The organism is Paenisporosarcina sp. (assembly GCF_057785155.1).
In genome coordinates this window covers 1-55,808 of record NZ_JBYNRN010000011.1, presented here as the reverse complement: position 1 = coordinate 55,808, position 55,808 = coordinate 1, and the positions used below count along the sequence as shown (strand labels likewise).

The window sequence follows — 55,808 nt, the reverse complement described above, 5'->3', positions numbered from 1 at the left end:
ACACACAAGAAAGATCATCACTCACGTCGTGGTCTATTCAAAATGGTAGGTCGTCGTCGTAACTTGTTAAAATACTTACGTGAAAACGAAGTATCACGTTACCGTGACTTGATCGCTAAACTTGGTTTACGTCGATAAGATACATTTTAGAAAAAGCGGGAGTTTTCCCGCTTTTTCTTTATGTTCTTATATAAATTTTATATAATGCGTATACTGTGACGGAAATGAAAATATTTTCGCATCGATTACGCTTTTTTGATACACTACTAATGATACATACAACTTTGCGATACAGGATTTTCAGTAGGAGAGGAGTTCATCCAATGAACGAAAAACAAACGTACAATTTCGAATGGGCAGGTCGTCCCTTGCAAGTGGAAATAGGCAAGTACGCTAAACAAGCAAACGGTGCCGTTATGGTCCGTTACGGGGATTCGACTGTTCTTTCAACAGCTACAGCATCTAAAAATCCAAAACCACTAGACTTCTTTCCGTTAACAGTGAACTATGAAGAACGTTTATATGCAGCAGGTAAAATTCCTGGTGGCTTTATTAAACGTGAAGGTCGTCCTTCGGAAAACGCGATTTTAACGAGTCGTTTAATTGACCGACCAATTCGTCCGTTATTCCCAGATGGTTTCCGTAATGAAGTACAAGTAATCTCGATCGTTATGTCAGTAGATCGTGATTGTACAACAGAAATGGCAGCAATGTTTGGTTCTTCATTAGCATTAATGGTCTCTGATATTCCTTTTGGTGGACCGATTGCAGGTGTGCAAGTAGGTTTAATTAATGATCAATTTATTATTAACCCGACCGACGCACAATTACAAGAAAGCACAATTGATTTAATTGTTGCTGGTACAAAAGATGCGATTAACATGGTAGAAGCAGGTGCGCTTGAAGTTCCTGAAGAAATTATGTTAGAAGCGATCATGTTTGGTCATCAAGAAATAATTAAATTAATCGAATTCCAAGAAGAAATTGCAGCAGCATTTGGAAAAGAGAAATTAGATATTAAATTATACGAATTAGATGCTGAACTTTCAGCTGAAATCAAAGCGACTTGTGAAACGAAATTAAATTCGGCTATTCAAGTTCATGAAAAACATGCTCGTGAAGAAGCGATTCGCGAAGTTAAAGATGAAGTTATGGCGACTTATGTAGAAAAAGAAGTAGACGATGCTACATTGAAACAAGTTCGTGAAATCTTGGATAAAATGGTTAAAGAAGAAGTTCGTCGATTAATTACGGAAGATAAGATTCGTCCAGATGGGCGTAAATTAGTCGAAATTCGTCCATTATCATCTGAAACAGGCGTTCTACCTCGTACGCATGGTTCTGGTTTATTCACACGTGGGCAAACGCAAGCGCTTAGTATTGCTACTTTAGGTGCACTAGGTGATGTGCAAATTATTGATGGTATCGGAATTGAAGAATCAAAACGCTTCATGCACCACTATAATTTCCCTCAATTTAGTGTTGGTGAAACTGGACCTATTCGTGGACCAGGTCGTCGCGAAATTGGACATGGTGCATTAGGAGAGCGTGCATTAAAAGCAGTTCTTCCTGATGAAAAAGAATTCCCTTATACAATTCGTTTAGTGTCAGAAGTTCTTGAATCAAATGGTTCAACATCTCAAGCAAGTATTTGTGCGTCAACATTAGCAATGATGGACGCGGGTGTTCCAATTAAAGCACCAGTTGCTGGTATTGCAATGGGACTTATTAAAAAAGGTGATAATTACTCCGTTTTATCTGACATTCAAGGAATGGAAGATCATTTAGGGGACATGGACTTTAAAGTTGCTGGAACTGCAAAAGGTGTTACAGCTCTTCAAATGGACATTAAAATTGACGGTTTGTCACGCACTATTTTAGAAGAAGCATTAACTCAAGCAAAAATTGGGCGTATGCACATTCTAGAAAGCATGATTGCAACGATTTCTGAACCACGCGAAAAACTATCTAAATACGCTCCGAAAATTGTTATGATTAAGATTAATCCAGACAAGATTCGTGATGTAATTGGACCTGGTGGGAAGCAAATCAACAAAATCATCGACGAAACAGGGGTTAAAATTGATACAGAGCAAGATGGTTCAATTTATATCTCTTCGATTGATGAAGAAATGATTGCTCGTGCTAAACAAATCATCGAAAACATTGTACGTGTTGCTCAAGTTGGAGAATATTTCATGGGTAAAGTGAAACGAATTGAGAAATTCGGTGCATTTGTTGAAATCTTCCCTGGTAAAGACGGTCTTCTTCATATTTCAGAAATTCAAGAAGAACGTACGAAACAAGTTGAAGATGTCTTGAAACTTGATGATGAATTAAAAGTTAAAGTTATTGAAATTGATAACCAAGGCCGAGTTAATTTATCACGTAAAATTGTTGTTAAAGAAGAAAAAGAAGCGGCAGAAAAAGCAGAAGCTTAAAATTGTTAAGAACATATGTAAAAGGCTACCTATGTGATTAATAGGTAGCCTTTTTTTACACTGATAGGAAATGTAAAGTTACGTATATCAGTATAAGAAGAGACATAGCTTACACCATTATGTGTGTATGCTATGTCTTTCTAATACTCAAAAAATCATAATTAAGGTCGCTTGAGTATAATTAAGTGTGTTGGAAATTAGGGGGTTTCAAAATGTTACAAAAACATACGAGTCAAAACGGTGTTCGGATAGTTTCCGAGCATATACCACACGTTCGTTCTGTAGCGGTGGGTGTCTGGGTTCATGCAGGTTCACGTCATGAAAAACCAGAGCAAAATGGGTTAACTCATTTTATCGAGCATATGCTTTTTAAAGGAACGGCTACGCGAACTGCTCGTCAAATTGCAGAAGAATTCGACCGTATAGGTGGTCATGTGAATGCCTTTACTTCAAAGGAATACACTTGCTATTATGCAAAAGTACTTGACCACCATGCAAAACATGCAGTTTCCGTTCTTGCAGATATGTTCTTTCATTCCCAGTTTGATGAACAAGAATTAGATAAAGAACGTCAAGTGGTTTTAGAAGAAATATCAATGGTTGAAGATACACCAGATGATGATGTCCATGAGCAATTATGGAATGTCATGTATCCCAACCAGTCAATTGGTGCGTCCATATTAGGGACAAAAGAGACGTTATCTTCATTTACTCCAGACATGATTCATCAATTTATGGATCATCATTACCGGCCAGAACAAATCGTCATTTCAGTTGCTGGGAATATTCCTGAAGGGTTTATTGCCCATATTGATGAGTTGTTTGGTCATTTTTCACCAAATACGTCAACAATCGAGAAAACGATATTCGAACCAGCTGTATTTTTTGCAGGTGAGTCGAAAAAGACGAGAGATACCGAACAAGGACATATTTGTCTTGGGTATCCGGGATTAAGTGTTAAACATAAGCATATTTATGATTTAGTCGTCTTAAACAGCATTTTAGGTGGGAATATGTCATCTCGACTTTTCCAAGAAGTACGTGAAGAAAAAGCATTGGCCTATTCAATTTATTCGTATCATTCTTCTCATGAAGATAGTGGGTCTGTTGCCATATATGGTGGAACGTCAAGCCACCAAATGCCTGAGTTGGAACAAACCATTCATGAAACAATCAATAAGGTTATTACTGATGGTGTAACTGAGACTGAGGTAGATAATGCAAAAGAACAATTAAAAGGTAATTTAATGTTAGGGTTAGAAAGTACGAATGCTCGAATGAATCGAAACGGTAAAAATGAATTGATTTTCGAAGAGCATAAAACATATGATGAAGTTTTAAAATCAATTGATGAGGTGCACATCCATCAAGTACAAAAATTAGTATCTGAAATCTTTGATCAAAAACCAGCATTATCAACAATAACACCGAACAATAGGTATTCATGAAAATGAACAACAAACAGAGAATACATGTCATTTCCTGCAGACTGACCTTTAACCTCCTTGCAAAATTGTGGAGTCTAGAAAGTCAGTTCTTCAGCGGGACTGATGTGTATTCTTTTTTTTATAGGTGATTTTTGAGAACTTATGTCTATTTGTACTTTAGGTGATTTTTTCTGGAAACAAATGGGCTTTCGTTCATAGAACACGAAGAATAGTGAAAGGTTTGTGTTTGAAAGAGCAAGATCCCTAATACCGAGTATAAGAGTGAACCATTGCTTTTATAGTTGTTGTCTCAGAAAAGTGATTATTAAATTGACTCATCATGAATAATTAACTCACACAATATCCTTCATAGAAAACAAAACCTGCACAAAAGGTAGGCACAATATATGTTTTCTAATGAACGTTGAGGTCTGTTTTCGCATATAAATAATGTGATGGATACAGAGGAGGGACAAAATGTTACTATCTGAATTAGCCATTAAAGAATTAATCCAAATTGAAGATGGTAAGAGGGTTGGATTATTGGCAGACACCGAATTAATCTTTGAAGCAACAAGTGGTAAAATTATTGGGTTTTTAGTATTAAAAGATCAATCAAATCGACCTTTTAAATCAAAAACGGTTTCCAAAAATACGTATATTGCTTGGGAAGATATTGTGTTGATAGGTGAACATCGTATTTTATTTACGAAAATGTCGTACCTGGATTCGGATTATCATTCATGAGCAAGTCTAAATGGTGCGTAATTGGAACTGATCCACGTATGGCAAAACTGGCATTCGAACTCGAGACAAATGGGGAACACGTATTATATGTAAAATCTAAAGCTTGGGGATACCAACTTGAACGTTCCATTTCAGAATTTCAACCAGATTACATTGTATTCCCGATACAACCACTTGAATTAGCAGTTCCGAATATCGATCGAGATCTATTTAAACATACCCCGATTTGTTTTGTTGGGAGACTAACATCCGATTGGGCTCAGTTATTTAGTGACATGAATTGTCCCGTTAAAAAGTATCTAGAAAACGAAGAATTTATTTGGTTAAATGCAAAGTTGACAGCAGAAGGTTTCATCGCTGCTTTTTATTTGCATGAAAAACAAACAATAGCAGGAAAAAAGTTTGTTATTACAGGATTCGGTAGAGTATCAAAATTATTAGCTGCCCAACTAAAGAAAATGGATGCTTTTCCACTCATTGTCGTAAGGTCCTTGGAGCAATTGGCCGAAGCAAAGGCAATGGGCTACGAAGCGGAAATTCTCAGACCAGCTATAGATTGTGATGATGTATTTTTTATTAATACAATCCCGGCTGCATGGTTAACGGATGATTATGTTCACAAGATTTCAAAAGCGAAAACATTTTATGATATTGCATCGGCGCCAGGGTGTTTAAATTGTAATGAACCCTTGACCGTACCATACCATTTATATACTTCGCTTCCTGGTCAATTCATCGAAAACGATGCTGCCTCTTTACTGTCTAGTTGTATTCAGAGGTTGTCTAAACAATCAGAAGGAGGAAGTATGTGTTAACAAATAAAAGAATCGGCTTTGGTATTACAGCCTCACATTGTACGTATGAAGAAGTGGTTCCGAAAATTGCTGCTTTACGTGAACTTGGAGCAATCGTTGTACCAATCGTTACGCATTCAGTATTAGCAGCAGCGACTAGATTTGGAACTGGAGACGAATGGGTGAAAAAAATTGAAGAGGCGGCAGGGGCAAAAGTGATTTCGACAATTGCAGATGCAGAGCCCTTAGGACCTAAAGCTCCATTAGATTGTATGGTGATTGCACCTATGACAGGAAATTCACTCAGTCGCTTTGCAAATGCAGCAACTGACTCCCCCGTTTTAATGGCCGCCAAAGCAACGATGAGAAATGGGACCCCCGTAGTTATTGGCATTTCAACGAATGATGCTCTCGGATTAAACGGTGTAAATTTAATGAAACTTCTCAACTCGAAACATATTTATTTCATCCCCTTCGGACAAGACGATCCCTACAAAAAACCAAACTCCTTAATATCCGATTTCACATTAATTGCACCTACAATTGTAGCCGCTATGAACCACCAACAACTCCAACCTATACTCATCCAACATGAATAATTCAATTAATTTTCATGCACATAAGTGAAAGTTTATGATACAATACCTCCATTATGCTCGTGTTTTATTGTGAAGGAGAGATTGGAATGTCAAAACGTTATTCGGTAGCTATCGTAGGGGCAACAGGTGCGGTAGGCGAAAAAATGAAAGAACAATTAGAAAAAAGAGAGTTTCCAATTAAACACATAAAATTTTTAGCTTCTAAACGTTCAGTTGGAAAAACAATAAATTTTCAAAACCAAACATACACAATTGAAGAAGCCACTCCTGAAGCATTTGAAGGAGTAGATATTGCACTCTTCAGCGCAGGTGGATCAGTTTCAAAAGTATTAGCACCTGAAGCTGCAAAAAGAGGTGCTGTAGTCATAGATAATACAAGTGCGTTTCGTATGGATATAGATGTTCCTTTGGTAGTTCCTGAAGTTAATCCTCAAGATTTACATGCTCATAAAGGGATTATAGCTAATCCCAATTGCTCAACAATTCAAATGGTTGTGGCACTCGAACCAATTCGTCAAGCTTATGGTTTAAATCAAGTTGTTGTCTCAACTTACCAAGCGGTTTCAGGTGCTGGGACACATGCTATAAAAGAATTAGAACAACAAAGTCAAACATTTGGTGATACGAAGGATACGCAAGCAACTATTCTACCAGTTAAGAGCGCTGAAAAACACTATCCAATAGCGTTTAATGTAATTCCTCAAATAGATATATTTGACGATAATGGCTACACATTTGAAGAAATGAAAATGATTAATGAAACGAAAAAAATTCTTCATATGCCAGATTTAGCAGTCTCAGCGACTTGTGTAAGATTGCCTGTAGTATCAGGTCACTCTGAATCCGTATTTATACAAATTGATAAAGATGATGTGACTGTTGATGACCTTAAAAAGCTCTTAGCAGATTCGAAAGGGATTCAATTACAAGATAATCCATCACAGCAAGAGTATCCAATGCCTTTATATGCCGAAGGAGAAGATCCTGTATTCGTTGGAAGAATACGTAAAGACCTATCGAATAACAAAGGTTTTCATCTATGGATTGTCGCTGATAATTTATTAAAAGGTGCTGCACTAAATTCAATTCAAATAGCTGAAGCAATGATTGAAGAGGGAATTTTGTAAGGGGGAATAGACATGCAAATCGGCCGCGTATCAACAGCAATGATCACACCATTTCTTCCAGATGGATCGATACATTTTGAAATGGTAGCAAAACTAATTGAACATTTAATCGCAACAGGAACTGACTCTCTTGTTGTATGTGGGACTACAGGTGAGTCACCAACTTTAACAAGCCAGGAAAAAGCAGATCTAATTCGTTTTACAGTGGAGACTGTAAATAAGCGAATCCCAGTAATTGCGGGGACGGGTAGCAACAGCACGCAAGCTTCCATCGAATTAACTAAGATGGCAGATGAAGCGGGTGTTGATGGTATCATGTTAGTCACACCTTATTACAATAAACCCGACCAACGAGGGATGTATGAGCATTTTAAAACAATCGCAGGTGTGACGAAACTGCCAGTATTACTTTATAATATCCCAGGTCGATCGGTTGTTAATATGTTACCTGAAACTGTAGAACTGTTAAGTCGAATTCCTAACATTCATGCTATCAAAGAAGCTGGTGGCAACTTAGAGCAAATGTCAGATATTATCGCGAGTACCGGAGACGATTTTGACGTCTATAGTGGCGATGATGGGTTAACGCTACCTCTATTATCAATAGGTGGTGCAGGAGTCATTTCAGTTGCTTCTCATGTTGTTGGGGAAGATATGCAAAGACTTACTCGTGCATTCAATGAAGGACGTCATCAAGATGCGGCTACTATTCACCATGCACTGCTGCCACTGATTCGTGCTTTATTTGAGAAGCCTAATCCAGTGCCAGTAAAATATGCGTTAGGAAAATTAGGTTTAGATGTGGGATCTGTACGTTTACCACTAGTCGATATGACCGACGAAGAGAAAAAAACATTCGATCAAGCATGGGATTTATATGAACAAAAGAGAAGTAATTTTAAATAATAAGTAAGGTCAGTCATGTACTGACCTTTTTTTGTTTGTACTGTTGTCATGTCTACCGTATAATGAAGTACAGTGGAAGTTGTTCGGGTAAATTTTTAGGAGGAAAGCACGTGACTAAAATTAAAAATGAAACGATCCGCATCATCCCGCTCGGTGGAGTTGGAGAGATCGGAAAAGCAATGTACGTTGTCGAAATCGACGAAGAAATATTTGTAGTAGACAGTGGACTAATGTTCCCTGAAGATGAAATGCTTGGAATTGATATTGTTATTCCAGACGTTACATACCTAGAAGAAAACAAAGACCGTATTAAAGGGATTTTCTTGACGCATGGTCATGAAGATGCAATTGGCTCGATTTCTTATTTATTAAATAAAGTTCAAGCACCTATATATGGGTCACGCTTAACCATTGCTTTAGCAAAGGAACATTTAAAAGAAATGCCAGCACCGCACCCAGTGAAGTTTTTTGAAGTAACAAATCGTAGTCGAATGAACTTTAAATCCACATATGTAACGTTTTTCCATACAACACATAGCATTCCTGATTCTTTAGGAATCGCATTCCACACATCTGAAGGAGCAATCGTTCATACTGGAGAATTTAAATTCGACCAATCCGCGCAAGGAAGCTATCGACCGGATATTGCTAAAATGGCTGGTTTGGGTGAAGAAGGCGTATTCATTTTAATGTCTGATTCAACTGAAGCTGAAAGACCTGGATATACAACGTCTGAATCTGTCGTTGAAGGACATCTATCTGAAGCATTCTACGGAGCAAAAGGAAGAATATTAGTTTCTTTATATTCTTCAAACTTTATCAGAATGCAACAAGTCTTTAATAAATCGTTAGAAGTGAAACGAAGAGTAGCTGTAGTAGGGAAAACGTTAGAAAACGTATTCGAGGTTGGTTTGAAACTTGGCTACCTAACAGTTGACGAAGATACACTTATTTCAATTAAAGATATCGATAAGTATGCAGACGACGAAGTGATCATTATCGTTTCTGGTACACAAGGTGAACCACTTGAAGCACTTGAAAAAATGGTTCGTAAACATCACAAAGATGTGAAAATCAAAGATACTGATACCGTATTAATTACCTTTACACCATCTCCAGGAATGGAAGTGGCCATGTATAAAACGATGAATCATTTAGCTAAAGCAGGTGCGAAAGTTTTAACTGCTGATAAAAAAGTTCACGTTTCTGGTCACGGTAGTCAAGAAGATTTGAAAATGATGTTAAACTTGATGAAGCCTCAATACTTTATTCCGATTCAAGGGGAATACCGTATGTTAATGGCTCATTCCAAGTTAGCTCAATCAACTGGTTTAACGAAAGCTCAAATTTTCATTGCTGATAAAGGCGATATTGTCGAATACAAGAGCGGCAAGATGAGAATGAGTGGACGAGTTCAAGCAGGAAACGTCTTAATCGATGGGATTGGTGTAGGTGATGTTGGCAATATCGTCCTAAGAGATCGTAAACTTCTTTCTCAAGATGGTATTTTCATTGTTGTCGTAACATTAAACCGAGCTCAAAAGAAAATCGCATCAGGTCCTGAGATTTTATCACGAGGATTTGTATATGTTCGTGAATCAGAAAAACTGATGGACGAGTCTACAGAGCTAGTTAAAAAAATAGTTGAAAAATATGTGAATAAAGAGACCTTTGAATGGACAAATATTAAACAAGAAATCCGCGACACGTTAAACTCATATTTATTCCAACAAACAAAACGACGCCCAATGATTATCCCAATTATTATGGAATATTAATGTGTCAATAAGCGAAAGGATTTCCTAGCCATATGTATCGGCGGGGAATCCTTTTTGTTTGATAATGAAAGAAGGTGAAAATAATGACGAGAAAAAAGAAAAAACCAATTAATAAGAAAAAGCCGGAGCCTATGCATCCGTTAATGTACGAGATTATTGGACTCCTACTAATCGGTTTAGGAATTATAACTTTTTTTGAATATGGATTCATCGGTTTTACGTTATCGTCCATTGCACGATTCCTCTTTGGAAATTGGCATGTGGCAGTTTCATTATTTTTAATAGTGATTGCTTTAATGGTCATGATTCAACGATCATTTCCAAAATTTAATAATCGCATTGTATTAGGGTTTGGAAGTGTGTTAGCCAGTTTAACTATTTTTAGTCATCTTGTATTATTTGAAAATCTCTTTCAAGGTGGCGCTTTACTTAGTGACTCCGTCATTAGGGAAACATGGCGTGTATTAATCGATAGCGGAGGCATTACGGAAAGAAATCATTCCCTTGGTGGAGGGATGATTGGTGCTATTATTTTTGCTACGTTCCATGTGCTATTTGATTCGAGTGGCGCGACAATAGCTGCTTGGTTATTGCTATTGATTGGTTTTGTTTTATTGTCAGGAAAAGCGTTAGTTCCGATTATTGCGAGTGAAATTCCGGAGTGGAAGAAGAAGTGGGGAGCTTACCGTAAAAACAAAAAAGCAAATGCAAAACCAAAACCAGTTGTTTCAAGAAGAAAAGAGAAAAGATTACAGTCAGAAGCTCAAGTTCAAATTGAACAGCGTCCAGAAGCCGCAACTGTTGTAGAAATTGAAGAACCACATGTATCCCCAATTATTTCAGCATTTACGGAAAGAGCTGAAAAACGAGTTGAAGTTGAACCTGAACCTGTTGAAGTTGATGGTGAAACGGAGAAGGTTTTCGAAACTGTTTCTGAACCAGTTCAAGAAAATGAAGACTATACTTTGCCACCCATATCTCTATTAAATGCACCTCCACATAGTGATCAAAGTGGAGAATATTCATTGATTCAAGCAAATGCGAAAAAGTTAGAGCAGACCTTCCATAGCTTTGGGGTAAAAGCAAGAGTAACGCAAGTTCATCTTGGACCTGCTGTTACGAAATATGAAGTTTTACCAGACACTGGGGTGAAAGTTAGTAAAATCGTTAGTTTAAGTGACGATTTAGCATTAGCTCTTGCGGCTAGGGATATTCGTATTGAAGCACCGATTCCAGGAAAATCTGCTATTGGAATTGAAGTGCCTAACCAAGAGGTTGCGATTGTAAGTTTACGTGAAGTACTTGATGCAAAAGAAAATAGTAAACCAGACTCAAAATTATTAATCGGTTTGGGTCGAGATATTACTGGACAAGCCGTTCTTGCGGAATTAAATAAAATGCCCCATTTACTTGTAGCAGGTTCCACAGGAAGCGGGAAAAGTGTATGTATTAATGGCATTATCGTTAGTATTATCATGCGTGCTAAACCACATGAAGTGAAAATGATGATGATTGATCCGAAAATGGTTGAATTGAATGTGTACAATGGTATTCCACATTTACTTGCTCCTGTTGTAACAGATCCTAGAAAAGCTTCACAAGCATTGAAAAAAGTCGTTTCTGAAATGGAACGACGATATGATTTGTTTTCTCATACGGGAACTCGAAATATTGAGGGATACAATGATCATATTCGTAAATGGAATGAAGAGAATGATGAAAAACATCCAAAACTGCCTTACATTGTCGTCATTGTGGACGAGCTTGCCGATTTAATGATGGTTGCTTCTAATGATGTGGAAGATTCTATTACAAGATTGGCACAAATGGCGCGTGCCGCAGGAATTCATTTAATTATCGCGACACAACGACCAAGTGTTGATGTAATTACAGGTGTTATTAAAGCAAATATTCCTTCACGAATTGCTTTTGCCGTATCTTCGTCGATCGATTCAAGAACGATTTTAGATATGGGTGGTGCTGAAAAGTTACTAGGTCGTGGCGATATGCTCTTCTTAGCGGCAGGTGCTTCAAAGCCTGTTCGAGTTCAAGGGGCTTTCCTTTCTGATCAAGAAGTAGAGACAGTTGTCGATTCTGTTATAGCTCAGCAAAAAGCTCAGTATCAAGAAGAAATGATTCCGTCGGAGATAGAAGAAGTTGCGATTGAAGAACAAACGGACGATTTATATGACGAAGCTGTTCAACTAGTGACAGATATGCAAACTGCATCGGTGTCATTATTACAACGAAGATTCAGAGTAGGCTATTCTAGAGCAGCCCGTATCATCGACCAAATGGAACTACGTGGTGTTGTTGGTCCTTATGAAGGAAGTAAACCACGACAAGTTCTCGTATCGAAGCAAAATGATGACTATTGATATAGAAAAATATGTCATTCGTATTACAAATAAATCATTAATTTTACGGATCTTTTCATAATTCGCACATAAATCTATTTATTTACACAAATAAAAGTGGTATAGTATGTCTGATTAGTAGGAAAGTTTTACATCAGATGTCTGATCTCTACTGTTGGTGGTGGTTCATATGACAATTAAATCAGATAGTCGGCATTTGTATCTTCAAGTGATCGATCGTCTAAAAGACGATATTGCAAAAGGTGTGTTCGTAGAGAAGGAGAAATTACCTTCTGAATTCGAACTAGCCAAATCTCTTGGAGTCAGTCGTGCAACGCTTCGCGAAGCACTTAGACTGTTGGAAGAAGAAAACGTCATCGTAAGACGACATGGAGTAGGTACCTTTGTAAACCCACGCCCTGTTTTTACTTCAGGGATTGAGCAGTTAACAAGTGTCTCTTCTATGATTCGTAAAGCGGGAATGGAACCGGGAACTATCTATTTAAGTTCATCGGAAGCACTTCCGTCTGAAGAAGATGTAAAACGCTTTCATTGCGAAAACGATGAATCTGTCATTACTATTGAACGTGTAAGAACAGCTAACGGTGAACCGGTTGTTTACTGTGTGGACAAAGTGCCAACTAAATATTTGCCGAATGATTTTTTAAGTCGGCAAGAGGGATCTATATTTACAGCTATTGAGGAATCCGGACAAATTCGAATTTCACATGCCATTGCATTTATTGACCCGACTGGCTATCACGAGGAAGCTTCACCAATTTTGGAATGCGAACCTGAAACAGCGTTACTTGTTCTGAAACAATTACATTATGATGACAATGATCAAGTTGTGTTGTATTCAAAAAACTATTTTAGAGCTGATAAATTCAGTTTCCATGTAGTGCGTAAAAGGGTGTAAAACAACAAAATTCCTGCTAATAAGAAAACACATTTTGAGGGGGAACTCAAATTGACAAAACGTAAATTCGGTCTAGCTTTATCTATGGTTCTAGCTGCAAGTACAGTATTAGCTGCTTGTGGTAGCGATGATAAAGACGGCGCAACTGGTACAAATGGTGACGCAAAAGAAAACGATTTTTCTGTAGCAATGGTAACTGATGTAGGTGGAGTAGATGACAAATCTTTCAACCAATCAGCTTGGGAAGGTATTCAAAAGTTTGGTGAAGACAATGACCTGACTAAAGGTGATGGTGGGTTTGACTACCTTCAATCAGCTTCAGATGCAGACTATAACACTAACTTAAACAACTTAGTTCGTCGTGACTTCGACTTAGTTTTCGGTATTGGTTTCTTAATGGAAGCTGCTGTAAACGAAATCGCTGAACAACAACCTGACTCACAATTAGCTATTATTGATGCAGTAGTAGATCAACCAAACGTTGCTTCTGTTCTATTTAAAGAGCAAGAAGGTTCATACCTTGCTGGTGTTGCTGCAGCATTAATGACAAAATCGAAAAAAATCGGTTTTGTTGGTGGTATGGAAATCCCAGTTATCGAGCGTTTTGAAGCTGGATTCTTAGAAGGCGTTAAAGCTGTAGATCCTGCAATCGAAGTTGACGTTCAATACACAGGTGCTTTTGATAAAGCTGAACTTGGTAAAACAACTGCTAACCGTATGTATTCATCTGGCGTAGATATTATTTTCCACGCTGCTGGTGGTACTGGTAACGGTGTATTCGCTGAAGCAAAAGAATTAAAAACAAAAGATCCTAACGCATATGTTTGGGTTATCGGTGTTGACTCTGATCAATACGAAGAAGGTGCTGTTGGCGAAGATAACGTAACTTTAACTTCAATGTTAAAACGTGTTGACGTAGCAGTACAAAACCTTTCTAAATTAGCTATGGACGGAGAATTCCCAGGTGGGGAAACAACTGTTTATGGTCTTGCTGAAGAAGGCGTTGGTCTTGCTGATTCTCGTGGAGCAATCCCAGAAGACGTAATGACTCAAATTGACGAGTATGCTAAAAAAATCGCTGATGGCGAAGTTACAGTTCCTGAAACTGTAGAGTAATACTTGAAATGTATGTACATAATAAAGACCGGTATACCGGTCTTTATTATGTTTTACTTCTTTTTCTAAATTAATAGATGAAAGGTTTTAAGTTTTAAAGCCTTTCCTGTATTAATTTATTTTTAATTTAACAGCGTTTAAGGGAGTGAAGACATTGGAATATGTAATTGAAATGCTTAACATCCGTAAAGAATTCGGAACTTTCGTGGCTAATGACAACATTACCCTTCAACTACAGAAAGGTGAAATTCATGCATTGCTTGGCGAAAATGGTGCAGGAAAATCTACCTTGATGAATGTCCTTTTTGGTCTTTATCAACCAGAAGGCGGAGAAATCCGTGTAAATGGTGAAGCAGTAAAAATAACTGATCCTAAAGTTGCGAACAAATATGGAATTGGTATGGTTCATCAGCATTTTATGTTAGTTAAAGATTTCACAGTAACAGAAAATATAATACTTGGCAGTGAACCTACATCTGCAGGAATGATTAGCACGAAATCTGCAGCTAAAAAAGTGCAAGAATTATCAGAGCTATATGGATTAGATGTGGATCCTTATGCAAAGATAGAAGATATTTCTGTCGGTATGCAACAACGTGTTGAAATTTTGAAAACGCTTTATCGCGGAGCTGAAATTTTAATCTTTGATGAACCTACAGCCTCATTAACACCACAAGAAATTACCGAGCTTATTCAGATTATGAAACGCCTGATTAATGAAGGGAAATCTATCATCTTAATCACACATAAATTGAAAGAGATTATGGATGTTACTGACCGCGTAACGGTCATTCGAAAAGGAAAAGGGATTGGAACTGTTATTACCGCAGAAACCAATCCAAATGACCTTGCCTCTTTAATGGTGGGGCGTCAAGTTGAGTTCAAGACTGTAAAAGGAATTGCTCACCCGACGGACAATGTATTAGAAGTAAAAGATTTAGTCGTAACAGATTACCGTGGCATTGAAAAAGTAAAAGGTTTAAATTTAAATGTACGTAAAGGTGAGATTGTGGGGATTGCAGGAATCGATGGCAATGGACAATCAGAACTAATAGAAGCAATCACTGGTTTACGCAAAGTTAAAAGTGGCCATGTGTTCATGAATGGAAACGAAATTACTGGTAAGCGTACACGTAAAATAACTGAATCTGGTATTGGACATATTCCACAAGATCGTCATAAGCATGGATTGATTCTTGACTTCCCAATTGGTCACAATATTGCGTTGCAAACGTATTATTCAGCACCGATTTCAAAAAATGGCATTATGAATTACACTACGATTTCTAAAAAAGCCAATGAAATCATTCAAAAATTCGATGTACGTACACAAGGTGATCATGAACCTGCTCGTGCATTATCTGGTGGTAATCAGCAAAAGGCTATTATCGGTCGAGAAATTGATCGTAACCCTGATTTACTAATCGCTGCATTACCAACAAGGGGATTAGATGTAGGGGCTATCGAATTTATTCACCAACAATTAATAGAACAACGTGATAAAGGAAAAGCTGTTCTATTAATTTCATTTGAGCTAGATGAGGTAATGAACGTATCAGATCGAATTGCTGTTATTTATGATGGACAAATAGTTGATACACTGGATCCTCAACAAACGAACGAACAAGAACTTGGTTTATTAATGGCGGGTCAAACAAAGACCAAAGCTAATGGAAATCAAGTGAAAGAGGAGGACAGTAAGCATGTCTAAGCGCTTAGTAAATATACTTGTCCCTTTAATTTCCGTTATTTTAGGTTTGATTGTTGGGGCATTGGTAATGATTTTTAGTGGTTATGATCCAGTTGCTGGTTATACGGCACTTTGGAATGGAATATTTGGAGACATGTATACAATCGGTGAAACGATTCGACAAATTACACCGTATATTTTAGCAGGTTTGGCTGTTGCTTTTGCATTTCGTACCGGCCTATTCAATATTGGTGTTGAAGGACAGCTAATCGTAGGTTGGTTTGCAGCTGCTTATGTGGGGATTGCATTTGAAGGAGCTTCTAAATTCGTCCATTTACCTTTAGCATTAATCGCTGCAGCTTTAGCGGGTGCTCTATGGGGCTTTATTCCAGGACTATTAAAAGCGAAATTCAAGGTACACGAAGTAATTGTAACGATCATGATGAACTATATTGCATTACATACAACGAATGCATTAGTTAAAACAGTTTCTGATGGTGGAGACAATACGGGGAAAATTTTCCCTTCTGCATCTCTTCGTTCGGAATTCCTTGAAAACATGACTGATTTTTCACGTTTGCATTTAGGGATTTTCATTGCTCTCGCAATGGTAGCTGTCATGTGGTTCATTCTTGAAAAAACAACTCGTGGGTTTGAGTTAAAAGCGGTTGGATTAAATCATCACGCTTCTGACTATGCGGGGATGAATGTAGATAAAAATATCATTCTTGCAATGGTCATTTCGGGTGCATTTGCCGGACTAGGTGGCGCTATGGAAGCTTTAGGAACATTTGAATATGCATCTGTAAAAGGTGGATTTACAGGTATTGGGTTTGACGGTATTGCCGTTGCCTTACTTGGCGCAAATACACCACTTGGTGTCATTTTCGGAGCAACATTATTTGGTTCATTAAAATATGGGGCATTGAATATGCCTAATGAAGCTGGGATTCCAGTAGAAATTGTTTCGATTGTAATTGCGATTATCATTTTCTTTGTTGCATCTGGTTATGTAATTCGCTTATTTATCGAACGTCTCAGCAAGAATAAGGAGGCGAAGTAATATGAGTTTCTTAGATGTATTATATTTCATCGTTCCTGTTGCGATCGCCTATGCTGCACCTCTAATTTTAACTGCTATTGGTGGTGTATTTTCAGAACGTTCGGGTGTAGTTAATATTGGTTTAGAAGGTTTAATGGTAGTTGGAGCATTTATCGGAGTTATTTTCAATCTATCATTTGTTCATATATTTGGTAATGCAACACCATGGATGGCTTTATTAGCCGCTATGGTTGTCGCTTCATTATTCTCTATACTACACGCGGTCGCATCTGTATCATTCAGAGCAGACCAAGTAGTTTCGGGTGTTGCGATTAATTTACTTGCCGTCGCATTGTGTTTATTCTTAGTGAAAAAGATTTACGGCAAAGGTCAAACAGACTTTGTTCAAGAACGTTTTTTACGTGATGATATTTGGTTACTTGAAAAAATTCCTTTCCTTGGGCCAATGTTTTTCCAAAATGTATACTGGACATCGGTATTAGCAATTTCCGTTGCGATTATCGCATGGGTTATTTTATACTTTACACCATTCGGTCTTCGTCTTCGTTCTGTTGGTGAACATCCAATGGCAGCTGATACAATGGGAATCAATGTAAGTCGTATGCGTTATATTGCGGTCATGATTTCTGGTGGATTAGCAGGGATTGGTGGAGCGATTTATTCGCAATCAATTTCTCAAGACTTTGGTCATTCTACAATCAATGGACAAGGGTTCATGGCTTTGGCCGCAATGATCTTTGGTAAATGGCATCCACTTGGTGCAATGGGAGCAGCTGTATTCTTTGGGTTTGCTCAAGCATTAAGTATTGTCGGTGGATCAATTCCGATTATTAAAGAAGTACCAAGTGTCTTCTTGTTAATCTTGCCATACGTGTTGACGATATTCGCTTTAGCTGGATTTATCGGTAAAGCTAACGCTCCACGTGCTTTAGGAACTCCATATATTAAAGGGAAACGATAATACATTTAAGAACTAGGCGATTTGCCTAGTTCTTTTTTTGTCGACAAAACCGTTTACTGAAAGCGAAAAAAATAGCCGACCACTTTCTTTTTCACTCCAATAAAAAATATCAAATTTTTATTTAGTTTTAACACTCAATCCCCATTATGTACATGGAGTTCATTTGAATGTGTGGATAAATATCACTCTATTTGCAATCATTTAACAGCTACATGTATAGTGAATGTATTGGTTTGGCATATTAAATAGATAGGGGGGGATTTCGATGTTTCAATCCATCGAGTTAAAACAAGGAATTCATTTACATATTCGAAAAACGGATCAATTTAAAACGGTCAATTTTTCATTGAAATTCAAACAAATCTTGAGTGAAAAGTCTGCTGCACAAAGGTCAGTATTAGCGAATGTATTGCTTCATAGCAATAAACAGTATCCGTCCAATCCTGCTTTCCGTAGTGCATTAGATGAATTATACGGTACGTCAATGTATATGGATTCTTCTAAAAAAGGTAACGAACACATCCTTACATTTATGGCTGAATCGGTAAATGATCAGTATTTGTCATCAAATGGTGTGTTAAATCAAGTGATTGATTTATTTAAAACCGTCTTATTTAATCCGAATGCTGATCATCATGAATTTAAAGACAATATTGTGAAACGAGAAAAAGATTCAGTTATTCAGCGAATTGAATCGTTATATGATGATAAAACAAGATACGCACAGCATCGACTCATTGAATTACTTCGACCTAATCATCCTGCATCTATCGGCGCTAATGGAACAATTGAGGAAGTGGAATCCGTTACCCCTAAATCAATTTGGGAAGCATACCAACAGATGCTACATGAAGATGAATTAGACATCTATATTGTTGGTGATGTCGATATGGACGAAATGACTGAAAAAATGAAGACTTTATTCCCATTAGAAGGCCGAACGTTGGCTAATAAACAAAAAATGGAATTTAATGATGAACTTGATTCTAATTCATCACACGTAAAAGAAGTTCAAAATATGAAACAAGGTAAACTTCATATTGGGTTTGAGACACCAATAACATTTACGCATCCTAAATTTCCGATTATGCAAATTACGAATGGCATATTTGGTGGGTATCCACATGCGAAATTATTTATGAATGTTCGTGAAAAAGAAAGCTTGGCTTATTATGTTTCAAGTTCGTTCTCGTCATCCTATGGTTTAGTGTTTGTCATGGCCGGTATCGATGCGAGCAATGAAGAAAAAGCAATTAAATTAATTGATGACCAACTAGAAGCAATGAAAAATGGTGAAATTACACAAATGGAAATAGATCAGACGATTGCTATGCTTAAAAACCAATTAAAAGAAGCCTTAGATTCTGCAAGAGGTCAAATTGAAATATTTGATCAATACAAAGATTTGGGCGAAGCTTTTACCGTTGAAAATTGGTTCTCAAAATGGGAATCTGTTGGGAAAGAAGATATTCAAGAAATGGCTAAGACCATTGATAAAAAAATGGTTTACTTCCTATCTGGAAAGGAGGAACTAGCGCATGAAGGAACTTCACTTTAAACAAATAGACGAAAAAATGTACCATGAACAAATGGATAATGGGTTAGATGTATATATCTTACCGAAAAAAGGATTTTCTAAAACTTTTGTGACCTTTACTACAAAATATGGCTCGATTGATAATACATTTACACCGATGGGCCAAAATGACGTTGTAAATGTTCCTGATGGAATTGCTCATTTTCTAGAGCACAAGATGTTTGAAAAAGAAGATGGAGACGTTTTCCAAAAGTTTAGTGGATTTGGAGCTTCTGCAAATGCTTTTACTTCCTTTACGCGGACCGCTTATTTATTTTCTTCAACAAATCATCTTTATGAAAATACAGAAACATTATTAAATTTTGTTCAAGAGCCTTATTTCACAGCTTCAACAGTTGAAAAAGAAAAAGGAATTATCGGACAAGAAATAACGATGTACGATGACCTTCCAGATTGGCGTTTATATTTTGGAACAATTGATAACATGTATCATAATCACCCAGTGAAAATCGATATTGCTGGAACAATCGAGTCCATCGATAAAATTACAGCGGAGCATTTATATACATGTTATGAAACCTTTTACCATCCATCTAATATGTTGATGTTTGTGGTTGGGGCTGTGAATCCTGAGGAAATGATGGCCTATATTAAAGAGAACCAAAGTAAGAAAGAATTTGTTGAACCTACTACAATTAATCGTGTTTTTGAAGATGAACCAAGTGATGTAGCGGTGAAAGAAAATACATTAAAGATGGATGTTCAAAAACCAAAAGTATATGTTGGCCTTAAAGCGAAAGAAACAACTCTTCAAGGTGAAGAAATGTTGAAACACGAATTAGCTGTCCAACTATCATTAGAATTAGCATTTGGTCGTGCATCTGATTTCTATCATGAAGCTTATGAACAAGGCTGGATTGACGAGTCCTATTCCTTTGACTTTACATTAGAAAAAGGATTTGGTTTTGCCATTATTGGATCTGATACATCTACTCCAGAAGCGTTAGTAACAGCTATAAAAAAACAATTAACCAAAATGGAAGAGAAATGGCCATTCGGTTTATCAGATTTGGATCGAGTACGCAAAAAGAAAATTGGCTTCTTCCTTAGAGCTTTAAATTCAGTTGAGTATATTGCGAATCAATTCACAAGATATGCGTTTAATGATATGAACTTGTTCGATGCTGTTCCGGTATTAGAGAAAATGACAGTTAGTGATCTTCAAAATGCATTTGCCTCAATTCAAGGTGAAAGTCAACAAACAGTCTTTACAATTCAACCTAAAAAAGACCAGGCGAAAAAATGAAAAAATTCGCTTGTGTCTTTGGGGCATCGGGAGAAATCGGACAGGCAATATGCATAGAGATGGCGAAGTCTGGATGGAGTTTATATTTGCATTTCCATCAAAATATGGAGGCTGTCCTACATTTGCAAGAAAAACTCTCATCAACCTACGAAGACCAAGATTTTTTATTCATTCATGCTGATTTGTCTTCTACACAGGGTGCTCAAAATGCAATTGAATCTATTTTTGATGTAGAGGCGATCATTTTTGCAAATGGGCAATCCCTATATAAATTATTAGAAGATACTTCTCCAACAGAAATGGACAATTTGTGGAAAACACATGTACAAAATCCCATGCACATTATCGGTAACTTAGCATCCAAGTTGAGAAATCATCAAGTATCTTATGTCGTGCTCATTGGCTCGATATGGGGACAAACTGGTGCATCTGGTGAAGTGGTTTATTCAGCCGTTAAAGGTGCACAACATGCTTTTGTGAAAGCATATGCTAAAGAAGCGGGATCATCTGGTGTGCGAGCGAATATTATTGCACCTGGTATCATCGACACACAGATGAATGCCGGCTTAGATGCAGAGGAACGGTCACAAATTCTGGATGAGATTCCTTTGCAAAGATTAGGTAAAGCTAAGGAAGTAGCCAATATAGTCGCATTTTTAACAAGCGGAAAAGCTGATTACGTGACTGGACAAGTGATTGGCATCAATGGTGGATGGTACATATAATTGATTCCTTTACACATACTACTTGTGAAAAGGAGGGATTATCATGGCACTGTTAGAAAATTGGCAAAAGTGGACGAATTTCTTAGGCGCGAATGTCGAAACTGCAGAATCGACAGGTATGTCTAAAAAAGCAATTCAAACAACTGCTTTTCAAATTGGCGATTACTTAGCTAAAAATGTTGATCCTAAGAATGAACAAGAGCGAGTTTTATCAGATTTATGGTCTGTTGCAAATGAAGATGAACAACATGCATTAGCCAATATCGTGGTAAAACTTGTAAAACAAAAAAATGTTCATTAAATCAAAAGAAGGACATTGCTCCTTCTTTTCTTTTTTCCTTTTCTTACGTTACAAAATCAGATATGATAGAACTTATAAAGCTTTTAAAGGTCTTTGTTACATAATTCAAAAATGGTCACTTGTACTTATGATTTTCATGAATTTGTAAGCTGCTTATAAAATGTTCTTTTTTCACACTATGGAAACGTTCACATTAGAAAGGTCGTAAAATGATGCGCGAATGGTATTTCGAATATGAGATTCAAATAAATCGTCCTGGATTACTTGGAGATATTGCATCCTTACTTGGTATGCTCAGAGTAAATATTGTAACGATTAATGGTGTAGACCAAGGAAGACGTGGGATGTTGCTTCGTGCTGAAAATGACGAACAATTAGAACGCTTTGAAGCCATTGTTTCGACAATGGAGACCATTCAAGTGACAAAGTTCAGAGAACCTAAGTTAAGAGACATTTTAGCTGTTAGACATGGTCGATATATCCAACGTGATGCTGATGACCGTAAAACTTTTCACTTTGTTCGTGATGAGTTGGGATTACTTGTTGACTTTATGGCTGAACTCTTTAAACAAGAGGGGCATAAATTGATTGGAATCAGAGGAATGCCACGTGTTGGAAAAACTGAATCTGTCGTTGCAGCAAGTGTTTGTGCAAATAAAAAATGGGTTTTCCTTTCATCTACAATGATCAAACAAACGGTTCGAAACCAGTTAGCTGGAGATGAATTCAGTGATAATAATATTTTCATTTTAGATGGCATTGTGACAAGACAATCTTCAGATGAAAGACATTTGCAGTTAGTGAGAGAAATGATGCGTTTGCCATCAATAAAAGTTGTCGAGCATCCTGATATGTTTGTACAACAATCAGATTTTTCTATTGAAGATTTTGATTACATAATTGAGTTACGGACAGATCCAGAAGAAGAAATAACATACGAAATGATGGAAAAAAATCACATGATGTCGCAGAATGGTGACTTTGGTGGTTTTAACTTTTAACAGGTAGGTGTTTTAATTGAGTGAACTTGGAACTCGTCTTAAAGAGGCGAGAACGGCAAAAGGTTATAGTTTAGAAGACTTACAAGAAATGACGAAAATTCAAAAACGTTATTTGGCCGGTATAGAAGAGGGTAATTATAGTATGATGCCCGGTCCATTTTATGTTCGTGCATTCATCAAACAATATGCAGATGCTGTTGGTTTGAATTCTGATGAATTGCTAGAATCATATAAACAGGAAGTACCGACCTCCTCTAAGGAAGAGGTATACCAAACAATGAACACAGTTCCTTCTAGAAGAAGACCAATTTCTCGATCATCGAGTCGAGTTTCAGAAGTCTTCCCAATGATTTTAGTTGCATTGTTTATCATAGGTGCACTGGTTATATTCTGGTTCTTATATCAAAACATGGCGCAAAAAGATGAGCCTACTGAAGAAGAAGTAGGAGAAAATACGGTCATAATTGATAAGAAGGAAGAGCCAGAAACTCCTGTTGAAGAAGAGCCAGAAGAAGAGGAACCGGTTGAAGAAGAACCAGTTGAAGAACCTGAACCGACTCAAACCATTGAGGTTGGAGCTGTAGAAGGAGAAACAACAAATTATACACTATCGGGAACAGAAACGTTTGCTGTGAAAATTGTGGCACGTGGCCGAGCATGGGTTGGTATTAAAAATCAATCAGGTGCAGTTTTGCTCGATGATGAATTGGCAGCGGGTGAAACGGTTAACCTAGACTTAAGTGATGTACAATCAGCGCGTATTCGAGTTGGTTCAGCACCGCAAATAGATGTGTTCGTCAATGATGAAAAAGTGGAGTATGGAATTCCACCAGAAGATAAAGTATTACAAAATATGATGATTCAATTTTCTAAACAGTAATAAACCGTAATAGTCATCTCTTACAAGATGGCTATTTTCTTTGAAACGAAAGGAGAAAGTATATGAACATTCCAAATCAAATCACTGTATCCAGAATTTTTATGATTCCATTGTTTGTTGTATTTATGTTAGTAGATTTTGGTTGGGGTACGCTTGAATTATTAGGAACCTCTTTGCCAGTAGAGCATTTAATTGGAGCTATTATATTTATTTTTGCTTCAATTACTGATTTCATCGATGGGTATTACGCACGTAAACATAATCTTGTAACGAATATGGGGAAATTTTTAGACCCGCTAGCTGATAAACTTCTTGTTTCCGCAGCTTTAATCATATTAGTGGAACTTGGTTTTGCAGCAGCGTGGATTGTTATTCTGATTATTAGCCGCGAGTTTGCAGTTACAGGATTACGCTTAATATTAGCTGATGAAGGTGAAGTTGTGGCAGCGAAACAATTAGGCAAAATTAAAATGTGGACTCAAATCGTCGCAATTTCAGCTTTACTATTACACAACATCATTTTTGAAATGTTCAATATTCCGTTTGGTACAATCATGCTTTATGTGTCATTGTTCTTTACAATTTGGTCAGGTTGGGATTATTTCTACGCAAACCGCCGTGTTTTACTTGACTCAAAATAGAGGAGATTCCAATTATGAACGCAGAGATTATTGCCGTAGGTTCAGAATTATTACTTGGACAGATTACCAATACAAATGCCCGATACATCTCTAGTCAATTAGCCGAGTTAGGGATAAATGTTTACTATCATACTGTAGTTGGCGATAATGCGGATCGATTAAAGGATGCAATTCAACTTGCAGAATCGAGAGCGGATTTAATTATTTTCTCAGGTGGGTTAGGACCAACAAAAGATGATTTAACAAAAGAGACGATTGCTCTTCATCTTCAAACGCAATTAGTGATGGATGATGAAGCCATGATTTCTATAGAAGCCTTTTTCAAACGCATTAATAGACCAATGACAGACAATAACAAAAAGCAAGCTCTTGTATTGGAGAACTGCCAAGTTTTAGCCAACCATAACGGTATGGCACCTGGCATGTTTTATTCCAAACAAGAAAAAATTTATATTCTTTTACCCGGTCCACCAAAAGAAATGGAACCGATGTTTCAACTTGAGGCGAAACCGCTCTTAGCAAAATGGTTAAACCAAGGAGAAGTGATTGTTTCTCATGTATTACGATTTTATGGTATCGGAGAAGCAGAGCTCGAAACGAAGATTCACGATTTATTAGATGTACAATCGAACCCAACGATTGCTCCTTTAGCTTCGGATGGAGAAGTGATGTTGCGTATAACGGCAAAGGCTTCTACCGATCAAGAAGCTAAGGCGTTAATTTCTCAAACTGAGCAATTGTTAATGGACCGTGTTGGCACTTATTTATATGGATACAATGACGATTCGTTAGCTTCAAGAACAGTAGAGGTCTTACAGGAAAAAAACTGGACGATTTCTGCTGCTGAAAGTTTGACTGCCGGATTGTTCCAATCAGAACTAGCAGCAATTCCAGGTGCAAGTGCCGTCTTAATAGGTGGTATGGTAACTTATTCAACTGAGTCTAAAATCACGCAGTTAGGGATCCCCCAAGAGATCATTGAAAAACATGGTGTTGTGAGCGAAGAGTGTGCTGTCGCTATGGCTATGCGGATTAAAGAAGCTTTTAACACCGATATTGGTGTGGGACTTACTGGAGCAGCAGGACCGAGTTCACTTGAAGGGAAACCTGCAGGAACGGTTTGGATTGCGATTGCATTTCCAAATGGTATCGTTAAAAGCCATGAACTACATCTATCGGATATGAGAAATACGAATAGATTACGAGTTGTAAAGCGAACATGTTATGAAATTATCCATCAATTAACGAATCGAAATGAGTCATAATTTAAATATGAAACCTTAAAACGCCTGAAAATAAAGATTTGAGCAGTTTTTCGTGCTCAAATTTTTATTTTGCTTAAAAATAAAGCGAATAAACGTTCGCTTTTTTCTTGTGTATTTCTCATAAACCAAGTATAGTAGAGACAGAAGTTAATTTTGTGTTTGAAACATAAGGAGGAACCATAAATGAGCGATCGTAAAGCAGCATTAGACATGGCGTTAAAACAAATTGAGAAACAATTCGGTAAAGGTTCAATAATGAAACTTGGCGAAAAAACGGATCGAGAAGTCTTGACGACTTCTAGTGGATCACTTGCACTTGATGTAGCACTTGGTGTTGGTGGGTATCCACGAGGACGAATCATTGAAATATATGGACCAGAGAGTTCAGGTAAAACAACAGTAGCACTTCATGCTATCGCTGAAGCGCAAGCAGCAGGTGGGCAAGCAGCATTTATTGACGCTGAGCATGCACTGGATCCTGTTTATGCACAAAACTTAGGTGTTAATATTGATGAGCTTTTATTATCTCAACCAGATACGGGTGAACAAGCATTAGAAATTTGTGAAGCATTAGTACGTAGTGGAGCAGTTGATATCGTGGTTATTGACTCAGTAGCTGCCTTAGTTCCAAAAGCGGAAATTGAAGGGGAAATGGGTGACTCACACGTTGGATTACAAGCTCGTTTGATGTCTCAAGCCCTACGTAAACTTTCTGGCGCAATTAGTAAATCAAAAACAACAGCTATTTTCATTAACCAAATTCGTGAAAAAGTTGGCGTTATGTTTGGTAACCCTGAAGTAACACCTGGTGGTCGTGCACTTAAATTCTATAGTTCTGTTCGCTTAGAAGTACGTCGTGCAGAAGCTATTAAATCAGGTAATGATTTCATGGGGAATAAAACGAAAATTAAAGTTGTTAAAAATAAAGTAGCACCACCTTTCCGTACGGCTGAAGTCGATATCATGTATGGTGAAGGTATTTCACGTGAAGGTGAAATCGTAGATTTAGGCGTAGAAATGGATATCGTTAACAAGAGTGGTTCTTGGTATGCTTATAATGATGATCGACTTGGACAAGGTAGAGAAAATGCGAAACAATTCCTTAAAGATAACCAAACAACGCGTAATGAGATTGCTCAAAAAATTCGAGCGGCTTACGGTATGATGGCAACAGCTTATACAATTGCTGCCCATGACGATGAAGAAGAAGAATTTGAATTACTAATTGATGAAAAATAAGATTCAATTGATAACCTACCAATTAATTTGGTAGGTTGTTTTCATCTTACGAGACTCGCGAATCCTTGACAGAGTATTTCTACATCTATACAATTAAAATTGTATAATTTCCAAATGAAATCAATAGGGCTACGTAGTTTAGAGCTATGTATACAAGCCTACTGAACATGAAAATGAAATAGCAAGAGGAGGTGTTCGAATGATTGAAATACTCATCTCCGCTTTGATTGGTCTTATCGTCGGTGCCGCTGTAAGTTATTTTCTTGTAAAAAATGTGAATGATTCTAAAGTGACTGGTGCGAAGCAGTCAGCTGTTCTCATCGTCGATGAGGCGAAGAGAGAAGCGGAAGCTTTGAAAAAAGAAGCACTATTAGAAGCAAAAGATGAATCTCATAAATTGAGATCTGAAGCAGAATCTGACATTCGTGAACGCCGAGCTGAACTGCAAAAACAGGAAAATCGGTATTTACAAAGAGAAGAAAACCTTGATCGTAAGGATGATGCTCTTAACAAAAGAGAAGCGGGTCTAGAGCGTAAAGATGACGCTCTGACTGAAAGACAACAGCATATCGAGCAGATGGAAAGCAAAGTGGCTGAGTTAGTTGCAAAAGCACAAACCGAACTAGAACGCATATCTGCGTTAACTCGTGAAGAAGCTAAAGGCATTATTCTTCAACAAGTAGAAAATGAGTTATCTACTGATATTGCAGTGATGACGAAAGAATCTGAAACACGTGCAAAAGAAGATTCAGACAAAAAAGCACGAGAAATTCTTTCCCTAGCTATTCAGCGTTTTGCAGCAGATCATGTGGCAGAGACAACAGTTTCTGTTGTTACCTTGCCAAATGATGAAATGAAGGGTCGTATTATTGGTCGTGAAGGCCGAAATATACGCACACTTGAGACACTGACTGGTATTGATTTGATTATCGATGATACACCAGAAGCAGTAATCTTATCTGGTTTCGATCCAATTCGTCGTGAAACAGCTCGTCTTGCACTTGAAAAATTAGTTCAAGATGGTCGAATTCATCCTGCACGAATTGAAGAAATGGTTGAGAAGTCAAGAAGAGAAGTAGATGAGCAAATCCGAGAAATTGGTGAGCAAACTACCTTTGATGTTGGCATTCATAATTTACATCCTGATTTAATTAAGATCATGGGTCGTATGCGTTACCGTACAAGTTATGGACAAAACGTTTTGAAACATTCAAAAGAAGTTGCCTTCTTAGCAGGATTGTTAGCTGCTGAACTTGGCGAAGATGTAACATTAGCAAGACGTGCTGGCTTACTACATGATATTGGTAAAGCAATTGATCATGAAGTGGAAGGTAGCCACGTTGAGATTGGTGTTGAACTTGCTACGAAGTACAAAGAGCATCCAGTCGTTATTAATAGTATCGCTTCCCATCATGGTGACACTGAAGCAACGTCTGTCATCGCAGTACTAGTTGCTGCTGCAGATGCATTATCAGCTGCTCGTCCCGGTGCTAGAAGTGAAACGCTAGAAAACTATATTCGCCGTTTAGAGAAACTAGAAGAAATTTCTGAGTCTTATGATGGTGTTGAGAAATCATTCGCTATTCAAGCAGGACGTGAAATTCGCATTATGGTTCGTCCAGAACAAATTGATGACATTACTGCTCATCGATTAGCTCGAGATATTCGTAAGCGAATTGAGGAAGAATTAGATTATCCAGGGCATATTAAAGTAACGGTTATTCGTGAAACACGCGCTGTAGAATATGCAAAATAATAGTAAGTAAAGGGGGGCTTCATAAAGAAGCCTTTTTTTATTGAAACAGAAAGAAGGAATTTGAATGAAAGTATTGTTTATTGGAGACATCGTCGGTTCAATTGGCCGAGATACATTAGAAGATTATTTACCTCGATTAAAAAGAAAATATCAACCTGACGTCGTCATAGCAAACGGTGAAAATGCTGCATCGGGTCGTGGGATTACAAAATCCATTTTTCAATCATTACTGCATATGGGTGTTGATGTAGTGACAATGGGGAATCACACGTGGGATCAAAAAGAAATATTCGATTTTATTGACGAGACAGATTATTTAATTAGACCAGCCAACTTTTCAGATGAAGCACCAGGAAAAGGGATGACGACAATTTCAAAAAACGGCCATACCTTATCTGTTATCAATCTCCATGGTCGTACATTCTTACCTCCGCATGATGACCCGTTTAAAAAAGCAACAGAGCTAGTGAAAGAAGCAAAAGAAATTTCACCATTAATTTTTGTGGATTTCCATGCAGAAGCAACGAGCGAAAAAATTGCACTAGGCTGGCATTTAGACGGAGAAGTTTCAGCTGTCGTTGGAACGCACACACATGTCCAAACAGCTGATGCAAGAATTTATCCGAATGGAACTGCTTATATAACAGATGTAGGCATGACAGGTCCATATGATGGCGTATTGGGTATGAAAAAAGAAGATGTCTTGTATCGATTCCAAACAAATATGCCGGCACGTTTTGAAGTGCCTAAAACAGGACGCTCCGTAATAAGTGGTGTCTTTATCGATATCGATAATCAATCAGGAAAAGCGATATCGATCGAACGAATTTATATTAACGAAGATTATCCGTTTCAATCTTAGGTTCTTCTTTTTTCCATCGACCTCGCATACAGTGAGTCAAGGACATTGACACTAAAGTCCAACTTACAGCAAGTATAAGGAGGAATAGAGATGGAATCATTAAAAGTATCTTCGAGATCAAATCCTAATTCAGTAGCTGGTGCATTGGTTGCTGTAATCCGAGACAAAGGGTATGCAGAAATGCAGGCAGTAGGCGCAGGAGCATTAAATCAAGCAGTGAAGGCGGTTGCTATAGCAAGAGGGTTTGTAGCACCTAGTGGAACCGATTTAATTTGTTCACCAGCTTTTACTGATATCATCATTGCTGGTGAAGATCGAACGGCTATTAAATTGTTGGTTGAAAAAAGAGTAAGATCATAACCGGTAAGGGATTATCTCAAAAGTCATTTAGTGACTGAGAGATAATCCCTTATTTTTGTGCATTGATAACACACTTTCATGCCTCTAGCGAAGCGATGCATAAACAGAAACGGAAACACCAACTTGGAGGACAGGCTCTTATCATAGATAAGTAAAAATCTTGTGGTATATCAAATGTAAAGACGAGGTGAGCAACTGAATCTCTTGGTGTCTTTATTTGTCGAAAACAAGACAATTCTAGTAATGACCTTGTAGGTTTGGTACTTCTTTCAGTATAATAAATGAATGTAGATTTAAACTGATGTGACTAGGCAAAGGAGTGTTCTCGTGAACGAAGAACAGCGATTAAATAGTTCTCAAGTGAAAGAAATAAATCCGCAAAACAAGGAAGGTAAAGACTATAGTCAATACTTTCAATCTGTTTATGTTCCTCCTAACTTAAAAGAAGCAAAAAAAAGAGGGAAAGAACAAGTAGAATACCAACATGATTTTGGCATTGAACCTGAGTTTGCAAACATGGGGATTGGTCGAAAGTTTTATATTCGGACTTATGGCTGTCAAATGAATGAGCACGATACTGAGGTTATGGCAGGAATATTTATGGGTCTTGGATACGAACCAACGAACACTGTTGAAGAGGCAAATGTGGTCTTATTAAATACTTGTGCCATTCGTGAAAATGCAGAAAACAAAGTGTTCGGAGAGTTGGGTCATTTAAAATTATTGAAACGAAATAATCCGGATGTGTTAATCGGTGTTTGTGGATGTATGTCTCAAGAAGAATCGGTGGTTAATAAAATTCTCAAGACATATGATCAAGTCGATATGATTTTTGGCACACATAATATTCATCGCTTACCTAATATTTTGCACGAAGCTTATTTATCAAAAGAAATGGTGATTGAGGTTTGGTCAAAAGAAGGCGATGTCATTGAAAACTTGCCTAAAGTGAGACGCGGAGAAATAAAAGCATGGGTGAACATTATGTATGGCTGTGATAAATTCTGTACATATTGTATCGTTCCTTATACTCGTGGGAAAGAACGAAGTCGACGTCCTCAAGATATTATTCAAGAAGTGAGACACCTTGCTGCACAAGGTTATAAGGAAATTACATTATTAGGTCAAAACGTAAATGCTTATGGGAAAGATTTAGATGACTCTTCGTATCGATTAGGCAATTTAATGGACGACTTACGTTTAATTGATATTGAAAGAATTCGATTTACAACGAGTCACCCTCGTGATTTTGATGATCACTTAATAAGTGTCTTGGCCAAACGTGGAAATCTTGTCGAGCATGTTCACTTACCAGTCCAATCTGGATCAACAAGTATGCTGAAATTAATGGCACGTAAGTATAGCCGAGAGCAATATTTGGAATTGGTACAAAAAATCAAGTATGCTATACCTAATGTGGCATTAACGACTGACATAATTGTTGGATTCCCAAATGAAACAGAAGAACAATTTGAAGAAACCATGTCTTTATATAGAGAAGTTGGATTCGAAATGGCATACACGTATATTTATTCCCCTCGTGACGGCACACCTGCTGCGAAGATGGAAGACAATGTGCCAATGGAAGTAAAAAAAGACCGTCTGCAACGTTTAAATAACTTGGTTAATCAATTCGCTCTAGAAGCGATGGAAAGATATAATGGTGAAGTTGTTGAAGTGTTGGTAGAAGGTGAAAGTAAGAAAAATCCCGATGTACTTGCCGGTTATACAAGAACGAGCAAATTGGTTAACTTTGTAGGACCAAAAGATATTATCGGAAAGCGCGTATTAATTAAAATTAATCAAACAAAAACATGGTCATTATATGGAGAACTTATTGAAGTCCTATCCGGCCAAGAAGTGGGTGTCTTATGACAACAGAATTTACAAAAGACGATATTATTGCGAAAGCAAAAGAAATTGCAGATATGATAGCACAAACAGAAGAAGTTGATTTCTTTAAACGAGCAGAAGCTCAAATTAATGAAAATCAAAAAATCCGTGAAAAGATTGCAAGCTTGAAAAGTTTACAAAAACAAGCTGTTAATTTCCAACATTACGGAAAAGAAAAAGCTTTGTCTTTAATCGAAGGGAAAATCGAGAAAATTGAAGAAGAAATTGATACGATTCCGATTGTTCAAGAGTTTAAGCAATCCCAAATGGATGTAAATGATTTGCTTCAACTTGTTTCGAATACAATTGCAAATCAAGTGACGAACCAAATCATCGAATCCACAGAAGGAGATATTCTTCGTGGTGAAACTGGATCACGCGTTCAAAACAGTAAACCTGGTTCTTGTGAATAATTTGACTCGGAAGCACAGCTATTCCCCTAAAAAGGAAATAGTTGTGCTTTTTCTTTTGACATCAATAAATATAAAATGCACAAAGTTACGACGAAGAAAAAACAATGTGCTTTCACCTAATGGGTAATCCGTGCATATGATGAATGGAATCGAACGGAGGAGGATGGGTTTGAAATATCTACGTCAAATTGTGACAAAAGCCGTCGTGGCCAAAGGGAAGAAAAAAGTCGAAGCTTGTGAAACGCTTCGTCCACCTAACAACCCTTCCAGCATTTTAGGGTGTTGGGTCATTAATCATACGCATTCAGCGAAGAAACACGGAAAATTTGTGGAAGTGACAGGGAAGTATGAAGTCAATGTTTGGTATGCGCATCACGACCATTCGAAAACATCCGTATTTTCTGAAACAGTTCCATACAGAGATCGTATAAAACTTCATTATCGAGATGGAGAATCACACGGATCTGAAGAAGTGCATGTACGAGTTTTACAACAACCAAATTGTACGGAAGCCATCATTACACCAGATGGCGAGCAGTTCAAAGTAACTGTGGAGCGGGAGTTGTTGGCTGAAGTTGTTGGTGAAACAACAGTTTGTATTTCAGTTCACCCTTCAGATTTTGAAGAGGAATGGGTATATCAAGATGAAAGTTCGTCATCTTCATCTACATCCTCATTTAACGAATCAAAAGAATCGTCTTCATTTTAATGAGCCGGAAAAAATCCGGCTCTTTTTTTCTTTTAAGGATATTGTGCATGTAGAAATTTCAACTTAATAGCAGGAATGTAGAATAGATTGCTTTCAAAAGTTCTAGTTAGTTGTATTAGTTAAATGAATTACCATCTAAAGTACAAAGATGTAGCAATTGTTGTTTTTCTCATCACGTGTTTTGTTATAATGAAGGAATAGCTTCAACAATTGAAAGAGGTATCAACATGACAACTTACACGCCAATGATTCAGCAATACCTAACAGTTAAATCTGAATACACCGATGCTTTTTTATTTTTTCGCTTAGGTGATTTTTATGAACTCTTTTTCGAGGATGCAGTAGAAGCATCTCAAATATTAGAAATAACATTGACCAGTAGAGATGGCGGATCGAAAGAACGTATCCCTATGTGTGGTGTTCCACATCATGCTGCTCAAAATTACATAGAAACATTGATTCAAAAAGGATATAAAGTAGCCATTTGTGAACAAGTTGAAGACCCTAAAGTTGCAAAAGGTGTCGTTAAGCGAGAAGTCGTTCGATTAATTACGCCTGGTACGATTATTGAAGGAAAGAATATGGATAGTAAATCGAATCATTTTATTGCTTCAGCAGAAGAAATAGATGAATCACGATATGCGTTCTGTTACTTAGACTTATCGACTGGCGAAGGGTCAAGCACTATACTGAATGGTGATGAAAAAAGCTTGATGCAAGAACTACAAACATTATCAATTCGAGAACTAATCGTATCTGAACATATGTATGTATTATTGTCTGAAATTGCTAAAGTACAATCGATTTTATTATCAATTGAAGAAAGTGAGAAAGTGGGAACTTCACATCTTCCTTATTTTGAAGAGAATCCGGTAGAAGTTCATGATGCTTGTGATCGATTAATTCGATATTTACATCGAACACAAAAGCGCTCGCTCGAACATATTCAACCTTTTGCGTATCAAGAAAGAAATACATTCTTATCGATCGATTTTCATTCAAAACGAAATTTAGAATTGATACAGTCGATACGTGGTGGAGACCAAAAGGGTTCACTTTATTGGCTTCTAGACGAAACGAATACAGCAATGGGGGCACGAAAACTAAAACAATGGTTACATCAGCCCTTAGCGAATCGTCTGCAAATCGAAGAACGTCAAAACATTGTCGAAGAAATGATTGAGGCATATTTCGTTCGTGCAGATTTACGTGAAGCACTAAAAGAAGTATATGATTTAGAGCGATTAATTGGAAGAATCTCATTTGGGACTGCTAGCGGACGGGATTTAAGTCAGTTAAGACAATCTTTAATGCAAATTCCTTTAATTAAAGCACATTTAAACTCTAGTAAGTTAATAGCCTTACCAAAATTAGCATCAGCTTTAGATGAGTGTTTAGAAGTTGTTGACTTACTTCAAACCGCAATTGCAGAACATCCTCCTTTGTCAGTAAAAGAAGGAGATATTATAAAAGATGGATACCATGAGCGATTAGATGAACTAAGATATGCGAAAAAGAATGGGAAAGAGTGGATTGCCGCACTCGAACAAAAAGAGCGAGAACGCACCGGCATCAAAGGACTTAAAATTGGTTATAATCGTGTGTTTGGCTATTTTATTGAAATTACAAAGTCCTACGTTCATCTAGCGGATGCTACTCGATATGAGCGTAAACAAACGTTAGCGAATGCAGAACGTTATATTACCGATGAATTAAAAGAAAAAGAATCAATTATATTAACCGCTGAAGAAGAGAGTCAAGCACTTGAATATACTTTGTTCGTTGAAATTAGAGAGAAGGTAAAAGCTTTTATACCTCGTGTTCAACAGGTTGCTTCTCAAATTAGTGAATTAGATGTCTTTGCTAGCTTTGCTGAAGTTGCGGACCATTACCGCTTAACAAAGCCAACCTTTCATGACGGGCATGAACTGAAGATTATAAACGGCCGTCACCCAGTGGTTGAAAAAATGATGAATAAACAACACTATATTCCAAATGATTGTTCCTTAACAACTGAACAAAACATGCTCCTAATCACAGGGCCGAATATGTCAGGTAAAAGTACGTATATGCGACAAGTAGCCATCACCGTTATTATGGCTCAAATGGGTTGTTATGTTCCTGCTGAGGAAGCGTTATTGCCAATAACCGATCAAATTTTCACAAGGATTGGCGCAGCTGATGATTTAGCCTCAGGGCAAAGTACATTTATGGTGGAGATGCTCGAGTCCACATTTGCTATTACGCATGCGACTGAGCGAAGTTTATTGCTATTTGATGAAATAGGGCGAGGAACATCAACATACGACGGTATGGCCCTTGCACAAGCCATGATGGAGTATATACACACAGAAATAAAAGCGAACACTTTATTTTCCACGCATTACCATGAATTAACTGGACTTGAAAATGAATTAGACAAGCTAAGAAATGTTCATGTTTCTGCTGTTGAACAAAGTGGTAAAGTTGTATTTCTGCATAAAGTTAAAAATGGTCCTGCAGATAAAAGTTATGGAATCCATGTTGCTGAACTAGCACAATTACCAGAACCGATTATTCAACGTGCGCGATTAATATTAGAACAACTAGAACAAGAAAATAAAAGAGACTCCAAAGTCGATCATGATGCATTAAATGAACAATTATCCTTCTTTGGAACTGAATCAGTTGATTCTGCGCAACAACAAACTAATCTTAAAGCAAATGAAACAATTGAATTAATTCGTAGCATAGACATATCCAATACAACACCCTTGAAAGCACTTCAATATTTACATGAAATTCAACAAAAAATAGACAAATAGAATAGAAAGGAGTTGTGCTTATGGGACATATTCGTTTAATGGATGAACCTTTGTCGAATAAAATTGCTGCTGGTGAAGTTGTTGAACGACCAGCGTCAGTTGTAAAAGAACTTGTTGAAAATGCGATTGATGCCGGTAGTACTTCGATTGATGTCTTCCTAGAAGAAGCGGGACTGCAAACCATCCATGTAACGGACAATGGGAGTGGGATGGATGAAGAGGATGCGGTTCTTTCTTTTTCAAGACATGCTACAAGCAAAATTTCGAATGAGCATGACTTGTTCCGTATTCGAACACTCGGTTTTAGAGGCGAAGCTCTTGCAAGTATCGCTTCCGTTTCAAAAGTGTCGCTATGGACTTCCGATGGCGTTACATCAGGCACTCATATTGAAATTGAAGGCGGTCATATAAAAAAACAAACCGCTGGTGCATTACGAAAAGGAACAGATATTAAAATCTCCCAATTGTTTTACAATACTCCAGCTCGGTTAAAGTACATGAAGACTATTCAAACTGAATTAGGTCATATTATTGATTTACTTAATCGTTTGGCATTATGCTATCCATCCGTTGCATTTAAGTTAACACATGGTGAGCAAACTTTATTGCAAACAAATGGTCGTGGTGATTTACAACAAGTAATAGCAGCGATTTATGGAATCTCCATTGCTAAAAAAATGATCGCATTTGAAGGAGAGTCTGCAGATTATCGGATTTATGGATATGCTTCATTGCCGGAAATCACAAGGGCTTCCAAAAACTATTTAACACTATTTGTAAACGGTAGATGGGTAAAACATTATACAGTGCAACAATCAATTGTAAATGCCTATCATACCTTTTTACCAATTGATCGATACCCGTTGGTTATTCTTCAAATTGAAGGAGATCCGTTCCTAACTGATGTAAATGTTCATCCTTCCAAACAACAAATTCGACTTAGCAAAGAAAAGGAATTAATGCAGCTAGTCGAAGAGACGATTCGTAAAACCATTCGTTCGATTATGCGTGCACCAGAAATTGTCGAGAAAACAAAAAAAGTTTCTACTCCAAGTGAGCAGATGGACTTGTGGAAATCTACGCCCCCACCAGTCAAGTCTTCTTATGTAAAAGAAGTTCCTTCTTTACCAACGTTCAATAAAGCAGTGGATTATAACGTGATAAAAGAAACTCATGAAACACACGAAATGCCAATTTCTGAAGACGAAGATATTGAATCTTTAAACACTGCATCAAATGAACCGTTTCCTGAACTTGATATTGTTGGTCAAATCCATGGAACATATATTATTGGTCAAAGTGCAGACGGATTTTATTTAATTGATCAACACGCAGCTCAAGAGCGCATTAAGTATGAATTTTTCCGGGAAAAAGTGGGGGACGTTCAGTCGGAAGAAAGACAATCGCTACTTATTCCACTTTCGTTCCATTATTCAGCTGATGAGGCACTAAAAGTAAAAGAACATCAACTTGTACTTGAGGAAATAGGCATCTTTCTAGAAGAATTTGGGCCAACTACGTTTATCGTGAGAGAGCATCCCGTTTGGTTCCCCAAAGGATTTGAAGAAGAGGTCGTGAAGGAATTAATTGAACAAGTACTAAATGATCGCCGTCCCGATATCAAAAAACTTCGTGAAGAAGCAGCGATTATGATGAGTTGTAAACGTTCAATAAAGGCGAATCACTTTTTAACGAAGGAAGACATGTCCATGTTAATCAAGGATTTAAAGAACACCGAACATCCATTTACATGTCCACATGGGCGACCAGTGATTATCCATTTCACAACTTACGAAGTGGAAAAGATGTTTAAACGCGTTATGTAATATTTTTAGCAACAAAATTAATGAGGTGTTCCTAAAATCATGAAAAATGATTTCTAGGTACATCTCTTTTATCTTTCAAAAAGGAAGTGGCTATTTTCATTTCTACCGCTTTCTCAAGTTATGAGGCCATAAGAAAAAAAAGTAGAGAAAAATCAATCATTACTCTACTCGTTTTATTAAATACTTATTGGAAACCTTAATTAGTGAAATCAGACGTGTTGATCCACTAAAATAGGATTCCCATCTGGATCTTCAATCGTAAAGCTTGCTGGACCTTCACTTGTTTCGTTTGCTTCAGTTAACATCTTTATTCCTTTTTCCTTTAATTGCTTTTGAAGATCCCGTATGTCTAAGAACGAATCGAGATTTTCGGCATTTTGGTTCCATCCAGGATTAAAGGTTAGGATGTTCTTTTCAAACATGCCTTGAAACAATCCTATGACACAACTTTCATTCTTAAGAATGAGCCAGTTTTGAGTAATATCCCCACCTAATACTTGAAATCCTAGCGTTTCATAAAATGATTTTGATTTTTGAATGTCTTTTACATTTAAACTGATAGAAAAAGCTCCTAGATTCATAGTTCCTCCTTTAAATAATTCTAAATATTCAGATATACACATTCAGTATAAGTGAGTATATAGAAATTCACAACTTAGCATCGTCTCATAAGAAGGAATTAATGGAGATCCTTGTAGTATATTTTTGTTGTGCATCTTGTTAAGCAAGATTTATAAGTAAGTAGTTATTAGATTGGAGTGGAAGACGGTGTAAAACATCTGCTCATGTTTCTGCATCGCTCCGCTAGCTTCGAAACATGAAAGTGCGTTGAAACGGAAATTACAGTATGGAAAAGGAGCCATCCCTCAGTCACGAAATGACTTTTGAGACAACCCCTTTTATAGAAATCATTTATTCAGCTCAATCTTCATCCTGAATATCTTCGTTAAACCACAATGGATCATCATTATCAACTTCACCATTATAATTAATCAATATTTCTTGACCAGCTTCAATATCCGTATAGGCATAAAAATCGAATGTGTGGTTTTCGAAATTTATATCGTAATGTGCATTAGGCGTATAAGAATGATTGAATAACATTCCGTAACCTAGCACGATTGCCGTGTGGTTTGCACCATATTCAAAAGCATAATCGGCTAGCAATGTCTTTTCAATGTGTTCATGTTCATCATTTGGATAGGGAAGTACAGGTGCTGCGTGAAACAACACACCTTTTGCGATGTTTTCTGTAGCAAAAACACCACGTTTAAATTCTCCATCACTCAATGTAGAAATTTTAATTTCGATCATTTTTTCACCTTCTCCGTCTAATTTCAGTAGGAATCTTTGCTGAGTTTGTCAGATAAGGTCTACTCGATTCAGAGTCGATTATACCATGTTTTTAATCGCTGAAAAAATAAATCGGTTTTTACTCTTTTTCAGTTAAACCTTTAAAGATCGTATCAATATTCCATTTCATCATTTTTATATACGTATCCCCATCTTCGCCAGGCTTCCCGATGGAATCTGTAAATACTTTTCCGTAAATCGGGACACCTGTTTCAGAAGAAACCATTTCCATACTACGATGATCAATACTCGTTTCGACAAAGAGAACAGGATTTTCTTTTGAACGAATGAAATCTACAATTGAACTAACTTGTTCAGGCGATCCTTGATTTTCTGAATTAATTTCCCAAATATATGCGGCTTCAAAATCGTAAGCTGCAGAGAAATATTTAAATGCCCCTTCACTTGTGATCAAAAGACGTTGTTCTTTTGGAATTTCTTTATATCGAGCAACTGCTTCATCATGTAATTTCTCTAATTCAGTGATATACGCTTTTGCATTTGCTTCATAAACATCTGCATGGTCTGGATCTACTTTTATAAATCCATCACGTGCATTTTCTGCATATTTTATCCCGTTACGAACATCTAACCAAGCGTGGGGATCTTCTTCACTTTCTTTCCCTTTAGATGTTAAATGCATAGGTGTAACACCTTCACTTAAACGAAAGACCGGGGCATCGTCACCTGATTTACCTGCTGTTAGCAACAGCTTTTCAAACCATGAATTGCCACCTTCAAGGTTCAATCCATTATAAAAAACAATATCAGCATCTGTTGTCAATTGAACATCCTTTGGAAGTGGATCATATTCATGCGGGTTTGATCCAACCGGTGCTAATGAATGAATTTCTACGCGGTCACCACCAACGTTTTTTGCAATATCGTAAAGAATTGAATAGGTAGTAATCACTTGAATTTTATCGGATGATGAATCCGTTTTCTCATCTTGATTCCCACATCCTGCTAATGACAACAGAACAATAAGTATAGTGAAAATCCCTGGAATTTTTATTTTCATTTTTATTTCCTCCAATTAAATCTAAGTTGAAATCTTTTTTCTTTTAAAGTTTTTCATTGAACGCCATAGTAAGCCTTGTTTAGGTGAAAAGATAAATGCCAATATGAATAAGAAAGTTGCTGCAAGTACAATTGTTGCACCTGATGCCAGATTATAAGTGTAACTAAAATACAATCCAATAATGGATGACAGAATTCCTATCCCTGCAGATAGATATAACATGACCCATAATCTATTCGTTAGTAAATATGCTGTAGAAGCGGGGGTAATAAGCATCGCTACTACAAGAATGATGCCAACTGTTTGAAGAGAGGCAACTGTAACTAAAGTTAGTAAAACCATTAAGAAGTAATGGATGACTCTTACTGGTAGTCCGTAAGCTCGAGCCATTGTAGGATCAAACGAGCTAACAAGTAATTCTTTATAGAATAGATAGATACTAACCAATACGATGATTCCAATAAACAAAGTGGTCCACATTTCATCTGGTCGAACAGCTAACACGTTACCAAAGAGAATATGATATAAATCGGTACTACTTTTCATCATCGTAATGAGAATAATCCCTGAAGCAAACGCTGCAGTAAACATAATCCCAATTGATACATCGTTTTTAATTCGACTATTTTGACTGATGAATCCAATACCTAGGGCAGTTAATACACCCGTAAAGACAGCACCAAAAAAGAAATTAATTCCAATCATATAAGAGAGAGCGACTCCAGGGAGAACAGCATGTGAAATGGCATCGCCCATTAAGGCCATTCCTCGTAAAATGATAAAACAGCCAATCACGCCACAAATAATTCCGACCATGATGGAAGTGAGTAAGGCTTTTTGTAAAAAGCCATATTGAATAATGCCCTCAATAAAGTCCATCATACAAACACCTCCGTGTCTGGCTTAATTTGAAAAGGTTGATTATAAGCACGACCGATTATTTCAGGAGCAAATACTTTTGCAACTTCACCATACTCAATAAGTTCTTTATTTAATAAAATCAATTGATCAAAATAATCAGCTGCTTTACTTAAATCATGATGGACAACCACGACAGTTTTTCCTTGATTGCGTAATTGTTTTAAAACAGAGATTATCGTTTCTTCACTTGTAATATCTACTCCAACAAATGGTTCGTCTAAAAAATACATATCCGCTTTTTGGGCCAATGCTCTGGCCAAAAACACCCGTTGTTGTTGTCCGCCTGAAAGTTCTCCGATTTGTCGATTGCTATATGATTCGATTCCTACTTGTTTCAAACATTCGAGAGCCCAAATTTTATGTTCTTTTTTAGGACGTTTGAAGAGACCTAGGTTCGGATAAGTTCCTAGTAAAACCGTATCTAATACGGTAATTGGAAAATCCCAGTCAATATCATTTCGTTGGGGTACATACGCAACTTTTGTTTTCATTTCTTTAATTGAATGACCAAGTATCCGGATTTCTCCACTATCTTTTTTTATTAAATTAAGCATGGCTTTTAATAGAGTGGACTTACCTGCACCATTGGGTCCGATTATTCCAACTAGGTTTCCTTCATTTATCGAAAAATTTATGTCACTTAAGGCCGTATTGCCTAAATATGAACATGATAAATGTTTAACTTCGATTGCTAAACTCATAATGTTTCCTCCTTTTAAAATATATTATTCTATAAAAATACTTTTACTAACGCATAATATTTTCTTGGTTATAAAAAAGTTTCCTTAATGCAACTATATGCATCTAAAGTCAAAAAAGCAACTTTTTTAAAAAGAAAAAGATTTTGTGTTTTGTTAAGTACAGCGAAAACTCGTTTAGAAATTTGGCCATTGTTGGCCAGATAATCATTCTAGGAAATCAAAACTTTTTTAGATGGAGGAAGTTCAATATATTTTTATCGTGAATGAAGGGGAACGTTGTTTGATATACATTGAAATAGGAAAAACAGTATAATTAGAGGGTATACATACTTCTTGATATCACGTATTTAAAAGGAAATTATAAGGGGGTTTATAAATGGGTGAATACATGCTTGCGATTGATCAAGGAACAACAAGTTCTAGAGCTATTCTTTTTAATAAAAAAGGTGACCTCGTACATACTGCACAAAAAGAATTTCAACAATATTTTCCGAAACCAGGATGGGTCGAACATAATGCAAATGAAATATGGGGTTCTGTCTTATCTGTGATTGCAGCTGTATTAACAGAGAGTGGGATTCAGCCTACAGATATTAATGGAATTGGAATCACCAATCAACGTGAAACGACCGTTGTCTGGAATAAAAAAACGGGGCGACCTATTTATAATGCAATTGTCTGGCAATCTAGACAAACCCAATCAATAGTAGATCGTCTAAAAGAAGATAATTTGGAAGTTTGGTTTCAAGACAAAACTGGTTTACGTCTAGACCCTTATTTCTCTGGTACAAAAGTAAAATGGATATTAGAGAATGTAGAAGGGGCAAAAGAATTAGCGGAACAAGGTGATTTATTATTCGGCACAATTGACACATGGATTATTTGGAAACTATCGAATGAAAAAGTTCATGTGACAGATTATTCGAATGCCTCACGTACGCTATTATTTAATATTCATGAATTAAAATGGGATGAAGAAATTTGTGAAAAGCTTTCTATTCCTTTATCTATGCTTCCAAAAGTAGCATCTTCTTCTGAAATATATGCAGATACAGACCCTTCTGTCTTTTTTGGTGCTGCAGTTCCAATTGCAGGGATAGCCGGTGATCAACAAGCAGCGTTATTTGGACAATGTTGTTTTGACAAAGGTATGGCGAAAAACACATATGGTACAGGCTGCTTTATGCTGTTAAATACAGGTGAGGAAGCGGTAAAGTCTGAACATGGACTCTTAACGACAATTGCATGGGGAATTGATGGAAAAGTAAGTTATGCATTAGAAGGCAGCGTTTTTGTAGCAGGATCTGCTATTCAATGGTTAAGAGACGGTCTTCGAATGTTAAAACAAGCTTCTGATAGCGAATCTTATGCAAAAAAAGTTGATTCTACAGAAGGTGTATATGTAGTGCCGGCTTTTGTAGGACTAGGAACGCCTTATTGGGATTCCGAAGCAAGAGGGGCCATTTTTGGCTTAACTCGCGGAACTTCTAAAGAACACTTTATTCGCGCAACAATTGAATCACTTGCTTACCAAACAAAAGATGTTTTTAACGCAATGGAAGAAGATGCGAAGTTGAAGATAGAGGTATTAAGAGTTGATGGTGGCGCGGTTAATAATGATTTTTTAATGCAATTCCAAAGCGATCTTCTAAACTTGGATGTAGAATTGGCTAAATTAAACGAATCGACTGCTTTAGGAGCTGCATATTTAGCAGGATTAGCGACAGGGTTTTGGAAAGATTTAGAGGAAATCGAACAAATGCGGAGTACTAAAAACACCTTCCAACCTAAAATGGAAGACGAACAAAGAGAGTCATTATATAAAGGATGGCAAAGAGCAGTAAAGGCGACAAGAATGTTCTAAAATTGAGGAGGAATTCAAGATGTTTTCAGCACTATCTAGACCTAAAATGATTCAATCATTGGATTCGTATCAATTTGATCTTCTAGTTATCGGCGGGGGTATAACGGGAGCTGGGATTGCGTTAGATGCTGTAACGAGAGGTCTTTCAGTTGCCCTAATTGAAATGCAAGACTTCGCTGCAGGAACTTCAAGCCGTTCGACAAAATTAGTTCATGGTGGCTTACGCTATTTAAAACAATTTGAAGTTCAAATGGTAGCTGAAGTTGGGAAAGAGCGTGAAATCGTATATGAAAATGCTGTTCATGTCACTGAACCTGAATGGATGCTGCTACCTTTCCATAAAGGGGGAACTTTTGGTCCTCTTTCAACTTCTGTTGGCCTACGTGTATATGATTTTCTTGCAGGTGTGAAGCGGGATGAGCGACGCGAAATGCTATCTTCACAGGAGACTCTTCATAAAGAACCTTTATTAAAAAGGAAGGGTCTCCGTGGTGGAGGGTATTACGTAGAATATCGAACGGATGATGCCCGTTTAACAATAGAAGTCATAAAAAAAGCGGTTGAAAAAAATGCATTATGTGTAAACTATGTTAAGTCAGAATCTTTTCTTTATGAAAATAGTCAAGTGGTTGGCGTACAAGCAATCGATCAATTAACCGGACAAATTTTAAACATTCATGCTAGTCAAATCGTTAATGCGACTGGTCCATGGGTAGATACGGTTCGATCAAATGATTCAATTGCCAATGGGAAACAACTAAAAATGACTAAAGGAGTCCATATTGTTCTCGACCATAAAGATTTTCCTTTAGAGCAGGCAGTTTATTTTGATACACCTGATAATCGTATGGTATTTGCAATACCGAGAAACGGTAAAGCATATGTAGGCACTACCGATACATTTTTTGATGAGGATCCTAAAAATCCTGTTGCATCAAAGGAAGATGTAGATTATCTAATAAACGCAATTGCCTTTATGTTCCCTAATATTAAGTTAACCTTTGACCAAGTTGAATCCACTTGGGCTGGTGTAAGACCACTCATTTTTGAAGATGGTAAAAATCCTTCAGAAATTTCTCGTAAGGACGAGATATGGGAATCTGAAACTGGTTTAATTACTATTGCTGGAGGCAAATTGACTGGCTATCGTAAAATGGCAGAAACAATTGTAGATTTAGTTGTAAGTAAACTTAATGGGAAATACCCAAATTCTATGACCAAGCATTTACCTCTATCCGGAGGTGACATCGGAGGTTCAACGCAATTCTCATCGTTTATTAACAAAAAAATCGAAGAAGGTCGTTCTTACGGTTTATCCGAAGAACAATCAAAAGAGTTGGCAGCGTTTTATGGAACAAATGTCGATCATCTATTCTCATACGCTAATATGCTTAAAGGGCAAACACTTTCGATTCCCTTGGTAATGGCAGCAAAACTATACTATAGTATTTATCATGAAATGGTATGTACACCTACTGATTTCTTTATTAGAAGAACAGGATCATTATATTTTAATATTAAGGAAGTCGAACAACACAAGGATGCTGTATTATTACTAATGAAAGATATCCTGGGATATTCTATGGAACAAGTAAATTATCATCGATTTGAACTGCAACACCAACTTGAATTAGCAACTTCCTTTAGAAATGGGGAGTCACAATGACAAAGTCAATACAATATGTCTCCATGTCTGACGGACAAGAAATATATATGGTTATTTACAAGCCAGAAACAGCCATCAAAGGACATATTCATATTTTGCATGGGATGGCAGAACATATTGGACGCTACGAAGAATTCGCGCTCTTTCTAAATGAACACGGTTATTTAGTTAGTGGCCATGATCATAGAGGCCATGGACATACTGGTCAAAAAGATAATCTGTTTGGTTTCTTTTCAGATGACAAAGGTTTTGAACGAGTTACGGAAGATGTTCGAGAAGTGCTACATGCTATTCGTCTAAATCTGGATTTACCTGCACCGATATTATTTGGTCACAGTATGGGTTCATTCATTGGTCGACGATATATTCAAAAATATGGTCAGTCCATTTCTAAAATCGTCCTCTCAGGAACACGAGGACCTTTAAACCCAATAGATAAAGCAGGAAAATGGGTAGCTAAAGGTTTTGCGAAGTTTAAAGGGAAGAAGACGGAGAATCAATTATTGAACAACCTTTCATTTGGGAAGTTTAATAAAGCTATTTCCAATTCAGAAACTGATTTTGATTGGCTTAGTACTGATGCAGAACAAGTAAGAAAATACGTAGACGATCCTTTATGTGGATTTGTAGCCAGTAATCAATTTTTTGTGGATTTGCTTGATGGCTTAAATAGTATCCATAATCCTAAGGAAATTGCGAAGGTTCCGAAAGAGCTACCAATTCTACTGATTTCTGGCGCAATGGACCCTGTAGGAGATATGGGACAAAGTTTATGGCCAGTAGCTGAACAATTTAAAAAGCAAGGTGTATCAGATGTAACTGTCGTTATTTTAGAAGGTAAAAGACATGAAATTTTGAATGAACAAAATCATATCGGCGTATATGAAAAGGTATTAACATGGATGGAGAAAAAATGAATTTAAACTATGACGTCCTAGCGATTGTAGGACCTACAGCATCGGGTAAAACAGCATTGTCAATCCAAGTGGCAAAGGAACTCAATGGTGAGATTATCAATGGAGACTCTATGCAAGTTTACCGTGGTCTCGATATTGGAACAGCCAAGATTAAAAAAGATGAGATGGATGGCGTTCCCCACCATTTAATTGATATTAAGGATCCAACCGATTCTTTTTCAGTAGCAGAGTTCCAACAGTTAGTAAGACAGAAAATAAGCGAAATACAAGAACGTGGAAAGCTTCCGATTATTGTTGGAGGAACAGGTTTGTATGTTCAAGCTGTTCTTTATGACTTTCAATTTACGGAAGACCGAGTAAACGAAGACGTGCGACAAGATTATTACGATGAAATGGAAAAGCATGGCCCGCAATTTATGCATGATCGATTAAAAGTGGTTGATCCAGAAACAGCAAGTAAGATTCATCCTAATAATTCAAGACGCGTGATCAGAGCTCTTGAAATCGCCGAACATTCACCGACTCAAAAATCTGACCCATCTCAAAATCAAGGAAATATCCCTATTTACAAGCATTTCATCATCGGTTTAGATATTGATCGTGAAATTTTGTACGAACGAATCAATCTTCGAGTTGATCGTATGATGGAAGAAGGATTATTGCTTGAAGCCAAGATGCTGTATGAAAACGGAGTTCGAAATGTTCAATCCGTACAAGCAATAGGCTACAAAGAATTGTTTCTTCATTTCGAGGGAGAAATAAGTTATGACGAAGCAATTCGGCAATTAAAGCAAAATTCAAGAAGATATGCGAAAAGACAATTTACATATTTTCGCAACAAAATGGCGATTCATTGGATAGATCCTCTCCAGGGGTTAGAACAAATAATTCCTGAAATTCGTAATTTGATGCAGGATTCTACCATGTAAAAGCGAATACTTAATGTAACGAGAAAAATAACCTAAATGCCGGTTGTTCAAACAGGAGGAATTTGTAGATGAAACCAATCAATATTCAAGATACTTTTTTAAATCAGTTACGTAAAAATAATATTTTTGTGACTGTGTTTTTATTAAATGGATTTCAATTAAAAGGAACGATTAAATCCTATGATAATTTCACAGTATTAATGGAATCTGACGGAAAACAGCAGTTGATTTATAAACATGCTATTTCTACATTTGTTCCTTCAAAACCTGTTGCAATAACAACTGACGAAGAATAAGCGTTTTGTAATTCAAAGAGTAAAGATTTGAGATGTAAGAATAGACTTATCAACATGGAGGTTATCGAAATGAAAACAATCACACCAACTGAATTACAGTCAAAATTAGAATCTGGCGAGCAAGTAAACTTAATCGACGTACGAGAAACGGAAGAAGTAGCAGCGGGAATGATTCCGGGTGCAGAGCATATTCCTTTAGGTTTAATAGAATTTAAACATCAAGACTTAGATAAATCGAAAGAATATATAATGATTTGTCGTTCAGGTAACCGAAGTGGACAAGCTTGTCAGTTCCTTGAAGAACAAGGATACAAGGTGACAAATATGTCAGGTGGCATGTTGGAGTGGGAAGGCGAAGTAAAATAATAACAAAAGCAGTGTAACTCAATCGAGTTACACTGCTTTTTCTGTTCCTCGAATCGAACGGAACGGCAATCGCCATTTATATAGATACGACACAACGCGTAAAGTAGTTGTTAGAACAAATACTACATATAAAGAGATATCATCCTTAGCGATACCAAAACCAATAACTAAGCCTGTAATAACAGCCCAAACGGCATAAACCTCATTACGTAAAACGAGTGGTTTACGTTTTGCTAATACGTCACGAACAATTCCACCACCAGAACCCGTCAAAACTGCTGCAACGACTATAGCGCTAATTGGTAATCCAAGATTAACGGCAAATAGAGCTCCTTGAATTGCAAAGGCAGAAAGCCCAATTGCATCAAAGAAATTTCCCCAACGATGCCAATGTTTCAATAAATTATTTGGAAATAAAAATACCGCCGTAATGGCAAATAAGGCAATTTGAAACATCATTTCTTGTTCCCACAAAGCGGATACAGGTACTCCTATTAATAAATTCCGAATTGCCCCACCACCAAAAGCGGTTACAATACCGAGTAAATAAACACCGAATAAATCATATTCTTCTTCCATTGCAACAATTGCACCAGATACTGCAAATGCAATTGTGCCAATAATACTTAATACATCCCATGCCACTTTACATTCCTCCATCAATCAATCGAACGGATTAAATTGTATCAGATTTTAAAACAAATACAAGAAGTATTAATTTTAAGTGACTGATACGGATAAATGAACAAAGTATTGGAGTAAATTTCAGCAACTCATTTGAATAATCCTGTTTACGAATTTCTCTATTACAACTCGCTGACCTTCTATATCAATGTATAGTTTTCTGCTATATAGTCAAGAGAATAAATATGACACAAAAGAGCACATTAGAATTTAGGAGGTGAACCATTCATGAGTAAAAACAACAAAAAGACTTTGAATGTAAGAAATCATAATGCAAATGGAATATACAAAAGTCCGAACAATCCGAATGAAGAATTTGCTGAAGAATTTAACTCTATCCCTAAAGATAAAAACATCGTGAATAACAAAAGCTTTAATCAGCAATCCAACAAAAACAAATAATTTCATATAGCTTGTAGGTGGGAACCATCTTCACATTCCTCGAACGTGCTTATAATCTCCTCTAATAAAATTGTCTAAGTCAAGAAGGCATCGCCACGTAATTTGGTTTTGCCTTCTTTTTCTGTCTGCTATTGAAGTTTTCAATTGCCTTGTTATCTGACTGAACAAATTTCTATACATTTTATCGAATGGAAGATTTAAGAACAAGATTGACGTTTTCTTTATCCAATGAGAAATAAGATAACTAAATAAAGTATGTCGATACATAATAGGGTGCCATTATGAAATAATGGTTTGAAGCAATAGCTGTTACTGGTAATATGAAAATGGAAATATTCAAGAATAGAGGAATTATTAATGACATTTCACACCTCACTAACGGAACAAACATTAAAAGATGCCAATGAAGTTGAACAATTAATTAAAGTTCAACATGAACGGGCAGATCGATTAGCATTTATCAATCAAGAGAAAGTGATTGCAGCATTTCGAAAGCATCAAGTAAGTGACTTTCATTTACATCCATCAAGTGGATATGGGTATGATGATGAAGGAAGAGATAATTTAGAGCGAGTATATGCAGAAGTTTTTGGCGCGGAAAAGGCACTAGTTCGACCACAGATCATATCTGGGACACACGCAATTACGATTAGCTTATTTGGTGTCCTGCGACCAGGAGATGAATTATTATATATTACTGGAAAACCTTATGATACGTTGCAATCCATCGTGGATGGAGGGGAGCAAGATACAGGTTCGCTAAAAGACTTTAATATATCTTACCGTCATATCGATTTATTACCTGAAGGAACGATCGACTGGCCTTCAGTTGAAAACGCGGTTCATAAAAATACGAAAGTTATTGCTATCCAGCGGTCTAAAGGATATGCAAACCGTCCTTCATTTACTGTTGCTGAAATAGAAGCAATGGTAACAAAAATTCGTATATTGAATAAAGATGCGATTATATTTGTTGATAATTGTTATGGAGAATTCGTTGAAGAAATAGAACCTACGGATATAGGTGTCGATTTAATGGCTGGATCACTTATTAAAAATCCAGGTGGAGGACTCGCGAAAATTGGTGGGTATATTGCAGGGAAAACGAAATTTGTAGATATGTGTGCATACCGAATGACATCACCTGGAATTGGGGCTGAAGCGGGAGCTTCTTTAAATACTTTGGCTGATATGTATCAAGGCTTCTTTTTAGCACCACACGTCGTCTCTCAAGCGGTTAAAGGTGCAATCTTTACTGCGGCTATATTGGAAAGAGCCGGAATGAAAACTTCCCCTCATTTTTCTGCAGTCCGAACTGATTTAATTCAATCTGTTTCATTTGAAACTGCGGATCAAATGGTTAAATTCTGTCGAGTTATTCAAGCGAATTCGCCAATAAATGCTCACTTTGTACCTGAACCTGCTTATATGCCTGGATATGAAGATGATGTTATTATGGCTGCTGGAACGTTTATACAAGGTTCAAGTATTGAACTGACTGCAGATGGTCCCATAAGACCCCCATTTACAGCATTCGTTCAAGGTGGGCTCACATATGAACATGTGAAACTTGCCATACTTTCAGCTGTGCAATCATTACAATTAGATAAATAAGCTAAAAGACAATCCTGTAAATCGACAGGATTGTCTTTTGTTTTATAGCTATTAAACTATGGAATGAGTCTAAAATAAGCAAATTTTAATTCGTCAATAAATAAATGTTAGGTTATCTGACATGAACTTGACAGGAAACGTAACATAAGATAGTATTAGAAATGGAAAGCGTAGGTGATACATTGTGAGTCAACAACTTAGAAGATCGATGCCTTTATTACCTATAAGTATCGTGATGCAGCTGACTGAACTTTCAGCTAGACAGATTCGCTATTATGAAGATCATGAGTTGATTCATCCTGCGCGAACTGATGGTAATCGACGCATGTTTTCTTTAATTGATGTTGATACTTTATTGGAGATTAAAGACTTGCTCGAACAAGGTATTAATATCGCTGGTATAAAAAAGGTATTTGATATGAAAAATCAACCAATACTTTCAATTGAAAAGCCTCAAATGACTGATTCTGAATTACGTCAACTTTTGAGACTTGAAATGCAACAGTCTGGAAGGTTCCAAAAAGCTTCCTTAAGACAAGGTGATCTATCTCGTTTTTACCACTAAAACGAGCAATATAAACAAATTAATTTTAGGAGAGTGACAAGAAGTGAGTAAGTACACTAAAGCGGACATTCACAAGTTAGTAAAAGAGCAACAGGTTAATTACATTCGATTACAATTTTCCGATATTCTTGGAACAATCAAAAACGTTGAAATTCCAGTTAGCCAATTAGACAAAGCACTTGATAATAAAATGATGTTTGACGGTTCTTCAATTGAAGGATTTGTACGTATTGAAGAATCTGATATGTACCTAGTTCCAGATTTGAATACATGGGTTGTATTCCCATGGATCACAGGTAAAGGGAAAGTAGCACGATTAATCTGTGATGTGAATAAAGCAGACGGCACGCCATTTGCTGGAGATCCACGTAGCAATTTAAAACGTGTATTAAAAGAAATGGAAGAAGCGGGGTTCACAAACTTTAACTTAGGACCTGAGCCTGAATTTTTCTTATTCAAACTTGATGAGCGTGGCGAACCAACACTTGAATTGAATGATAATGGAGGCTATTTCGATTTAGCACCAATGGATTTAGGTGAAAATTGTCGTCGTGACATCGTGTTAGAACTTGAAGAGATGGGCTTTGAAATTGAAGCTTCTCACCATGAAGTAGCACCTGGTCAACACGAAATCGACTTTAAATACGCGGATGCGATTACCGCTTGTGATAATATCCAAACATTTAAATTAGTCGTTAAAACGATTGCGCGTAAACATGGTTTGCATGCTACATTTATGCCAAAACCATTGTTTGGTGTTAACGGTTCAGGTATGCATATGAACGTATCTCTATTCAAAGGGAAAGACAATGCATTCTATGATGAATCGGGTGATTTACAATTAAGCGATACAGCTTATAAATTTATGGCTGGTATTTTAAAACATGTACAAGGATTTACTGCCATTACAAACCCGACAGTAAACTCTTATAAGCGTTTAGTACCAGGCTACGAAGCGCCTTGTTACGTTGCATGGTCAGCTCAAAACAGAAGTCCACTTATTCGTATTCCATCATCACGCGGTGTAAGTACACGTGTTGAAGTACGATCAGTTGATCCATCAGCTAATCCTTATTTAGCAATGGCTGTTATCTTAAAAGCAGGCTTAGATGGTATTAAAAATGACATAGCTCCACCGAAAGCTGTAGATCGCAATATTTATGTTATGAACAAAGAAGAGCGACGTGCAAACGGCGTAGAAGATTTACCAGCAACTTTATATGCTGCACTTGAAGAGCTAGCTAAAAATGATACGATTCGCGATGCTTTAGGCGAACATATCTATGCAAACTTTGTAGATTCAAAAGAAATCGAGTGGGATATGTTCCGTACATCTGTACATCCATGGGAACGCGAACAATATTTGAAGATGTATTAATAGGGGAAGTGTTGGGGCTGTAAGCTCTGACGCTTTTTCTTTTTCTAATAAATAATACTCGTGGTAGACATGCTGATTTATTACCACATTTCTACCACGAAACTATTAAATTTGTTTTATAATCATCAAATTTTTCTAATGATCTTGTGGCAATTCGTTTTGATACATGAGCATAAATATCTGTTGTAATCTGCATAGATCCGTGTTCTAAACGCTCCTGTACAAACTTCATATCTGCTCCAGCTTCGAGGAGCATTACTTCATGGGTATGGCGGATTGAGTGTATAGGTAACAATTCATGTTTAATGCTTTCTAAGCTAGCTTTATATGCTTTGAAAAGAGTGGATTTCGGTAAAGGTGGACCGTCATCTTGGCAAAAAACTAAATCTAATTCATGATTATATGATTCGCCTAAATGCAGTTTCCTCTGATTTTGGTATTTCATATGTTCTTTAAGTTCTTTTATGACTGATGATCTAACATCAATCGTTCGAATTGAATTAAAGTTTTTTGTATCACCTAGAATTTTCTCATCCTCTTTAAGTTGAAAGTTCAAAGAGTTTTCATTGTATCTTTAATTGGCAATTTGCTTTAAGTAAATATTTTTATCAGAATTCCATCTACAATAGACAAAACACATATAAGTGACCATTATGAATTCATAATTATTATTTATTATTCACCTTTTTCTTAAACCTAGTTGGGGTTATTACTTTTCCATCTTCAGTTCTTATTGGCTCCAGCTGAATTAGAAATCCGCTGCTATACAAATCTAATAAAATTAACCTCATTAAGGGTAACGGAATCTCTGTATTATGCAAATTATTTACCTTTTCTTGAATTTCTCGGAGGGTAAACTCAGTGTTAATAAAATCAGATTTTACTGTTTGCATTACTAAATTTCGTGGTATTCTTATGCTAAAATTAGGATTATAACCGTTCCTACTTTCGTAGTTTAAATCGTTTTGCTTAGCAATAGCGTCGAATAACTTTGTAAAGTTACTCATCTCTTTATTCCAAATTTCCATGACCTCAGATTTTGTGATATTTCCATTTTCTTCACTCAATGTTTCTTCGAAAGATTCAGTAGCAATATTTAAACGTGCTTCCAATATTTTTTTCACTTCCTCAACACTACTAAACTCCGATACTTTTTGACCCATTGAATTGATTTTTTCATCCATCCTTGCTAGTGTCTGACTCATTTGAGTAGTTAAGTTTTGGTTATCACTATTTTGTTTAAAACTTGTGTACATCGCCACGAAGGCTAGTGCAATTGAAACACCACTTGCCAAAAATGAAAATACACTCATAAATGTCAAATTATCAGATAACCGAAATGCTAGAATAAAAATAATGAGAGCAATCATTATTCCTGTTAACCAAAACCAATCTCTGTTTCTCCATTCCATGTTTAATTCCCCCTTCATTTTTCATTATAACTGGAAGAAGGTGTTAATCACTAAGTTATTTTTTTACCTCGAATTAAAAAGAGCCCCTAAATTGGAGCGCTCTTTTTCAAAGAGAAAAAATTTTTAGAATTGATCACGGTTCTTTATGCTCTTATATTAATTTGGATTTTCAATACACACCATTCATTTAATTTGGTGTTAGTAAAGTGTCAGTTGTATCTCATGTGCAAATCGAATCATATTAGCTATCTCTGTATGTTTTTTATAAATGTAACTGGAACTAAAATTGAGCACCTCCGCAATTTCCTATAATGTTTTACCATCAACATATTTGAGTAAAAGTATTTGATGGTTCCAATTGTTCCTTTCCCATTCTGTGTACGGTATGAACCAGCTGCAGGGGATCGCGTGTTGCTTGCAAAGTATGGCAGTAAATATGTTGTGATAGATAAAATTAAATGAATTAGCGTCCAAATCAAAGTGTTTTCTGTTTGATTTTCATTCATAATATATACTGAATAAAAAACGAGGTGTTTGAATTGGATGATTTAAATCTATCTGAATCTCAAATGAATAAATATTATGAATTAAGAAGACAGTTATTCGAATACATGGGTTATGAAGACGAATTTCTTATAACTGGAGCTAGAATGAAGAAGTTGAATTAGGATGACTTTGTACAGATGGTATTAGATCAACGAAATATGATCAGAAAACTGATTGATGATTTGGAGCCACTAAAACAAGAAGAACATTTAAATTTCTTGGATGATTTATATCTAAATAGCAATCTTTTAAAGGGATTTTTCTTCTTTTCTCGAATATGGATAGAAGGGGATGTTGAATTCAATGAGCAATAATTCTGATGAGATTTGGAATGGTATGGATGGAATTCTTTCGAGTGAAGGTTGGAGAATTCATGGGAAAATAAAAACACTTCAACTTAGTTACACAATCTTTGCTAGAAATTATGAAGAAATAAATAATATTTTAAATGAATATTCTACTAACGATAAATTAGCACTTTATTTAATGAACACAGACAACGATGAGGAGTTTGAGGCATTTCTAGGTGAGATAACGCGACTACTTCATAATTTTTTGTCTTCAGTAAAAACCTTAGTTGATCACACAAGAGCATTTTGTCAAGATGAATATAGCGGTACTGAGTTTGAATCAATTTATAATGAAAAAGTTAAACAAAGCTTTATTAATGTACCATTAGTTAAATTCATTCAAGATTTAAGGAACTTTACATTGCATAAGACATTACCTTTAACAGGTGCTAAGATACACTTTGATAAAGATAAAGGAATGAAACAATCTATTCATTTAGATATGGATAATTTACGAGCTTGGGATGGTTGGACTGCAAAATCTAAAGAATATATTCATTCACTTGGAGAAGAATTAATTCTACTAGATGCGATTCAAGGTTATGCAAATATAACTAATGAATTTTATAGATGGTTTGGTGAATGTCAAATGCTTATTCACAAAGAAGATATGGAAAAGCTGAAGAAACTACAAGAAAAGCATAGGGAGCTTTTAATAAGTAAAGCTTACGAAGGAATATAGTGAGAATTAGAACGTCCACAAGGGCGTTCTTTTTGTTTACCCAAAATAGAGAAATAGAGGGGGATGGGGATGATAGAAGGAGTTGGATCCATGCGTGAAACCTTTGAAACGGTAGAACAACACGAAGAAATAATTAATGGTAACATTTTGCCACATATCGAAAAAATCGAGAAAACACAAGAGGAATTTACGAAAGAAGTAGCAGCAATGAGAGCATTCCAAACTAGTTTGAAACTAACATTCATGAAAGCAAGCCAAACCAATTGTCAACAAATCGATAAATTAGAGGGTACATTGACTGCGCAAAGTGATAGTTTGTTTGAAATAGTGAGGACGGCTTTAGGAATGAAAGCAACCACTTATGGTCAGGAACACGAGTTGAAAATGGATAAATGGAATGTTTTCTCCACAATATTTCTAAAAGTTAGCGGAGGACTTGTAGCAGCAATTAGTTCGGGTGGAATCCCTTTACTGTTATTGCGTTAACATTAGAAACACTTTTGAGAACTGAATTAGCATAATTATTGCCTCACTCTTAGTTGAGTGGGGCTTTTTTATGTGTGCCAGGCATGGCAACTATCTAAGTGGTGAAAGTCCACTGTGGGGGTACACATCGACCAACCACTAAGGAAGCGCAAGGTACTTATCGTGAGGTAAGGGCTGGAGGAAGCGTGGAATAAAATCTTGGCTCGACGAAC

General features: G+C 36.7%; 53 protein-coding genes. 45 read left to right on the top strand and 8 right to left on the bottom strand.

Annotated features, from left to right (window positions below; translation table 11 throughout):
- The 32 genes from rpsO to mutL form a co-directional block, all read left to right on the top strand.
- Positions 1 to 138 (top strand): 30S ribosomal protein S15 (gene rpsO / locus AC3EA5_RS03265; protein ID WP_488603687.1); only part of this gene is annotated, 138 nt, incomplete at its 5' end.
- Positions 139 to 323: 185 nt separating this feature from the next.
- A complete protein-coding gene (gene pnp, locus AC3EA5_RS03260) occupies positions 324 to 2,441 on the top strand; it encodes a polyribonucleotide nucleotidyltransferase (protein ID WP_488607050.1) in 2,118 nt (705 codons plus the stop codon).
- A 212-nt stretch (positions 2,442 to 2,653) separates the two neighbouring features.
- The gene (locus AC3EA5_RS03255) at positions 2,654 to 3,889 is read left to right on the top strand and encodes a M16 family metallopeptidase (RefSeq protein WP_488607049.1); all 1,236 of its coding nucleotides are present in this window, start codon (positions 2,654 to 2,656) and stop codon (positions 3,887 to 3,889) included.
- 456 nt (positions 3,890 to 4,345) lie between these two features.
- Positions 4,346 to 4,615: a YlmC/YmxH family sporulation protein gene (locus AC3EA5_RS03250; protein WP_394187424.1), complete on the top strand. Its 270-nt coding sequence runs from the start codon at positions 4,346 to 4,348 to the stop codon at positions 4,613 to 4,615.
- Positions 4,612 to 5,430: a hypothetical protein gene (locus AC3EA5_RS03245; RefSeq protein ID WP_488607048.1), complete on the top strand. Its 819-nt coding sequence runs from the start codon at positions 4,612 to 4,614 to the stop codon at positions 5,428 to 5,430. The genes AC3EA5_RS03250 and AC3EA5_RS03245 overlap by 4 nt, the downstream gene beginning before the upstream one ends.
- Positions 5,424 to 6,008: a dipicolinate synthase subunit B gene (locus AC3EA5_RS03240; RefSeq protein WP_488607047.1), complete on the top strand. Its 585-nt coding sequence runs from the start codon at positions 5,424 to 5,426 to the stop codon at positions 6,006 to 6,008. Before AC3EA5_RS03245 ends, AC3EA5_RS03240 begins: the two co-directional genes overlap by 7 nt.
- A gap of 86 nt (positions 6,009 to 6,094) precedes the next feature.
- A complete protein-coding gene (locus tag AC3EA5_RS03235; RefSeq protein WP_488607046.1) occupies positions 6,095 to 7,135 on the top strand; it encodes an aspartate-semialdehyde dehydrogenase in 1,041 nt (346 codons plus the stop codon).
- Between the two features lie 12 nt (positions 7,136 to 7,147).
- Positions 7,148 to 8,041: a 4-hydroxy-tetrahydrodipicolinate synthase gene (gene dapA, locus AC3EA5_RS03230; RefSeq protein ID WP_488607045.1), complete on the top strand. Its 894-nt coding sequence runs from the start codon at positions 7,148 to 7,150 to the stop codon at positions 8,039 to 8,041.
- Between the two features lie 110 nt (positions 8,042 to 8,151).
- Entirely contained in the window at positions 8,152 to 9,819 is a 1,668-nt protein-coding gene (locus tag AC3EA5_RS03225; RefSeq protein ID WP_488607044.1) for a ribonuclease J, read from the top strand.
- A gap of 83 nt (positions 9,820 to 9,902) precedes the next feature.
- Entirely contained in the window at positions 9,903 to 12,197 is a 2,295-nt protein-coding gene (locus tag AC3EA5_RS03220) for a DNA translocase FtsK (RefSeq protein WP_488607043.1), read from the top strand.
- A gap of 169 nt (positions 12,198 to 12,366) precedes the next feature.
- Positions 12,367 to 13,095, top strand: coding sequence for a GntR family transcriptional regulator (locus AC3EA5_RS03215; protein WP_488607042.1), 729 nt, complete (start codon positions 12,367 to 12,369; stop codon positions 13,093 to 13,095).
- Positions 13,096 to 13,146: 51 nt separating this feature from the next.
- Entirely contained in the window at positions 13,147 to 14,211 is a 1,065-nt protein-coding gene (locus AC3EA5_RS03210) for a BMP family lipoprotein (protein ID WP_488607041.1), read from the top strand.
- A gap of 154 nt (positions 14,212 to 14,365) precedes the next feature.
- Positions 14,366 to 15,922 carry an ABC transporter ATP-binding protein gene (locus tag AC3EA5_RS03205; protein ID WP_488607040.1) on the top strand — a complete coding sequence of 519 codons (1,557 nt, stop codon included), beginning with the start codon at positions 14,366 to 14,368 and terminating at the stop codon, positions 15,920 to 15,922.
- Positions 15,915 to 16,964: an ABC transporter permease gene (locus tag AC3EA5_RS03200; protein ID WP_488607039.1), complete on the top strand. Its 1,050-nt coding sequence runs from the start codon at positions 15,915 to 15,917 to the stop codon at positions 16,962 to 16,964. The genes AC3EA5_RS03205 and AC3EA5_RS03200 overlap by 8 nt, the downstream gene beginning before the upstream one ends.
- 1 nt (position 16,965) lies before the next feature.
- Positions 16,966 to 17,925: an ABC transporter permease gene (locus AC3EA5_RS03195; RefSeq protein WP_394187435.1), complete on the top strand. Its 960-nt coding sequence runs from the start codon at positions 16,966 to 16,968 to the stop codon at positions 17,923 to 17,925.
- Between the two features lie 265 nt (positions 17,926 to 18,190).
- On the top strand, positions 18,191 to 19,483 hold the full coding sequence (yfmF, locus tag AC3EA5_RS03190; RefSeq protein WP_488607038.1) for an EF-P 5-aminopentanol modification-associated protein YfmF: 1,293 nt from the start codon (positions 18,191 to 18,193) through the stop codon (positions 19,481 to 19,483).
- Positions 19,464 to 20,768, top strand: a complete 1,305-nt coding sequence (gene yfmH, locus AC3EA5_RS03185) for an EF-P 5-aminopentanol modification-associated protein YfmH (RefSeq protein WP_488607037.1) — start codon at positions 19,464 to 19,466, stop codon at positions 20,766 to 20,768. The genes yfmF and yfmH overlap by 20 nt, the downstream gene beginning before the upstream one ends.
- Positions 20,765 to 21,493, top strand: a complete 729-nt coding sequence (ymfI, locus tag AC3EA5_RS03180; protein WP_488607036.1) for an elongation factor P 5-aminopentanone reductase — start codon at positions 20,765 to 20,767, stop codon at positions 21,491 to 21,493. The genes yfmH and ymfI overlap by 4 nt, the downstream gene beginning before the upstream one ends.
- Positions 21,494 to 21,536: 43 nt before the next feature.
- Positions 21,537 to 21,794 carry a DUF3243 domain-containing protein gene (locus tag AC3EA5_RS03175; RefSeq protein ID WP_394187439.1) on the top strand — a complete coding sequence of 86 codons (258 nt, stop codon included), beginning with the start codon at positions 21,537 to 21,539 and terminating at the stop codon, positions 21,792 to 21,794.
- A 212-nt stretch (positions 21,795 to 22,006) separates the two neighbouring features.
- Positions 22,007 to 22,795 carry a DUF3388 domain-containing protein gene (locus AC3EA5_RS03170; protein WP_394187440.1) on the top strand — a complete coding sequence of 263 codons (789 nt, stop codon included), beginning with the start codon at positions 22,007 to 22,009 and terminating at the stop codon, positions 22,793 to 22,795.
- Positions 22,796 to 22,811: 16 nt separating this feature from the next.
- A complete protein-coding gene (locus AC3EA5_RS03165; protein WP_488607035.1) occupies positions 22,812 to 23,675 on the top strand; it encodes a helix-turn-helix domain-containing protein in 864 nt (287 codons plus the stop codon).
- Between the two features lie 62 nt (positions 23,676 to 23,737).
- Positions 23,738 to 24,316 carry a CDP-diacylglycerol--glycerol-3-phosphate 3-phosphatidyltransferase gene (gene pgsA / locus AC3EA5_RS03160; protein WP_488607034.1) on the top strand — a complete coding sequence of 193 codons (579 nt, stop codon included), beginning with the start codon at positions 23,738 to 23,740 and terminating at the stop codon, positions 24,314 to 24,316.
- A gap of 14 nt (positions 24,317 to 24,330) precedes the next feature.
- Positions 24,331 to 25,581 carry a competence/damage-inducible protein A gene (locus AC3EA5_RS03155; RefSeq protein ID WP_488607033.1) on the top strand — a complete coding sequence of 417 codons (1,251 nt, stop codon included), beginning with the start codon at positions 24,331 to 24,333 and terminating at the stop codon, positions 25,579 to 25,581.
- 183 nt (positions 25,582 to 25,764) lie between these two features.
- Complete coding sequence (gene recA / locus AC3EA5_RS03150) at positions 25,765 to 26,820, top strand: recombinase RecA (RefSeq protein ID WP_488607032.1); 1,056 nt, start codon at positions 25,765 to 25,767, stop codon at positions 26,818 to 26,820.
- Between the two features lie 199 nt (positions 26,821 to 27,019).
- Complete coding sequence (gene rny, locus AC3EA5_RS03145; protein WP_394187445.1) at positions 27,020 to 28,576, top strand: ribonuclease Y; 1,557 nt, start codon at positions 27,020 to 27,022, stop codon at positions 28,574 to 28,576.
- A gap of 64 nt (positions 28,577 to 28,640) precedes the next feature.
- Positions 28,641 to 29,438, top strand: a complete 798-nt coding sequence (locus AC3EA5_RS03140) for a TIGR00282 family metallophosphoesterase (protein WP_488607031.1) — start codon at positions 28,641 to 28,643, stop codon at positions 29,436 to 29,438.
- Positions 29,439 to 29,528: 90 nt separating this feature from the next.
- On the top strand, positions 29,529 to 29,798 hold the full coding sequence (locus AC3EA5_RS03135; protein WP_394187447.1) for a stage V sporulation protein S: 270 nt from the start codon (positions 29,529 to 29,531) through the stop codon (positions 29,796 to 29,798).
- 327 nt (positions 29,799 to 30,125) lie between these two features.
- Entirely contained in the window at positions 30,126 to 31,673 is a 1,548-nt protein-coding gene (gene miaB / locus AC3EA5_RS03130) for a tRNA (N6-isopentenyl adenosine(37)-C2)-methylthiotransferase MiaB (protein WP_488607030.1), read from the top strand.
- Entirely contained in the window at positions 31,670 to 32,104 is a 435-nt protein-coding gene (locus AC3EA5_RS03125; RefSeq protein ID WP_488607029.1) for a YlbF/YmcA family competence regulator, read from the top strand. The genes miaB and AC3EA5_RS03125 overlap by 4 nt, the downstream gene beginning before the upstream one ends.
- A 169-nt stretch (positions 32,105 to 32,273) precedes the next feature.
- Positions 32,274 to 32,813 (top strand): outer spore coat protein CotE, encoded by a 540-nt coding sequence (gene cotE, locus AC3EA5_RS03120; protein WP_488607028.1) that lies wholly within the window; start codon positions 32,274 to 32,276, stop codon positions 32,811 to 32,813.
- Positions 32,814 to 33,040: 227 nt separating this feature from the next.
- Positions 33,041 to 35,617 carry a DNA mismatch repair protein MutS gene (gene mutS, locus AC3EA5_RS03115; RefSeq protein WP_488607027.1) on the top strand — a complete coding sequence of 859 codons (2,577 nt, stop codon included), beginning with the start codon at positions 33,041 to 33,043 and terminating at the stop codon, positions 35,615 to 35,617.
- 20 nt (positions 35,618 to 35,637) lie between these two features.
- On the top strand, positions 35,638 to 37,443 hold the full coding sequence (gene mutL, locus AC3EA5_RS03110) for a DNA mismatch repair endonuclease MutL (RefSeq protein ID WP_488607026.1): 1,806 nt from the start codon (positions 35,638 to 35,640) through the stop codon (positions 37,441 to 37,443).
- 209 nt (positions 37,444 to 37,652) lie between these two features.
- Here mutL and AC3EA5_RS03105 read toward each other — a convergent pair whose 3' ends face one another.
- The 5 genes from AC3EA5_RS03105 to AC3EA5_RS03085 all read right to left on the bottom strand — a co-directional run bounded on the left by AC3EA5_RS03105 (position 37,653) and on the right by AC3EA5_RS03085 (position 41,439).
- Positions 37,653 to 38,024, bottom strand: coding sequence for a VOC family protein (locus AC3EA5_RS03105; protein WP_488607025.1), 372 nt, complete (start codon positions 38,022 to 38,024; stop codon positions 37,653 to 37,655).
- Positions 38,025 to 38,364: 340 nt separating this feature from the next.
- On the bottom strand, positions 38,365 to 38,757 hold the full coding sequence (locus tag AC3EA5_RS03100) for an SET domain-containing protein (protein WP_394187454.1): 393 nt from the start codon (positions 38,755 to 38,757) through the stop codon (positions 38,365 to 38,367).
- A 118-nt stretch (positions 38,758 to 38,875) separates the two neighbouring features.
- Positions 38,876 to 39,817 carry a metal ABC transporter substrate-binding protein gene (locus AC3EA5_RS03095; RefSeq protein WP_488607024.1) on the bottom strand — a complete coding sequence of 314 codons (942 nt, stop codon included), beginning with the start codon at positions 39,815 to 39,817 and terminating at the stop codon, positions 38,876 to 38,878.
- Positions 39,818 to 39,838: 21 nt separating this feature from the next.
- Entirely contained in the window at positions 39,839 to 40,696 is an 858-nt protein-coding gene (locus tag AC3EA5_RS03090) for a metal ABC transporter permease (protein ID WP_488607051.1), read from the bottom strand.
- On the bottom strand, positions 40,696 to 41,439 hold the full coding sequence (locus AC3EA5_RS03085) for a metal ABC transporter ATP-binding protein (protein WP_488607023.1): 744 nt from the start codon (positions 41,437 to 41,439) through the stop codon (positions 40,696 to 40,698). The genes AC3EA5_RS03090 and AC3EA5_RS03085 overlap by 1 nt, the downstream gene beginning before the upstream one ends.
- A gap of 376 nt (positions 41,440 to 41,815) precedes the next feature.
- Here AC3EA5_RS03085 and glpK point away from each other — a divergent pair, with 376 nt between their 5' ends.
- The 6 genes from glpK (at position 41,816) to AC3EA5_RS03055 (ending at position 47,477) form a co-directional block, all read left to right on the top strand.
- Entirely contained in the window at positions 41,816 to 43,303 is a 1,488-nt protein-coding gene (glpK, locus tag AC3EA5_RS03080; RefSeq protein ID WP_488607022.1) for a glycerol kinase GlpK, read from the top strand.
- Positions 43,304 to 43,322: 19 nt separating this feature from the next.
- Positions 43,323 to 44,969 carry a glycerol-3-phosphate dehydrogenase/oxidase gene (locus AC3EA5_RS03075; RefSeq protein ID WP_488607021.1) on the top strand — a complete coding sequence of 549 codons (1,647 nt, stop codon included), beginning with the start codon at positions 43,323 to 43,325 and terminating at the stop codon, positions 44,967 to 44,969.
- A complete protein-coding gene (locus tag AC3EA5_RS03070) occupies positions 44,966 to 45,886 on the top strand; it encodes an alpha/beta hydrolase (protein WP_488607020.1) in 921 nt (306 codons plus the stop codon). The genes AC3EA5_RS03075 and AC3EA5_RS03070 overlap by 4 nt, the downstream gene beginning before the upstream one ends.
- The gene (gene miaA, locus AC3EA5_RS03065) at positions 45,883 to 46,815 is read left to right on the top strand and encodes a tRNA (adenosine(37)-N6)-dimethylallyltransferase MiaA (protein ID WP_488607019.1); all 933 of its coding nucleotides are present in this window, start codon (positions 45,883 to 45,885) and stop codon (positions 46,813 to 46,815) included. Before AC3EA5_RS03070 ends, miaA begins: the two co-directional genes overlap by 4 nt.
- A gap of 68 nt (positions 46,816 to 46,883) precedes the next feature.
- Complete coding sequence (hfq, locus tag AC3EA5_RS03060) at positions 46,884 to 47,111, top strand: RNA chaperone Hfq (RefSeq protein WP_394187461.1); 228 nt, start codon at positions 46,884 to 46,886, stop codon at positions 47,109 to 47,111.
- A gap of 69 nt (positions 47,112 to 47,180) precedes the next feature.
- Positions 47,181 to 47,477 (top strand): rhodanese-like domain-containing protein, encoded by a 297-nt coding sequence (locus AC3EA5_RS03055; RefSeq protein ID WP_488607018.1) that lies wholly within the window; start codon positions 47,181 to 47,183, stop codon positions 47,475 to 47,477.
- Positions 47,478 to 47,504: 27 nt separating this feature from the next.
- Here AC3EA5_RS03055 and AC3EA5_RS03050 read toward each other — a convergent pair whose 3' ends face one another.
- Positions 47,505 to 48,122 (bottom strand): trimeric intracellular cation channel family protein, encoded by a 618-nt coding sequence (locus AC3EA5_RS03050; protein ID WP_488607017.1) that lies wholly within the window; start codon positions 48,120 to 48,122, stop codon positions 47,505 to 47,507.
- Between the two features lie 267 nt (positions 48,123 to 48,389).
- On the opposite strand from AC3EA5_RS03050, the gene AC3EA5_RS03045 reads away from it, so the two are divergent.
- The 4 genes from AC3EA5_RS03045 (at position 48,390) to glnA (ending at position 52,120) form a co-directional block, all read left to right on the top strand.
- Entirely contained in the window at positions 48,390 to 48,563 is a 174-nt protein-coding gene (locus tag AC3EA5_RS03045) for a hypothetical protein (protein ID WP_394187464.1), read from the top strand.
- A gap of 357 nt (positions 48,564 to 48,920) precedes the next feature.
- The gene (locus AC3EA5_RS03040; RefSeq protein WP_488607016.1) at positions 48,921 to 50,177 is read left to right on the top strand and encodes a methionine gamma-lyase family protein; all 1,257 of its coding nucleotides are present in this window, start codon (positions 48,921 to 48,923) and stop codon (positions 50,175 to 50,177) included.
- A 184-nt stretch (positions 50,178 to 50,361) separates the two neighbouring features.
- Positions 50,362 to 50,742: a MerR family transcriptional regulator gene (locus AC3EA5_RS03035; RefSeq protein ID WP_394187466.1), complete on the top strand. Its 381-nt coding sequence runs from the start codon at positions 50,362 to 50,364 to the stop codon at positions 50,740 to 50,742.
- Between the two features lie 43 nt (positions 50,743 to 50,785).
- Positions 50,786 to 52,120 (top strand): type I glutamate--ammonia ligase, encoded by a 1,335-nt coding sequence (glnA, locus tag AC3EA5_RS03030; RefSeq protein WP_394187467.1) that lies wholly within the window; start codon positions 50,786 to 50,788, stop codon positions 52,118 to 52,120.
- A gap of 91 nt (positions 52,121 to 52,211) precedes the next feature.
- Here the strand turns inward: glnA and AC3EA5_RS03025 are convergent, their stop codons facing one another.
- Both AC3EA5_RS03025 and AC3EA5_RS03020 read right to left on the bottom strand, forming a co-directional pair.
- The gene (locus AC3EA5_RS03025) at positions 52,212 to 52,676 is read right to left on the bottom strand and encodes a tyrosine-type recombinase/integrase (protein ID WP_488607015.1); all 465 of its coding nucleotides are present in this window, start codon (positions 52,674 to 52,676) and stop codon (positions 52,212 to 52,214) included.
- Between the two features lie 112 nt (positions 52,677 to 52,788).
- Positions 52,789 to 53,532, bottom strand: coding sequence for a hypothetical protein (locus AC3EA5_RS03020; protein WP_488607014.1), 744 nt, complete (start codon positions 53,530 to 53,532; stop codon positions 52,789 to 52,791).
- 683 nt (positions 53,533 to 54,215) lie between these two features.
- Between AC3EA5_RS03020 and AC3EA5_RS03015 the strand changes: the two genes are divergently transcribed.
- The 3 genes from AC3EA5_RS03015 (at position 54,216) to AC3EA5_RS03005 (ending at position 55,596) form a co-directional block, all read left to right on the top strand.
- On the top strand, positions 54,216 to 54,392 hold the full coding sequence (locus AC3EA5_RS03015; protein ID WP_488607013.1) for a hypothetical protein: 177 nt from the start codon (positions 54,216 to 54,218) through the stop codon (positions 54,390 to 54,392).
- Positions 54,382 to 55,110 (top strand): hypothetical protein, encoded by a 729-nt coding sequence (locus tag AC3EA5_RS03010; RefSeq protein ID WP_488607012.1) that lies wholly within the window; start codon positions 54,382 to 54,384, stop codon positions 55,108 to 55,110. Before AC3EA5_RS03015 ends, AC3EA5_RS03010 begins: the two co-directional genes overlap by 11 nt.
- 69 nt (positions 55,111 to 55,179) lie before the next feature.
- A complete protein-coding gene (locus AC3EA5_RS03005) occupies positions 55,180 to 55,596 on the top strand; it encodes a hypothetical protein (protein WP_488607011.1) in 417 nt (138 codons plus the stop codon).
- Positions 55,597 to 55,808: the final 212 nt, after the last annotated feature.

What these genes read in the sequence shown, in the direction of transcription:
- recA (WP_488607032.1), top strand. Translation starts at nt 25,765, where the DNA reads ATGAGCGATCGTAAAGCAGCATTAGACATGGCGTTAAAACAAATTGAG.
- AC3EA5_RS03040 (WP_488607016.1), top strand. Translation starts at nt 48,921, where the DNA reads ATGACATTTCACACCTCACTAACGGAACAAACATTAAAAGATGCCAAT.
- yfmF (WP_488607038.1), top strand. Translation starts at nt 18,191, where the DNA reads ATGTTTCAATCCATCGAGTTAAAACAAGGAATTCATTTACATATTCGA.
- AC3EA5_RS03255 (WP_488607049.1), top strand. Translation starts at nt 2,654, where the DNA reads ATGTTACAAAAACATACGAGTCAAAACGGTGTTCGGATAGTTTCCGAG.
- AC3EA5_RS03015 (WP_488607013.1), top strand. Translation starts at nt 54,216, where the DNA reads ATGGTATTAGATCAACGAAATATGATCAGAAAACTGATTGATGATTTG.
- AC3EA5_RS03070 (WP_488607020.1), top strand. Translation starts at nt 44,966, where the DNA reads ATGACAAAGTCAATACAATATGTCTCCATGTCTGACGGACAAGAAATA.
- AC3EA5_RS03055 (WP_488607018.1), top strand. Translation starts at nt 47,181, where the DNA reads ATGAAAACAATCACACCAACTGAATTACAGTCAAAATTAGAATCTGGC.
- AC3EA5_RS03095 (WP_488607024.1), bottom strand. Translation starts at nt 39,817, where the DNA reads ATGAAAATAAAAATTCCAGGGATTTTCACTATACTTATTGTTCTGTTG.
- AC3EA5_RS03235 (WP_488607046.1), top strand. Translation starts at nt 6,095, where the DNA reads ATGTCAAAACGTTATTCGGTAGCTATCGTAGGGGCAACAGGTGCGGTA.
- AC3EA5_RS03090 (WP_488607051.1), bottom strand. Translation starts at nt 40,696, where the DNA reads ATGGACTTTATTGAGGGCATTATTCAATATGGCTTTTTACAAAAAGCC.
- AC3EA5_RS03155 (WP_488607033.1), top strand. Translation starts at nt 24,331, where the DNA reads ATGAACGCAGAGATTATTGCCGTAGGTTCAGAATTATTACTTGGACAG.
- rny (WP_394187445.1), top strand. Translation starts at nt 27,020, where the DNA reads ATGATTGAAATACTCATCTCCGCTTTGATTGGTCTTATCGTCGGTGCC.
- AC3EA5_RS03105 (WP_488607025.1), bottom strand. Translation starts at nt 38,024, where the DNA reads ATGAATCTAGGAGCTTTTTCTATCAGTTTAAATGTAAAAGACATTCAA.
- AC3EA5_RS03220 (WP_488607043.1), top strand. Translation starts at nt 9,903, where the DNA reads ATGACGAGAAAAAAGAAAAAACCAATTAATAAGAAAAAGCCGGAGCCT.
- AC3EA5_RS03125 (WP_488607029.1), top strand. Translation starts at nt 31,670, where the DNA reads ATGACAACAGAATTTACAAAAGACGATATTATTGCGAAAGCAAAAGAA.
- AC3EA5_RS03195 (WP_394187435.1), top strand. Translation starts at nt 16,966, where the DNA reads ATGAGTTTCTTAGATGTATTATATTTCATCGTTCCTGTTGCGATCGCC.
- AC3EA5_RS03100 (WP_394187454.1), bottom strand. Translation starts at nt 38,757, where the DNA reads ATGATCGAAATTAAAATTTCTACATTGAGTGATGGAGAATTTAAACGT.
- AC3EA5_RS03215 (WP_488607042.1), top strand. Translation starts at nt 12,367, where the DNA reads ATGACAATTAAATCAGATAGTCGGCATTTGTATCTTCAAGTGATCGAT.
- glpK (WP_488607022.1), top strand. Translation starts at nt 41,816, where the DNA reads ATGGGTGAATACATGCTTGCGATTGATCAAGGAACAACAAGTTCTAGA.
- miaA (WP_488607019.1), top strand. Translation starts at nt 45,883, where the DNA reads ATGAATTTAAACTATGACGTCCTAGCGATTGTAGGACCTACAGCATCG.
- AC3EA5_RS03245 (WP_488607048.1), top strand. Translation starts at nt 4,612, where the DNA reads ATGAGCAAGTCTAAATGGTGCGTAATTGGAACTGATCCACGTATGGCA.
- mutS (WP_488607027.1), top strand. Translation starts at nt 33,041, where the DNA reads ATGACAACTTACACGCCAATGATTCAGCAATACCTAACAGTTAAATCT.
- AC3EA5_RS03170 (WP_394187440.1), top strand. Translation starts at nt 22,007, where the DNA reads ATGCGCGAATGGTATTTCGAATATGAGATTCAAATAAATCGTCCTGGA.
- yfmH (WP_488607037.1), top strand. Translation starts at nt 19,464, where the DNA reads ATGAAGGAACTTCACTTTAAACAAATAGACGAAAAAATGTACCATGAA.
- pgsA (WP_488607034.1), top strand. Translation starts at nt 23,738, where the DNA reads ATGAACATTCCAAATCAAATCACTGTATCCAGAATTTTTATGATTCCA.
- AC3EA5_RS03175 (WP_394187439.1), top strand. Translation starts at nt 21,537, where the DNA reads ATGGCACTGTTAGAAAATTGGCAAAAGTGGACGAATTTCTTAGGCGCG.
- AC3EA5_RS03075 (WP_488607021.1), top strand. Translation starts at nt 43,323, where the DNA reads ATGTTTTCAGCACTATCTAGACCTAAAATGATTCAATCATTGGATTCG.
- AC3EA5_RS03135 (WP_394187447.1), top strand. Translation starts at nt 29,529, where the DNA reads ATGGAATCATTAAAAGTATCTTCGAGATCAAATCCTAATTCAGTAGCT.
- ymfI (WP_488607036.1), top strand. Translation starts at nt 20,765, where the DNA reads ATGAAAAAATTCGCTTGTGTCTTTGGGGCATCGGGAGAAATCGGACAG.
- pnp (WP_488607050.1), top strand. Translation starts at nt 324, where the DNA reads ATGAACGAAAAACAAACGTACAATTTCGAATGGGCAGGTCGTCCCTTG.
- dapA (WP_488607045.1), top strand. Translation starts at nt 7,148, where the DNA reads ATGCAAATCGGCCGCGTATCAACAGCAATGATCACACCATTTCTTCCA.
- hfq (WP_394187461.1), top strand. Translation starts at nt 46,884, where the DNA reads ATGAAACCAATCAATATTCAAGATACTTTTTTAAATCAGTTACGTAAA.
- mutL (WP_488607026.1), top strand. Translation starts at nt 35,638, where the DNA reads ATGGGACATATTCGTTTAATGGATGAACCTTTGTCGAATAAAATTGCT.
- AC3EA5_RS03085 (WP_488607023.1), bottom strand. Translation starts at nt 41,439, where the DNA reads ATGAGTTTAGCAATCGAAGTTAAACATTTATCATGTTCATATTTAGGC.
- AC3EA5_RS03005 (WP_488607011.1), top strand. Translation starts at nt 55,180, where the DNA reads ATGATAGAAGGAGTTGGATCCATGCGTGAAACCTTTGAAACGGTAGAA.
- AC3EA5_RS03020 (WP_488607014.1), bottom strand. Translation starts at nt 53,532, where the DNA reads ATGGAATGGAGAAACAGAGATTGGTTTTGGTTAACAGGAATAATGATT.
- AC3EA5_RS03140 (WP_488607031.1), top strand. Translation starts at nt 28,641, where the DNA reads ATGAAAGTATTGTTTATTGGAGACATCGTCGGTTCAATTGGCCGAGAT.
- AC3EA5_RS03045 (WP_394187464.1), top strand. Translation starts at nt 48,390, where the DNA reads ATGAGTAAAAACAACAAAAAGACTTTGAATGTAAGAAATCATAATGCA.
- AC3EA5_RS03250 (WP_394187424.1), top strand. Translation starts at nt 4,346, where the DNA reads ATGTTACTATCTGAATTAGCCATTAAAGAATTAATCCAAATTGAAGAT.
- AC3EA5_RS03200 (WP_488607039.1), top strand. Translation starts at nt 15,915, where the DNA reads ATGTCTAAGCGCTTAGTAAATATACTTGTCCCTTTAATTTCCGTTATT.
- AC3EA5_RS03010 (WP_488607012.1), top strand. Translation starts at nt 54,382, where the DNA reads ATGAGCAATAATTCTGATGAGATTTGGAATGGTATGGATGGAATTCTT.